Origin of the sequence: Fibrobacter sp. HC4, from assembly GCF_023373925.1 — a bacterium.
GTDB lineage: Bacteria > Fibrobacterota > Fibrobacteria > Fibrobacterales > Fibrobacteraceae > Fibrobacter.
Genome location: NZ_JALCZV010000010.1, coordinates 1 through 57,671, shown reverse-complemented (window position 1 = coordinate 57,671; position 57,671 = coordinate 1). Strand labels below are relative to the sequence as shown.

Below are 57,671 nucleotides of genomic sequence, written 5' to 3'. Positions count from 1 at the left end.
ACTCGCCGCAGCCGTCGAGGCAGCACTTGAAGGTCAAGTCCATGGACTCGGTGTAGTTGTGGCGGAAGATGATGTTCTTGGATTCGATGTTTTCCACATCCTTCTTCTGCTTCTGGCGCTGCTTGATGTCGCGGTGCAATTCGCAGTACTTGGCGATCGGGTGACCCCAGAATTCGCGGCCGCAGCCGGGTTCCTGGCAGACTTTCAACTTGATGCGCTTCTTCTTTTTGTACTTGGGTAATTGCATAACAAACCTCGTTTAAGGGGAAAGATAGTAAAAAAAAGGCGGAAAAATGAACGTTTTGCGTTTTCGTGCGTGTATAAGTACATGCTATTCCTTAATTTGGAGGTCTGTTGATGAAAAAATATGGCTGGTTTGGTCTGTTTTGCGCAATTTTGACGTTTTTTGCCATGGTTTCCTGGGGCTGTCAATACGTGTCTGGGGGAGGGGCTGAAGAGGAGGTTGGCCGGGTGACTTTTTTGGATGTGGGCCAGGGGCTTTCGGTGCTGCTGGAATATGGAGGGCGTTACGCCCTATATGACAGCGGGCCGGATTCCGCAAATTTTATAGAAAAATTGAGGGACCACGGGGTGGATTCGTTAGACTGGGTTCTGCTGAGTCATAATCATCGGGATCATTTGGGCGGGCTGCTGGAACTGCTGGCAGATCCGTCTGCTCCGTCGCGCGATTTGTCGTCTGGTCCGTCGGATTATCCGCGGTCTGTTTCGTCGGACAATTCGCGGTCTGTTTCGTCGGACGGTCGCCGGGCCATTCAGGTGGGGCGCCTTATGGTAGGGCCGGATACCTCGGGAGGCATTCTGGTGGACAGCGTACTGCGCTCCGCCCGCCGGCGGGGCATTCCCATAGACACTTTACACCGCGGCGATCAAGTGTCGTTGGGCAAGGTGCTGCTGACGGTGCTCTGGCCGGTGGAATATCTGCAGGTGGGCGAAAACGGGGCCAGCGTCGTTTTGCGGGGCCGCCTTGTCGATGATGGCTCCGGGGAGTCTGCTGGGAACGTCGGGGTGTCCGCCGGCGGTACTGACGAAGGCTCGTTTCTGCTGACGGGTGATCTGGATTCGCTGGGGGAGTGCCGCCTGCTGGAGGTGACCTCGGATGTGTCGGCGGATCTTTTGCAGGTGGGGCACCACGGTTCCGTCCACAGTTCCACCTTGCGATTTTTGAGCGGGGTGTCGCCTCGGTATGCGGTTATTAGCGTGGGGGCCCGCAATAGTTACGGCCACCCCGCGGAACCTGTCCTGCGAAAGCTGCAATACGTGCTGGGCTCCGCGGCGATCTCCAATTCCGCGACTCCCTCCGCAGACGCGACAATCTCCGCGGCCGATACCGCGACGTCCCCCGACTCCGCGGATGCGGAAATTTCTGCGACAACTTCAAACTCCGCAGACGTAACGAATCTTTTCCGCACCGACCGGGAGGGCGATGTTACTTTCATGCTGGTGCCTGGCGTAGGCGTTGTACCATAGTCCCCGCGACTCTGCAACCGCCGCTCCCCCGACTCTGCAACCGCCACTCCCCAAGACTCTGCAACCGCCGCTCCCGCAACCTTGAGAATGTGTTTTTTTTCGGATTTTACTAACCAAATGGCCTTTTTACGAGCGCTTGGTTAGTAGTTTTGTGAATAAATTAGCTGTTTTTGTGGCGAAATTAGATGTTGTTGCGGGAGATATGGCCTTTTTTGAGGTTTGTGGGTGGTAAAAATCCCCAATTTGCTTGTTTTGCTTGCGAACAAACTAAATCTTTACTAACCGAATGCCCTTTTTCCTTCATTTGGTTAGTACTTTCCCCAAAAAATGCCTTTTTGAAGAGCCTTTTCGCGTTTATCGTAAAAATCCTACGCGGGCCTGGAAGTGGCATTTGGCCTTGAGAGGGTTTTTCTTCATTTCTTCGGCGTTCATGCCAAAGAGTACGGCGTGGTGCTTGGAATCCCTGAAGCGGACGATGTCGACCTTTTCGTCAAGGGGAATCTGATGGATGTAATTCATCTGGATGGAACGGATGCCGCGGTCCTTGACTTCTTCGCGGGTCAAGGCGTCCAGAACCCAGTCCACATAACGGCAGTGGTTGACGTGATGGTTGATGTCCAGGTCGGTGTTGCGGCCCTGAACCTGGTCCACAACCTTGGGGAATAATCCCATAGAAAGGATGTCCAGCTTGGAGGGCAGAGCTTCGCGGCCTTCTTCGATGGGCAGGGGGAAGGGGCTGGTAGATGGGGGGACTGCCTTGCCGGTTTTCAAGTCCACCAGCAGCCAGGAGGAGGTGCCTTCGACCAGGATGTTGCCGCGGCCATCGCAGACCCTGTAATCCTTGTATATTACTTTGTCCTTATAGTTCTCCTTGGCCCAGGTGCTGACCAGCAGTTCTTCGCCTAAAACGGGAGTGTGGTTCAGGCGCAACTTCATGCGGGTCACGACGCAGCCGTAGCCGGCCTTCATCATGTTCCATAAGCCATAGCCCTTGCGTTCGGCATCTGACAAGGCGGCTTCTTCGGTAAACTGAAACAGCCTAGAAAGCTTGAGGCGATTGTGTTCATCGCAGTCCGAAAAGCGTACGGTAAATTTCAGCTCGGTGATTTCGTCGGTGTCGTCTTCGTCGGAGTTTGGGGCGGTGCGGGTGGCGTTTGCCATGAGCTCCGGGCTGATGGGGGTTACGGCGATGGACGAGGCGTCAAACCCCTGGGATTTTTTCGCGGCGGTACCTGCGACTTCGACGGCACCATCTGCTGTGTTTGCGGTACCGGCCTGCTTTTTTTTACCAAATAGCTTTTCAAAAATCATTAAATCCTCGCAGTGTGACGTCGCTCTCGTTAGACCCTTAAATGCTTGCAACATCACAGAAAAATTCCTTCACAATTTATAAATTTGTGCCCATGGTAGAAGCATTTTCTCGTCCCAGTTCGTTACAGTTGCCGGCACTCAGTTCTTACAATGGTGAAGTTCGAGTCCCCGGATCCAAGAGTATTACAAACCGTGTTTTCCTTATTTCGGCATTGGCCCGCGGAACCACAAAGCTGCATAACCTTTTGCGCAGCGATGATACCCGCTACATGGGCGAGGCCCTCAAGGAACTTGGCATCAAGATCGAAATGTCCGACGACTATACCGAAGCCACTGTGGTGGGCAACGGTGGTCCTATGGATGCCCCCGAAAATGTAGATGGCGACTATGTGGCAGACCTTTATTTGGGTAATGCCGGTACCGCCATGCGCTCCCTCTGTGCGGCCCTTACCTTGGGCAAGGGCGAATTCCACCTGAGTGGTGAGCAGCGCATGAAGGAACGCCCCATCCGCGACCTGGTGGATGCCCTGGGCAGCCTTGGCGCCGACATCACCTACATGGAAACGGTTGGATTCCCGCCGGTATGCATCCGCTCCAACGGCCTGAAGAGCGGTTCCGTAAGTGTTCGCGGCAATATTTCTAGCCAGTATTTGACCGCCCTTCTGATTTGCGCCCCCTACGCCATTGGCGAAGAAGGTTCCGAACTCCACATTCATGTAGAAGGTCAGCTGATTTCTGCCCCCTACATCCTGTTGACTCTGGATGTGATGAAGCATTTCGGCATCGAAGTGCGTCACGATGGCCTGACAGATTTTTACGTTCCCAAGGGCGTTTATGTAAGCCCCGGTGACTACATGGTGGAAGGCGATGCCAGTTCTGCCAGCTACCCGCTTGCCGCCGCCGCTATCGCCAAGGGCAAGTGCCGCGTTCTGGGCGTGGGCAGCGAATGCCGCCAGGGTGACGTGGCCTTTGTGGAAGTGCTCAAGAAGATGGGTGCTAAGATTACCATGGGCCCCGACTGGGTGGAATGCGAAGGCGCTCCGTTGCATGCCTGCGATATGAACCTGAACGACATTCCCGATGCCGCCATGACCGTTGCCGTGCTGGCCCTGTTTGCCGATGGCCCCATGACCATTAGCGGTATTGCCAGCTGGCGTGTCAAGGAAACCGACCGTATCGCCGCCATGGCTGCCGAACTTCGCAAGGTTGGCGCCCAGGTGGTAGAAACCAACGATTCCATTACCGTGACCCCGCCGGCCAAGCTCAACGAGAACGTAGCTATCGAAACTTACAACGACCACCGTATGGCCATGTGCTTTAGCCTGGTGGCCCTGGGTGGTGTGCCGGTGAAGATTATGGACCCGGCCTGCGTGAACAAGACTTATCCTAAGTACTTCGAGGATTTCAAGAAGTTGGCTAAGTAATTCGGTGTGTTTGGATTAGAAAAAGTGAATAAGATCTTTGGATTATTTCTGCTGGTTGTTTTCTCGGTAGCGGCTTTTGCCGATCCCGAGCTGCATGCGGTGCCTGCCAAGGATACTTTGTCTCTGTGGGTTATGGACGACGGTGTCAATTCAGGGTTTGCCCTGCAGAAGATTACCCGTAAGTATTCCCAGCAGACAAAGAAGCCTGTAAAGGTTCGCTTCCTGAATTGGGGCGAGGCTTTTGACGAATTGCAGCGCGTGTTTGCTATGGACTCTTCTGAGGTGGAAGCTTCTGGTGCCGAAGTCCCTGACGTTGTGCAGTTGGGCTCCAGCTGGGTTCCCTACTTTGCCGATGCTGGTATGATTTCCTCCATTGATTCCCTTCTGGATGTTGTGGACTCCACACGCTTCTATAGCGAGGCTATGAAGGCGACTCACGTTGGACGTGGCAAGGAAACCTACGCCCTGCCATGGTTCCTGGATGTGCGCGGCTTGTTCGTGAATGAACGTCTGTGGCTTTCTATGGGCTTTAACGATGAAGATGTAGAGAACTTCCCTGAATTCTATGGAACATTGCGTTCCGTGGCCAAGGCTCAGCTTAAGAATGGTTACGGTCGTCCTGTGACAGCTTTTGAATTTGGTGTACGCGAAGACTGGACGGCTCAACAGCAGATGGCTCCGATCCTGTGGAGTTTTGGTGGTGACCTGGTGGTGGAATGCGAGGTCCACGAGAACGATTCCTCTAGATTCTCTGGCTATCGCAGCGCCCTGGTGGATTCAGCTTCCCTGGTAGGTTTGCGTCATTATCTCAAGTTTGTCCGCGACCGGGAAATTTCTCCTAACGGTCTTCGCGAAAATTCCAGTCAGATTGCCGACCGCTTTGTCCGTTCCGAAATGCTCATGATTCACGGGACCTCCGAAATCATCCGCAAGATGGAATTCGGTAGTGATGTGGGTGGCCTTATGGAAAGTCCCCTGGCTAAAGATGGCATTGCTGTCATCCCTTCTCCTAAGGGACCTGCCGGTCGCTTTACCTTCGTGGGCGGAAGTCATCTGGCTCTCCCGAAGCTTCTGTCTTACAGGTCTGCCCAACGTCAGAAGGAAGCTGCGGATTTGTTCCTGTTCCTGCTCCGCGCCGACAACGTGGACCAGTATTCCCGCCAGATCGGTTTCTTGCCGGCAGACCGCAGCCTGATCCACCTGTGGGCTCAGGACTCCCGCTATTACCAGTTGATTAATGGTCTCGAAAAGGATGGCCGCAGCTTCATTAACATTCCTGAATGGCGTGAAGTTGAAGTGGTCATGAACAATATGGTGGGCCGCATTGCCAAGTCCCTGGCAGACACCAGCAGTGATGAGTCCGATGAAATTCCTCGAGTGGTTCTTGCCGCACACGAACAGATTGATAGCCTGCTCCGCCACGAAAGCGGCCTAGACCGAGATTCCTTATGGGCTTGTATCCGCCTGGCGTTGATGCAACCTGTAGAAGAACATGAAAATGAAATCCGCGAAGAACCTCAGGAAACAGAACGTCCCCTGTTTGTCGTGTTAGTTGCTGCCGCGGCTCTTGTCCTTGTTGTTGTCGTTATTGTTGTTGTCTTGCGCCGCAAGCGTTGATGCCTGTACGGTTCCCTGAATATGAAGCTTTTCTCTAGCCTTAAGAATTTTTCGATGGCCCGCAAGATGACGGTGCTCTCGATGTTCCTTTGTGTAAACTCCCTTGCCGGTTTTGACCTGGCCCCTTTCCAGTCTTATGTGGATTCTGTTGTGCCGGGTTCCCGTTTCGGTCTTTCGATCCGTTCTGTGAAATCCGGTGTGGAACTGGGTCAGATTCGCGGCTCCGAAAAGTTTACTCCGGCAAGTACATTAAAGACTTTGACTACGGCTACGGCCCTGCATTTTCTGCCTCTGGATTATGAACCCAAGACCGAGATTTCTCTGTTGGGCAGTATCCAGAAGAACAAGGGTATGGATGGCTATGACCTGAAGCCGGTTTTCGTAGGAACCGTAAATGTTCGTGGAGAAGGGGATCCAAATTTTTCGGGACGCTATTATGCGGATCCCTTTGACGCCCTGTATGCCATGGCTGATTCTATCAAGAGCCTTGGGATTGATACTATCCGCGGAAACTTGAATTTGGATACCAGTTATTACACTGGCCCCTGGAAGGCTGAGCATTGGCGCAAGAATTTTTATGATGCCTGGTACGGTGCAGAAATCGCTCCCCTGAACTTTAATGACAACTGCACCATGATCCGCTTTAAGCCCGGTGCAAAACCTGGTGATCGTGCTATTGCCGAAATCGTTCCCGATGTAGGTTATGTGGTTCTCAAGAATGAACTGCAGACGGTTAAGGGGCGTTCCAAGAGATGGACATGGGCTCTGGATCCGGTAAAACCCGAGATAGTCCTTGGCGGTACCATTGGCACTAGCATTGATTCCAATCAGCTGGTTCTTCCTGTGCGAAATCCGGTGGCTTATTTTAGGGCAGCCCTGATGCACGCCTTCAAGGAAAAGGGCCTCAGCTACGTTCCCGATAGCACGGTTACTCCCGGTATCGAGATCAAGAAATTCACCTTTAGCGCCGCTCCACTGTTGAGTATCCTTGACGAAATCAATCAGCGCAGCCAGAACTTCCACGCCGAAGCCTTGTTCCGCAATCTTGGCGCACAGATGGCTGGGGAAGGAAGCGTCGAAGGCGGCAAGGCTATGGAACGCAAGTTCCTTGCCGAAATGGGAATAGACTCTACCCACTTTGAAGTGTGGGACGGTTGCGGACTTTCTCCCAAGAACAAATTGCTGCCCTCTACAGAAACTTTGTTGCTGACAAAGATGGCTCGTCATCCCAAGGGCAGTTATTATATCAACAGTTTTGCTGGCCCTGGCGCTGGTACAGGTAGCAAGCGTCAGCTGGATAATCCCTATCCTTGGCTTACCCGCTTCAAGACAGGATTCATTGGTGAAGCCCATGCCTTGGTGGGTTATGTGTTCCCCATGGATGGCGATACTCTGGCCCTGGCCATGTACCTGAATGATACCGGTAAGAACCCCGATGCCAAATTGAAAGATGTGTTGGATACTCTGTGGACCCGCATTGTCATGCAGACCAACGACAGTTACGCCTCCCTCATGGAAATGAAATCTTTGTGGTTGTCAGCCAGACACATCAAACCTTTCCATGAACGTCTGGATTACTTCTCCAAGGCTATGATCGGTAAGCCCTACTTGCTGGCCGCTATGGGTGAAAGCTATCTGGATACCATCGAGAATAAACCCTTGGTGAATATGGATTCCGTGAACTGTGTAACTTATCTGGAACATGCCTTGGCTATGGCAAGGGCCGCGGATGAAGATTCAATTTTCAATACCCTTCAGCGTATTCGCTACTACAAGGGCGTTATTGATTTCGCTCATCGCAAACATTACATGATTGTTGACTGGGTGAATGGCAGCAAGTATGCCAGGGTTCTGCCTCTGCCTGGCGATACCATTATTCAGCGCACCATGCCCAAAAAGGAATTCTTTAAGGCGAAGGGCATTACCCGTAAGAGGGACGACGAACCCACAGACCTTCGTTACCTGCCTTATGACAAGGCTATGGTTCTGATGTCTCGTGCCTACGAGGGTCCCTTTACTGTGGTTGGAATTGCCTTTGTGGCCAAGTCCGAAAAGATCGACGTGACCCACACCGGATTCGTTGTGTTGCGTCCCGGTCAGTTGCCGCAGCTGCGCCACGCCTCTTCCTTGCAGAAGCAGGTGGTGGAAGTTCCCCTTACAGATTATCTTGAAAGTCGCCGCGGAAAGCTTCCTGGCATAGTTCTCTTCGAATTTATTCCGCAGTAGTTTCGGTTGCCTTTTCGTAGCTGGTCAGGTTGATCTCTTCGTTGGCGAAGAGGCCGCGCTGGGCCATCAGTTCTTTCTGCAGCCTCTTGGCTCCAGGGAGGAATGTGGCTACGGTAATGCCGCCCGATGCAAGGGCCCCGATAAAGGGAATTGCCTTGCTGACGGCCTGGGCGAATCCCTTCTTGGTTAGCTTAATTCCCAGCATCTTTGCAATGGGTTTTGCCATCTGGAAAATGGCAGTCTTGGTCAGCGCCTTCTTGGGGAGCTGTTCCAGGGCCTGCTTGGCCAGCTTTTGCGCCAGGGAGTGGATGGCCTGGGATGCCGACCCTGCGCCCATGACCGTTCCCACGAAAATGGTCATCATGTCGAGGGCCACGTCAGAAAGTTCGCCGCTGTCGTTGTCAACCATATTGGGGAATCCATACAGGTAGGCCAACTTCTGCGAGAGTACCAGCACATGAAAATAGTACTGTGAAAGGTCGGCGGGAATAGTGCCCAGCATGGCGATGCCGCCGGGGATTCCTGCAACAGCCGAGGCGGATGTGACGGCGATGGTGTGGTTACGGATGCATGCCGTTGCAACGCGATCGATCACGTCTTCGTTGACAATGGCGTAAGGACGTTTCGAAGGGATCATGTCCAGCTGTTCCTGGGTGCAGTAAAGCCTGAGTTCCTTGGTCAGGTACTCGTTCCTGTCGACCCTGATTCCAGGGAGACTTGCTGTTTTCTGCAAAAATCCATTCCAAATTGCGACGGCGTCGGCCATTGAATCCTCCGAGTTAATTCACTAGAGAATAATAACTATGTGAACGCACATTTTGAACGTCTAACGGTAAAATAAATGATAAGAGTGTTTTAGAACACTATAAAACACCTTTAAAAGGCGGGGGGAAGAAAAAATCCGTTAAAAATCGAAGGCCAGAATGGCCACCATCTCGTGGAGGGGGCTTTCTTCGCTGTCGTTTTTGGTGGCGCCGGATTCAAAGGCAGTCCATGCATCGGGGGCCCAACCGTAGGCATTCATGGTCAGTTCCTTGCCCATGGCAATTTCGGCGTTCTCGATTTCTTGCCATTGGATTTTGCCTGCGGGGGCCTTGTAGTACCTGAGCATGCCCAGTGCTTCCATGGATTCGGGGTAGTCATCTACCAGCTGGTAAACGCAATCCTTGTAGGATTCGCCCTTCAGACGGATCACGCGGTATAGCCTTTTGCGGCCCAGGAATTTTGTCAGGTCCGCCTGATTTACCATCACCTTGGCGCTGCCTCCGAAAAAGAAGGCCAGCTCCCGAAATACTTCGGAAGATTCGTCCATAAGGGGCGAAAGTTTCTTGATGAGGGCTGTGGCGTCGTTGATGCTCATATCACAAGGATAGAAAAAATCCGCTCGCCGGATTTGAAATGCAGCGAGCGGACTTTGATTTGGAGGAGTAGACTTGTTTTGTATTAGTAATCGCAGTGGACTCTGAAAGAACCGGATTTCAAGATGAAGGCGATTGCGGAGCCGGATGCGTTCTCGTTGGAACTTGCGTTGAAGAATCTGCTGTAGATTACGTTTCCGTAAAGGGTGTTGGAAATCGTGCTGTAGTTCACTTCTGCGGAAGTCTTGCTCGTGACCCACATGCCTTCGCTTTCTTCGTTCTGGGCCCTGAATGTTACATAGGAACGACCAACCTTGTTGCACATGTAGGTCAGGTAGTAAGTGCCGGGGCGGGTGAAGGTATATCCGGTCATGTTGTCCAGAATATATCCGCAGGCCACTTCCTTGACGGTATTGTCGGAGTTTCTCAAGGTAACGCGGGTCTGACCTTCGTATTCGAAGGGGGCCAGGGCGCTCATGCCGTCGGCAGAGGTGGATTCCACACCATCCCAGGTATAGCTGGTAATGGGGGCGTAGGACTGGCAACCGCTCAGTTTCCAGGCGCGATGGGTTTCGGTTGTATTCTCGGTGTCTTCGGTGCAGGCGCAGTTTCTAATTTGGGCTGCATTGACTGTTACACGACCGCTGCACTTTTCGTAACCCTTGCCGTTAATGGAAAGCTGGGGGTAGAAAGTTCCAACAGAGTCATAGAACACGGTGGTTGTCACGATGCCGTCGTTTCCCCGGGCGGCATAAGAGGCCGTGGTGGCGCCAGGGAACTTCCATTCGTAAACGGAGTTCAGAATATCCACGATGGAAGAGGTCTCGTTTGCGTCAAACTGGAACTTGATGGAATCGCCGTGGTAAATGGTGGTGCTTGCCCCGATAGATCCCGGGTAGTATGTTCCGCATTTTCCATTTACGGCTCCCGGTTCCACGCTGTAGCTGTAGGCGGGCTGGGGGTTCACCGTCACTTGGGCAGCGCTACTGGTGGGAGCCTTGGAACTGGAGGAAACATATACGATGACCGGTTCGTAGGTGATGCTGGTCTGGGTTCCGTTGGTGTAGTTGTTATAGATGGTGGCTTTGATCGTGCTGGTATCGGTACCGCAAACAACGGTAAGGGTGGAGTCCGAGGAATTCAGGATGCGACACCCAACGCCATCCGTTCCGTTGACTCCATCTTGGCCATCCCTGCCATCCTTACCGTCTTTGCCGTCGGCACCGTTTGTGCCGTCCTTCCCATTTACACCATCTTTACCATCGGCGCCGTCTTTACCGTCAACGCCATCCTTGCCATCTACGCCGTCGCGGCCGTTCAGACCGTCTTTACCGTCGACGCCATCCTTACCATCTACGCCGTCGCGGCCGTTCAGACCGTCTTTACCGTCGACGCCATCCTTACCATCTACGCCATTTGCGCCATCAAGGCCGTCGCGACCATTGTAGACCGCCACCACGGAGGTGTCGCAAATGACGTAGATGCCGGAGCCATCGGGAATAGGAGTGGTCTGGCAGGAGGTGCCGTCCTTACCGGCTTTGCCGTCCGCCCCATCTTTACCATCCTTCCCGTTCAGGATTACTCCGGACTTGTTGCCGCAAGTCACTGTGTAGCCGAGGTTGCTCTCGAGCTCCATCAGGTCGCAGCCCGCCAACTCCTGATTGCCGGTATTTGTTCCAGACGTATTCACCTGGCTGTTAGTCAACACTCCGACTAGGGTTCCATTGCAAATGACATGGATGCCGCTAGACACACTAACCATGGAACAGGTGGGAACGCTCTGGACATTGGTTGCGGTCGAGCCGGAGACTGTGCCCGATGCCGTAACGTTTGCCGTAATCTCGCCGTTGGCGTTAACTGCCTGTTCTGCGTTGATCAAGTCTTCGTTAGAACAGGCTGCAAGGAGCATGGCCGAAGGCAATGCTGCCATCAGCACTTTTCGTGATGTTAAAATTGGGAAAATCATGAAAGGCTCCCTGTCAAAAGTATGCTATGTAATATATGCTGACATAAAGCCCTTTATAATGGAAAAGTCCCAAAGCCCTATTCTCAAGTGGAACAGTAGCTGTAAAAAATGAAAGGTTTACTTGACACCGCTCACACTCAAAACGATAATGCTTTTGAGGTGCGTGTATGTCTGAAAGCTTTCGCCGGTTTAAGTTCGGGTCAAAGAATCTCTATGGCGTCTGGAGACTTTTGAGGGGCGTGGGTATCGTACAAGGCTGTCTACCTGGAGAAGACATAATGAGCGTCGGTTTCTACAGCGAGGTTGTAGGACATCATACGAAGCGAAACATTGAACGCCTCGTAAGTCAACTGGTTGATTTTCGTCTAGGTATGGCGCACCTGTACAATATTCAACAAGAAATCAAGGGCGATTGGAATGGCTTTATGGAGTATCGCTTTTCGGAAAAGTGGAAGCGCAAGCGAACTGCAAGCTATGGGGACCTTCTCAAGGTCGTTGCCCCCCATGAACGAGGTCAGCGGTTTGTACGAGATTTTCCGGAATATGAACGCATCTCGTTTCTAGAATTTAACGATTCCTTTTTATCTCCGAGAATCCAGTCTTCTGATTATTGGGCGGAACATAAGGCGGGGCGAATTGACGGTTATACTTTGGGTGATTCAGAAACCTTTTCTGCCTATGGTATTTTCCATCGCTTGATGGAGACGGCTGCGTACCTGCCTAATTGCCCTATGGCAAAAATCTTGTACCCTAGGACCTATAGTTTCCTGTGTGGTCAGGAAATCAAGTCGACCAGTCGGTTTAGACTCAAGTTTGTAGCGACTTGTAACGACACCTCTCCGCGGGGCCTGCTAAAAATGGCCCGTCATTTTGTGGAACACTACTATGCAGATACTGGAGATTCCCGCATAAAAGTTGAACATGATTTAGATACGGTACAAGTGTCTGATGTCTGTTTCTATTCCTGTGATCCATATGAAGGAAATCCTGCAGATGAAAATGACTTTTGGGGTGACTTTGTCAATTATTTTGAGTGGGATTACGATGCCGACGGTAATATTACCTTTGTTGAATTCGTCTGCTCTGTTGAAAGTCGTGGTTACCTGGTAGGCGGAACCGAACTTTCCAATGATTTAAGTCGATATAAAGGCGGGGTATATATGGACTTTTCGAAGGCGGATGTTTTTCAGTTTTTTCGCGACCTGTTTGAACATCCTCTTGAACTTTGTGTGAGTGACTGTTTCCTGATGACCGTTCCGACCCTAGAGGAATATAGGGATTTCAAGTACAAGCAGTACTTTGGTGACGTATGGTGTCTTGAAAATATGCTGAGATGTTTCTGTGATTTTGGGACAATAAATGAGTGGAATCTGCTTTCGCCCTTGCTTAAGATCATGCAGGCCGGTGCGCCTAAAAATTGCCACCTGAAAATTGATTATCGGGGATGGCATAGCCCCGGTGTTTTGAGTTCTCCTGGGGATTATGAGACGTTCTTTGAAACAGTGGATTCCTGGATCCATATTTTGCAATCTCTTTTGGATAATTGGGATCTTGTTCGCTCCAGCAAGGAACTTGCGAAAAAAATCACAGATGTGGTATCGCTAGATCCCTTGTTGTATACGGATTCCGACGTCGAAGAGGTTGTAATATACGCTAACGGTCTGATTGAATAAAAAGTTTTTATTTTTTTTGCAATCATCGTTATTGCGTATTATTATGAGTGCTCGTATAAAGTTTACTGTTCTCTTTTTGCTTTGCCTGGTGGTAAATTCCTTTGCAACCTATGTGGCTGTTCTGGAGACAATGTCTAGTTCGGGTGCTCTTGGCCTGTCCGAAAGAATGTACCTGACCGATAAGCTCCGCGAAATTGCCAGTCGTACCTTGCCTGCCTATATGGATTACACCATCATGACTCGCGAGAACATCAACGCCATGCTGCCTCCGGGTAAGACGATTGAGGAATGTGAAGGTTCGTGCCTGGCTGAAACTGGCCGAAATATTGCCGCTGACTTTATTGCCCAGGGGCGTATCGGAATGTTCGGTCAGCAGTTGACCTTGACTGTGGAACTCTACGAAACCGCATCCAATAAACTGGTGGGGAGCTTTACCGCCCGTAAGCCCGATGCGGAGGGCCTCATCGAAGATATCGAAGAAAAGGCCCCAGAACTTTTTGAACTGGTGAAGGGCGGACCCGCAGGTGTGCCGGCTTCCAAAGCCGACGATTTTCGTAGCTATGTGGTGGATGTGCAAACGGATCCGGTTGGTGCCTTGCTCAGTGTAGATGGAAAGCCTCAGGGGTCCTGTAAGAATACTCCCTGTAACGTGTATTTGACTCCCGGACGTCATCGATTCCTTTTTGTTAGTGAAAATTATAAGGATCTGGATACGGTCGTCGATGTAAGGCAGGATAATCAGAAATTGTGGGCTTCTATGGAGGCTAACTTCGGCACGATTACGGTGGCTCCTGTGTTTACGGATAATTACGAGGCTGCAGGCCATTTACGGGTGACTGTAAATGGCAAGACTCAGAGCGGCTCCAAGTTTAGATTGGCTCCCGGCAATTACAAGATTGCAGTTTCTCATCGCTGTTACGAAACGCGTGAATCTACGGTGAACGTGTCTAACGGAAGTAAGCTGAAGTTTAGCAAGGCTCTAGATGTGGCCATGGCTGGTATTACTATCGAGTCTGCTGAAAATGGAAATTGGGATGATCCGGAGCCTGTGTACGTGAATGGGGTTCAAGTGGGTGTAACTCCTTATACGGGGCAGGTTCCCGTTTGCGCCAAGATCCAGATGGGCGTGCGCAAGGAGACCATGGTTACTGACCTTAAACCGGGCCAGAAGAACCGCTATGTGTACAAACCCTCAAAATACTCGTCTGTTTACGGAAAAGAAGACTACCAGGCTTCTCACCTGGACGCACCGGTAAAGGCTTCGACCTTTGATGGATCGGGTATGCCCAAGGATACAATCGGTCGTGAAACCAAGTTGTTCTTTAACGTTTCTTTTGGTGGATTGCTTTATACAAGCAACGGAGAGGAGCGTTCTGACACGGATTTTAAATTTGGCTTAGGTTTTGAATATGACCTGGCCACCAGCCGCCGCTTTGTTTTTGGCCTCGGATTAGGCATGTCTTTTGAAACGCAGAATATTCAATACGATATCTACAATAGCAACAGCTCCTATTATGGCGACTACTATTATTATAGCGACTATGTTAGCTATAGTGATGATGTGCAACTGATAAACATTGATGCCTTCTGTGTGCTGGGCGTGGGTTGGGCAGGTTTTAAATTCTTTGCGAGGGCCGGCTTAAGCTTTAATGTGAGTATGGAATATGGAGGCATGTTGGATCTAGAGTCAGTCCCTGCGGTGGGCATGTTTGAATTGGGTTTCAGGTTTGCAAGGAACCATGAATTCTATGTGGGTGTTAGTGGAGGTATGCTTGAAGACACTGCCCAGAACCTTACTTCCGACAACAGCATATTTTTTGGCTACCGCTACGCTCCTACCGTGGGTAGAAAGGCCTTTTAGGCCGCAATCCATCCTTGGCTGAATTTGACAAAATGGTCCCATGTACACGATATAATGGTGTATGCGGGATCTTTTTCACATTAATGATTATATCAGGTTGAATTCGTCTGACTTTAAGGGGGAAATTAAAAGGAGACGGATCAGTTTCAACATACCCACTCGAAATGTGCGTTACTGGATGAATCGGGCCAAGACGCCAGAGGGCTTCCGTTTCCGTCGTCTTCTAGAAGGGGAATCCTTGCTGGTTGTGGACAACAAACTCATGGTGGAACTGCCTGAATCGCTGGCTCGCGAAGAAATTGTGGCCCAGATGGTGCAATCGATTTTTGGCGAGGGTTGTACCTTGCCGATTCCCAAGACTGTGGCAGGGAACATCGAGGTTTCGCTGAAAGTGGATTCTTCCAGCGTAAAGTGGGTGTTTAGCGGCCGCGTGGTGACCGTGACTTTTGATTCCTCGGTTTCGCTAAATCAGGCTGTTTCCAGATTGAACTCCGATGAACTGGATCGCGGCCTTAAGATTAGTTCCAATGAATTGTTCGAGGCGGGATCGTCTTCGCGGGTGCTGTACGAGGTGATTGTAAATCCGGATGGGATTGAATGTATTTGTACCAAATCCGGTTATTACATCATCACTAAGTCTACCGATGAAGCGATACTTCGTCGCAAGTTCTTTCTGATGTATGGTAGAAGGTGTTTTGGTTCCATGGAGGTACTCTACAATTACGCACAGTACTTTAAGTACGGCAAATCCACCACGGATCAAAGGGGTGTTTTTGAAGGCCTGAAAAGACGCCAGACTGTGGGTTGGCTACAGAACAAAAATTACTATGAGGTAAAACAGCGGGTAAAGAGTGACCAGACATTGGGCGATATGTGCAGGTATGTCAAGTCCCTTGATGGAGCGCTAGCACAGTGCCAGAAAGCTTTTGATTCGGGAGAATGCTATGGATCCGAAATGCGCTTTGCCACAACCCATGGCTATGTTGAAATTTCCTTAGAAAATAATCCTGATTTAAATGATCGGGATTACTTGCACGAAGGTCTAGAAACATTGCGCAAACGGGTTTCCCAGATGTTGAAATTTCTTGAAGAGGATCTGGCTCCCTCTGTACCGAAAGCAACACTTCTAGAGAATGCACTGCTGAATTACGCCTTTACGAAGGTGTGCGCCGATCCCTTCCTGTATACAGATTTCTCTGGGGATTATCAGGTGGATTACCATGAGTTTGCAGAAGGATTGATTTAGGGGTGATTATGAGGTTGTTCTGTGTTGTGATGCTCTGTGCCGTATGGGTCTGGGCGGAGGGGGCTGAAACCGTACGCGGGGTGGAATTCTCCGACTTGCTCAAGGAAATCGCCCTCCCTAAAAGTTGCCGCTGCACCGTACACGACGAACGCTTTTTGGCGGAGCCCGGCACCTTCGTGGACTGGGAAACCGACGGTGTGTCCGAGGTGCCTTCGAGCAGTATCGTTTCGGGGCTTGGAGGCCTTGGTCGCATAGGCTCGCTTTACATCCGCTTCGACGGAAAGTCCATGACCAAGGTATTGCACAAGGTGGTGGAAGAAGTCCCCTGGGGGATCTCCTGGTCGGGAACTTTTCACCTTGTATACGGAATCTACCTGTCTGCGGCAGTATCTTCTAGGGATTACGTCAGCATCGTGAATTACATCGAAAAGAAAAAGTGGGGCAAGGTCATCAAGATTCCCGAAGTCTCGGGAGAAGAGTGCAACTCCACCTGGGTCGAGATCAGGATCCCCGGTTATAGGACCATGTGGATGAACGACCTTGAGGATTTTGGGAATAGTTGCGGGTCGGTACATCTAACCTTTGTATTCGAAAAGCCGGATGAGAGTCGCGCCTGCCGCCTGTTCGAGGGGTGATTTTCGTCTAGGGGTGTTGTAATACTTTACAATCCTTTTTTCGCTAAAACCCTAAACACGTCCTTTTTTTGGGGTTATCATTAAGGGCATGAAAAAGAAATTGACCTCTCTCTTTCTTGGCCTGTTGCTGGGTGCCTCTGCAGCCTTTGCAGCAGAAACGATTTACACTGCTCCGTCTTTCTTCGATGAAAACGGTGGCTACTTCGGTCCCGACTGCGACCAGACCAACTATTCTGGCGCATACTACACCGGCGACTACACCAGCCCCTTCAAGACTTTCTTGGGCAAGACCGATGCTGAAATCCAGGAAAAGATGGATCAGCTTTGGAAACATTACTTCAAGGGCGACAACAACTCCAAGGTCTACTACGATAACGGCAACGAAGCCTACATCAAGGACATCAACAACAATGACGTCCGTTCCGAAGGCATGTCCTACGGTATGATGATCGCCGTTCAGACCAACCACAAGGAAGAATTCGACAAGCTCTGGAACTGGGCCAAGAATCACATGTGGCACAAGTCTGGCGACTGGGATGGCTACTTTGCATGGAAGCGTGGCGACAACGGCCAGGGCGGCGACAACAACTGCGCACCCGATGGCGAAATGTACTTCATGATGTCCTTGCTCTTCGCTGCAAACCGCTGGGGCGATAGCCAGTACATGGACGACGCCCAGTACATCTTGGACAAGATGTGGAGCAACTATAACCATCAGCTGTTCAACACCTCTTCCTACATCATTACCTTCCAGCCCACTAACGGTAACAATACCTGGTCCGACCCGTCTTACGACCTGCCGGCCTACGTAGACCTTTTCGCACGCTGGTCCAAGACTCATACTGACAAATGGACTGCCGCTACTAAGGCTACCCGCGATCACCTTTACAAGTCCTCCAACACCTCCTCCGGCTTGTTCTCTGACTACAACAACTTCGATGGTACTCCCCACGCCGTTAGCTTCAATAACGACGCTACCAGGTATATGTACGACGCCATGCGTTGCGCTATGAACTTCGGTATGGACTACTACCTGTTCGGTTCCGACGCAAAGCGCGAAGAAGAAATGGCAAAGCGCATTATCGACTTCTTCGAAAAGGACGGTTACCAGCACGCCCGTTTCAACTGGGATGGTTCCAATCCCTCTGAATCCTACACCCTGGGCGAAACCGGTGCCAACGCTGTTGCCGCCATAGCATTGGCCAACAATCCGTCCTACGAAAAGGCTATCAAGACCAACCTGGAAAAGGCTTGGAACGCAAGCTTGATGACCGGTCAGTACCGCTACTACGATGGTCTGGTTCACTACCTCTCCATGCTCCACCTGTCTGGCACTTTCAAGATTTGGAAGCCCAAGCCCACCGTGGAAAAGAAGACTGTTGAAGGTACCGAATACAATGGCGTTACCTATGACAAGGAAACCACCATCAACGCATTTGAAGGCTGCAAGCTTTACGAAGTCACCATTACCGGCAAGCAGAGCGCTCCTGTCGTCGACGCTGCCATTGCGATTACTTCTGTCAAGGCTATGAACGCCGCCCGCGTATGGTCTACCAATAGCGCCATCGTTATCGAAAACGTTGCCGCAGGCACCAACTTCTCCGTGACCGACATGAACGGCCGAGTCATGATGAAGTCCAAGGTCAGTTCCGCTTCCCATGAAATCCCCATGAGCAACAAGGGTGCTTTCCTGGTGATGGTCGGTAACAAGACCTTCAAGGTAATCAAGTAAGTGTAGATCCGCCGACGCCCGCGCATCGGTACGACATTTGCATGGCCTCCCTTTTACGGGGAGGCTTTTTTCATTCTATATTTGGATCATCTGGTTTGTGTCTTATGAGTGATATGGTAAAGACCGGGATCCTGGCTGTTGAGGACCCTTATTACATTGAGAAGAATATTGTTCCTATGAACGACAGGGGCATTTTGCGCCCGCTGCCATTGACTGAAGATGATGCTCCGTTCCTCAAACCTTTTGTAAAAAAAGAACGCTTTGACAGGTACGTTTCTTTTTTGTTTGACTGCGGAAATGTGAGCGGCAGACTTGTTTTAGAAAAGAGGGACTATAGTCACCTGCTTACTGCATTTTCTGTAAAGTTCTTCCCCAGAGATGAAAAATATACCGATGATGATTTGTACAGGACCTGCAATTTGCTTTCTCAAAAATTGCATGCCTATGTGCAGGTCAAACTTTCTACCAAGAAGTTGCTCAGTTTTACCAAGGGTGTGGAATTGAAGTCCAAGACTCCGAAAAAGCAGGATTTTACGTTCCACAAGTTATATGAACACGCTGCCAGATCTGCTGAAGAACCTCTACAGAAATTTGTGGATGGACAGTTCGATTATTGGCTCGCCTGCGCCGAAAACGAGGCGGCAGAGACCGCTGCTGTATTTGACGTGTAATTGAGACTTCTAAAGTCTGTCGTTCGTTACCTGAATAGAACTTTTGCATAAAAGTATTTGACAAGTCAGCATCAAGATCCGATAACTGTTATGAAAGTGTAACAGAGAAAAGGCGCCGAGATGCTGTTTAACTTTAAAATGCCTGTGCTGTTCATCTACTATTTTGGTATGGCCTGTTTTGGGTACGAAGGTGTTTTGGTTCTGTTGCGTTATAAGTAGTTTTTCTTTGAAATTCTTCCTTTTCGTCTGAACTTGACTAGTGACTATTCAGTGTTGCTTATTACGTCCTTGAGTTTCTTGGTCTTGCATTTTATTTTTTTTGTTCGAAAATTGAAAAAACGTGAGTGATGTGTGTTTTTACGTGATTTTTATCATGCGTTTTTTCCTGAGACAATATTTTATTCTTGTAGGCCTTTGAATAAAAGAATCTCTATCTAAATTTTGTTCGCATTTTCACAATGCGTAGGGTTACAAAGAGGAAAACGATGAAAAAACTTACTGCCGTTCTGGCTGTAGGTGTAGTTGCCGCTGGTGCCTACGCTTCTGCAGAAAATACAGTCACCCTTAAGCGAGATGTTCTCGGTCGTGCCATTGGCGCAGATCAGAAGCAGCCCGTCCTTCTCAAGAACGCTACCGTTCAGAAGACTGCCGAACCCCTGGCAGCAACTTCTACAAGCAAAGTATACTCTTCCATGAAGGATGTGTACAAGGACAATCCGTTCAACGATGGTAGCGACAATATCGAAACCGTCTATGGCGCATTTGTTTCTAAGGGTATGCTTGCTCGTCCGGGTTATAGCGAACAGTATTACCTGTACGATAAGGGTAATGCCGTGAGCAAGAAGTCTTACGAATCTGACGTAAATTCCATCGAACAGCGTTACCGTTCTTACTATCGTAATTACGTGGCTCCCAAGGTTGCTATTCCTAGCTCCTTTACCCTGTATCCTCCTGCTCCGACCTATAGTGTTCGTGCCTCTAATACTGCTCCGTACGGCAGCGAGTATTATGGTTACCATTATGGTTATTACCTTAATATTGAACATGCTCACGCAAATACCGGTGTCGGACTATACGCTCACAATAATGCCGCCCATGGTTATAATGCAAATGTTTTTGCTTTTGACAAGGGCAATACTTATAGCGGTCTTCAGAATAAGATGAATGGTTATACTTGCTCTAAATCCTCTTCTCACGCTGCTGAAACTAGGATTAGGACCACTCGTCGTGCCGGAACGGTTTCTCATGTCGCTCCCGAAGCACTTGTCTACGTTTATGATGAAGGTTGCTACGAAGATCAGAAGAGATTTGCAGTTCTTCCCGAAAATCCAGAAAACAAGAATCTTGCTGTTGGTCTTATGAATGCATCTGCTTATGAGTATAACACTGGAAATCTTAATATTTATGGTGAAGAGTCCGCTATTCTGGATGACTACATCTACTACAACCGTGTGGTAGGCGTTGCTCCGATGGAAATGGCAAATAATAATGCTGCCGCCTTGAATGCGATTACGGTTGGTGCAATCAAACCTAAGCAAAAAAAGGTGTTTTACCCATCGATTTCCAATCCGACGTTCTCTGCTTCGGGTACCAATTTTATCAAGCCTGAAATTTCTGGTTACGGATATTTGTACATAGATCAAGACAAGACCTATGATATTTATTCGGGCAATACTAATCTTAGCGTTGGTGATCCGTATGTTCCGACTGCTTATGGATCTGAAGTTGCTGCTGCTTATACCGCAGGCCTGGTTTCTGACTTGATTTCCTTGAATTCCTTCTATAGGTGGCATCCGGAAGTGGTTAAGGCTCTGTTGCTGACTACTGCCACTGACGCTTCCGACACTAATATAATTAAGTATGCCTACGAAAAGGATTGTCGTGTTTCCAACGATGCCGGTGACATTGGCATGGGTCTCCCCCAGTTCGATGAAATGATTACCAACAACCGTTCCCGTTACTGGATGGGTAAGAACTCCAGCCACTTCAGCAACTCCAACACTATCGAATTTACCGAATCTGGTATCACTAAGGGCAGACGTTATCGTATTGCTATCGCCTGGCTCATGCGCGGTGATAACATGATCAGCAGGAACACTGTTCATCAGGATATTGACCTCAAGGTCATTACCAAGGATGAAATGGGTAATCGTGTGGAATATAAAAGCGAATCTAGCATGAATGGCTATGAAATGGTTGACTTCGAGGCTAAGTCTTCCGATGACATCCAGATCGTCATTAAGCGTTACCGCAACGACGGTGGCCGCGTGCTTCTCGGTTATAACCTCCATGAATCCTGGTAATTTGGCTTTACTCCTTAGCTAAAAAAGAAAAATCGTTCGACTTTCGGGTTGAACGATTTTTCTTGCTTACAAATGTGCTATATTCCTGTTCGATATCTTTTGGGTAGTCGTTAAATAGGAGGATTTCCCATGAAGTTTGTGAAGTCTGCAGCGATTGCTGCATGCGGCCTTGCCATGTTTGGTTTGGCTGGTGTTTTTACAGGATGCTCTGATTCCGATTCCAGTTCCGACGCAGTTGCCGCTGGCTCTAGCGACGTGCAGAGCTTTGATGTTGCTAGCTGTAACTCTGACATTGATGCGGGTTCGGTCTATGCACTGGAACAAAACAAGGAAGGCCTGGTTGAATATTTCAAGGCTCTGAGCGATGGTGATTTGCAGGGGGCCCAGCAGAAGGGTGCCTCTGTCAAGAGTTCCTACGGCAACATTCTTGCAGGCAATCCTGCAAACTGTGAAGCCCAGGTGGGTTACGCCCTTGCCTCTATCGCCAACATTGTCAATAACGATGGCTTGAAGGCCTTGATCGATACCTTGAGGGGCAATGGTACCATCGAGACTGGCGACAATTATAGCCTCTACAAGATTTCTAGTGAACAGACTGCTCAGGTGGTGGTGGGTTCCCGCGCCCTGGCTAAGGAAGCCTCTGGCAAGTCCGTAATCGTGCGCGTGCAGGATGCCATCGGCGAAAACCTGCTGCCTGTAACGGATACCGCCATTACCTACCTGACCAACGTGGTTCGCAATGGTAACGTGACGATTCTGTATAACGGTGGCAGCCGCCCCGTGGAACTTGACAATGGTGAATTCGCCCCGGCCCTCGGCGCCCTCTACTTGATGCGAGCCTTGTTGGTTGGCGTGGCCAGTGTCAATGTGGACATTACCGAAAACGGATCCTTCCGTTGGATTGAGACCCTGGATTCCATGGACATCTCCAACTACAAGACCAATCCCGGTGTCAAGAAGTTGCTGAGCCTTATGGATGCAGACAACAGCTTTGGAACCATCAAGGATAACTGGGCCGAAGCTTATGGAGCGATCCCCAATATGCTGGATAGCGCCATTACCTATGTGCAGCTTGGCTTGCAGTATGGCATTAACGAAGCCGCCAACGGTCTTGCCACCCAGATGAATGATGTCTATGTGGTGGGCAATGACGAAGATGCCGATGTCAGCGTGTCTGACTTGCAGATGGTTATTGATTCCTTAAACTTCTTCAAGAAAGCTCTCCATGGCGACATGGAATTCAAACTGGGCGAACGCAGCATTGTCGTGAACCTGGGCAAGTTCTTCAAGATTACCAACTTCAAGAAGTATCTGCCTTACTACAAGATTGTGGATCCGGCTGACTGGTACAAGGATCTTCCTGGCAGCTTCTGGGAAGAAGGCTTGGATGGAAATTCCTTTGGTGCCTCTGAATTGGAATTTATGGCTGAAAACAATGTTGCCTCTACTTCTGGCCCGATCGATAATCGTTCCGCTTATATTGTGGACAAGAAATATTACTTTGACGATGAAGCTGCCGATGGCCTTATGGTTATGGTCTATGGCTATTTAGGGTCTTACACCTATGCTGATGCCGCCTATGATGTGGTGGCAAACGGCTGCGACGTAACCCTCAGCCTGATGGATTACTACGTGCCCTCTTACTACGAGATGAAGGACAGCCTGATCCTGAAAAAGTACGCATATACCATCAGTCCGGAATTCTGCAAGGTGGAAGACGGCGTGGTCAAGTTCTTGAAGACTCGTGGAAGTACGCGGCCCAATATGTTCTACTTTACCGATGCCAAGGGAAACAAGACTGCTTCTGTGATTGAACTGGACAATTTCGACTCCGTAGAAGAACTGAAGCAGGTAATCATCTTCCCCGATGTAACTTTTGGCGGTGTGTTCCCCAAGATGACCACGGATGAATTGTGGGACTGGGTCGGAGCATTCATGGAAGACGATGATTACGACGATGATGATTACTACTATGACTATTATCAGAGCGGCTATGATGAATCCTACGGTTACGACTACGATTACGACTATTAATCGTGAGTAAGGTTCTCGCCATTTGCCTAATGGCCGTAAGCCTCGCCTGCAGTGCAGAAATTGCCTGCAGCGGGCTTTTTTTGTCTAACCGGGATTCGGTACATGTTGGATCCCATACCTTTTTTGGCGGCATTGACTATCTTCAGCTGGAATTTCAGTGGATAGAAGGTTGGGATTTGGATGTCGGGTGGAATACCGCAAACTTTATGGCCGGGTTCCAGAGCGAGTTCGACCATGTGCTGCTGGGAGCCAGTTTCAAGGGGATTTCCCTTGGGGTGGGCCGTATGGTCTGGACCCCGGAAGAGGGGACGGGACTGCCTGTAATTGATGCGGGCTGGGAATCGTCCCTGTTGCAGAAGGACGCATGGGCCGAAGTCGAATTCGGCGGATATCGTCTGAGAGGTTCCCTGGGGAACGTCAGCAGCAGTCCGGTGAACCGCGACGAAGAATACTACATCAGGGATTCCCTTGACGTCTGGATTCTGAGCGCTGGGTTCGGCCTCGATCGGCTCGGTGCGGAGTTGAACTACACTTACGTCTCCGCAGATTTGTTCATGCAGGGAATTCGCTCCCAGGACGGTAATCGCAAAAGGTTCCTGTATTTGCCATTCTCGGGTTCATTCCATCTGATTGATTTCGGGATTGACATAGGCCCCGTAAATGTTTCCGCCGCTGCCGCCCGCATGGAATTACATCTGACCAACTCGGGCAGCCGCTTCTACGAATCTCTGGCCCCTAACCGCGCCCTGCCCAATTCCGTACTGCAGGTGCTTTCGTTCAGCTTCTTGCAGAAGAATTTCAGAGAAACCGCTGACATGGAAATCTCTGCCGTCATGGTGGGTGCCGCTTACCGCAAACCTTTCGGGCTCGGTTCCGCAGGAGGTACCCGCAGCCTTACGCTGGAGCCTGTCGTTTCGGCGGATTTCTTTTACGCCGACGGTTCTATCGATGGCAAGCAAGTTGAAGAGACGACGGTACTTTTTGCTACAGCCTCCAAAGAAACGGCGTTCGGTCGCGAGGCCAGCTGTTTTGGAACTTTTGTCGGATTGGGCCTGAATCTTAAATGGTGGCGTCTGGCTCTTTCGCTACACGCTCGTCAGATTGTGCCCCTCTACATTGACGTGCAGAAGACCGCAGATGGCATGAACTCAGTAGAAGGCGGAGAAATTTCAGATCCTTCCGCAGGAGGAACTTCCGGCGGACCGTCCATTATCTCTGATGACAGCCGTGCCATTGCCCGCTTCGGAAACGGAATGTTCGTGACGGCGTCCCTTACATTCTCTATCTGATTGCCGTAGCGGTTTCTGAATGCAGAACTTCGCCAACCATCAGTCTGAAATTGAATGGTGAATTGTCACCACTAGCCAGAAAATTAGCGGCCTTTTTCGTAAACGACGAAAGCGAAGTGCTTGCTGTCGGGAGCCCAGGAATTCACGTTGATGGTTCCCTGCCCGCCAAAGAGTTTCAGGATAGTCTTGGGAGTGTCTAGGGTTCCGTTCTCGGATTTGTTGGCGCTCATCAGTCGCAGTTCCACCATCTTGTTAGGCACGTGTTCGCCGGGGCGAACATCAGTCTCGAGGTAGGCCACCATGACGATCTTCTGCAGATCTGGCGAGATGTGGGGGAACCATGTATTCCGATGTTCATCGAAAGTTAGCTGTTCCTGTTCCGAGCCATCCACCTTCATACGCCAGGCTTGCATGCGGCCAGTGCGCACGGAATTGAAGTAGATGTATTCGCCCTTGCAATCGTATTCGGGACCGTCGTTAAGGCCTCGGGCGGTTGTGAGCTGGGTTTCGTTTCCGCCTTCGGCAGGAATGGTGTAAATGTCGTATTCGCCGTTTCGTTCGGCACAGTAGGCCAGGTGCTTTCCGTCGGGGGTGATGCCGTGGAGGTAGCTGGGGGCCAGGGGAGTCACCAACTGCGGCATACGTCCGTCAAAGAAAATCTTGTAGATACGGGAAAGTCCGTCTTCCTTGGTGTGGTGGCTGACATAGAGGCCGCTACCATCGGGATCCAGCACATGATCGTTGTTGCAGTTGTTTACGTAGTAGCTGGGAACTTCTTCGATTTTGCCGGCGGCGAGGTTGCCGTCGCTATCGCGGATCAAGTCCATCTTGTAGATTCGTCCGTTGCTGTTGTAAGTCAGGTAAGTTCCGTCGGCACTCCAGTTGGGGGCCTCGATGACAAAGTCAAATCTTTTCAGCGAGGTGATGCGGCTGGTTTCAATGTCGAATACCTGCAGTATGGACTTGTCGCCATTGCGGTTCCAGGTGTCGCCCGGCGAAATTTCAAAGGGGTAGCTGACACCGAATCGTTCCCGCAGGGAATCCATCAGCTCCATCATTTCCATGGTCTTGTTCAGGGGCATTTCCGCGCATTCTCCCGCTTCGATGTCCTGAACAAGCAAACCTGCGTTTGTGTCATCCTGAGCAAGCGAAGCGCGTCGAAGGATCTGGCTGCATGCGAGGACTTCATATTCATAGCAATTGCAGAGGCATTCCGGTTTCACGCTTTCTACCAAGGCGCCGGTGGCGTCATAAACCTGCAACTCTTCCATGTTGTTCAGGTTCACCACGCGGATACGGCCCTGGGTTCCGTAGATGGTTCCTTCGTTATGCCACGGTTCCGTAATGGATGTTTTCAGGTAGGCCTTCTTGCCGCTTCTGTAGGTAATGTTGATCCAGTCGGTGGCATCCACACCGGTGTCTGTCTTGATACAGCGGGCATCCAGATTAGCGATGGGTCCGCCCAGGAACAGGTCGGCGAAGGTCAGGCTGTAAATACCCAGGTCCAGCAATGCGCCGCCTGCAAGGGCGGGGTTCACCAGGCGTTCCACATGAGTTAGGGGCTGCGAGAAATCGGCCTCGACGCTTTGCACTTCACCGATGCGTCCTGCGGCAATCCACTGACGCACTGTCTGCACGGCTGGCAGGAATCGGGTCCACATGGCTTCGCAAAGGAAAACGCCCTTGTCGCGTGCCAGGGCGATGATTTCGGTGGCCTGCTTGGCGTTGGCACAGAATGCCTTTTCTATCAGCAGGTTCTTGCTGGCGTTGATGCACAGCTTGGCCTGTTCATAATGGTGGGAGTGGGGCGTGGCGATGTAGATCAGGTCCACTTCCGGGTCGGCTGCCAGGTCCTCATAGTTTCCATAAAATTTGCGGGCTCCGTGCTGGGAGGCGAAGGCCTGGGCCTTTTCCTTGTCCCTGGCGGCTACGGCGTAAAGTTCTACGCCCATGCCCTTGTTTTCTAAAGTCTTTACGGCCTTTGCCATCAAATCGGCGATATAGCCGCACCCAAGAATCCCAAATTTCATGTTTTCCATGTACAGAAATATACTTCGGCCCGGGGGCGGTCGGGTGGGTGGCGGTAGCAAAAACTGTTTACTTCTGTAAAAAGGGCTGTAGACAAAAAAAATCGCCTTTTTTCTAAAAAATTACAACTGACCGGCCCGATTTTTATGTAGTTTATTCGTTATGAACTGGCTTAGGCAAAATATCTTGATGCTTTTGGTAAACGCGATTTTTGCGTTGTTCCTGAGCGTTAATGTCGGTGCCTATGTTTCAGATAAAGATGTGGGGACGTCACAGGAAGTACTGCAAACCGGTATGGTCCATCAAGACGGAGCCGCTGCGATCCTTGACGCACAGGATGACACTCGAGGATTGCTTCCCCGCACTTCGATCAGGGGCGAACTTCTCAAGAGGCTAAGCTCCCGCAAACTTCAGGGTGGCCTTGGCAGCCGAGCCCTGCTCAAGATTGCAGGCCCCTGGAGCGATTTGCTGCATGGTGCAGTTACGTCGGATGCAATCCATTTGCAGCAGGGGATTCCTCCTACCCGAACCTCTAACGTTTCTAAGGATTACTTTGTGTACACCTTAGAACGTATGCTCTGTTAATCTTTCTTTCTCAAAAAAATTAGACGTTCATCGCGGTCACTAACCGCGGTTTTCGCGCTTGCCTTCCCGAGCGAGCGAACCCCCTTTTATCCACTCAAAAAAGAGAAAGAAAATGGAATTTATAAACAACATGGAACTGGCTTGTGGCCTGTTCAAGAATTCTCATATCCAGGTCAAGAAGGCTTTCTTCGGCCTAAAGAAAAACGTCATTTACACCCTGACCAACTCCATCGTGAGGGGCTCGTATATGGAATACGATTTTACCAACGGCAAGAAGGTGGCCATGCTCCTGGAAACGCCTTGGGAGTCCCTGGAGGCAGTCCTTGGCAAGGTGGGGCGGCCCGTTCCCGCCGACAACGGGATGTTCTGTCTTTCGATGTGCTACTCCCAGGATCGCAAGTTTGCCGCCATGCAACTTTGCCGGTATGTGAGTTTCGATTACGTTCCCACATGCGACATCCGTTTTGCGGAAGGCGACGAGGCTGAAATCCTCCTGCGGCCCTTTGTAAAGTAGATCGCTGCGGTTTAAAGCGGCCTAGAGTGTGGGGCGGCTGAAAAAGATTGGCCGCCCCTTTCGGTTTGTATTTATATTAATGTCAATGACCCCTCAATCTGTAAGAGTCTTATTTTTCTGTATTTTCATTTTGCTGCTGGTGCTGCAAAGTGCCTATGTGCCTATCCGCCATAGCGGCGTCCGGGCTCTGTTTGTACGTAGCGTGCTGGTGGCCATCACTTCCTGCCTTCTCTATATCGGGACCTATCCAGGCTTCTTTGGTGCTGATGGAATTTTTCTGACCCGGGCTTTCAATGGACTTTATTTTGCGGTGACGGCCTTGCTGCCCTGGATGTGGCTTGTCTACATGGTGAGACGCGTGTTCATTAAGCCAAGTCTTAGCACCTGGATTCGTATTTTGATTTCCTTGCCGGTGGCGTTCTTCGCGGTGGCTAGCATTCTCTCTATTTGGAATGGCTGGGTCTTTTATGTGGATGCGGCCGATGGCTATATGCGCGGTCCCTTGTACTTGCCTTACGTGGCTATTCTTGGCGTTTACCTGCTTGTTCCCATGTTTGGCTGCCTGAGCAGGGCATTCAATAAGCGCTTCTATGTAGACCGCTCCATGTATCTTTCCCTGTCGTCCTTCGGCTTTTTTACCATTGTGGGCATGACGTTGGAAGTGTTCTTTCCGGATCTTCCCAGTTCTGCCATGGGCATGGCGCTGACCTTGTTGACCAACCATCTGTCGGATCAGCGTGGGCAGGTTTCTGCGGATCCCTTGACCAAGCTGAATAACAGGAACCAGTTTAACATTTATCTGGATCGTCTTATCCAGAATCCGCCTGTCGAAGGCAAGGCTTACTTGTTCGTGCTGGACATGGACAAGTTCAAGCATATCAACGATGACTTTGGCCACATGAAGGGTGACGAGGCCTTGCTCATTGTTTCCAATGTCCTCAAGAAAGTCTGTGGTCCGAAGGGGCATTTTATTTCCCGCTTTGGCGGTGACGAATTCGTGGTGGTGGCCAAGTACAATGGCGAGCAGGAGTGCGATGGCCTTGTGCAGGAAATCAAGGCCGCCCTTGCCGAGGCATCCGCAAACTTTGTGTGCCCCTTATCTGTAAGCATCGGCTATGATGCGGTCAAGGAATCTGGCGAGACCATTCCCGACCTGTTTAACCGTGCAGATAAAAAGCTGTATAAAATCAAGAAGTCTCGCTAATGCAAATTTCAAACAACAAAACCTTCCTAGGCCTTAAGGAATCGATTTTCTCCAATACGACGAAATCAGATGTTGATGGCATCGAGCTGAAATTGAATTCCGAAGACGGCGATAAGATCAAGGAACTGCTGGAACTGCCTGACGAGACCATCTGTGAAATGGCTTCAAAGATGGATTGCCTGTCATCTGCAGAAGATGGAACGTATGAACTTTCCGTCTGCTATTCTCAGGACCGCAAGTTCGCTGCCCTGCAACTTGCAAAGTACATGGCCTTTAAATATAGGCCCGTGACAGGCGTCCGTTTCGTTGAAAATGAAACGGCAGAATCTCTCCTGAAGATTCTGCTGAAGTAAGGCTAAATCTGAAATTTAGCGCAGCCTTTTTTTATTTGAAATTATAGCAAGCCGTGCTGCCTGAGAATCTCGGCGTATGCGTCTCGTTCCTTGGCGTTTTTGTCGGCTTGGGCTTTCGCTGCTTCTAGCTCTTGCTTATTTGCTGCAAGTTCCTGTTTGTTCGCAGCAAGTTCTTGCCTGTTGGCTTCGATGGCCTGCTTTTGCTCTGCGATTTCCTCTTCCTGCTGTTTGATCAGCTCTTCGGTGTACTTGCGGGTAGAAATCGCGTCCAGTCTACGACGCTCCTCCATTTCCTTGCGGTAGGCTTCGATTTGGTCTGCACTGAATGCCATAAGATCCTCGTACACGTCTTCAAAAGGTTCAACCCGGGTGGGCTCCGCGATAAATTTACACAAATCCAGAAGGTTTTGCAAGTACTCGTTACCGTGCCCCGCATCCTCGCGGATTGCCTGCTCCAGGTAATTTAGCTGGATAATGCACCAGTGCATGGTGTCGAATTTGAACATGCGATTTTCCTGTGCGGAAATATCCAAATTCAGGAGCCAGGAGGTGTGCGGGAAAATGCAATCCTGCGAAATGATGATCTGGTAGCATTTATTTAGTTCCTTATATTTTGCACCCTTGATCGCCTGGGAGGCGTAGAGCTTGGCTCCGTAATACGAAAGCCGCTTGGCGTAATCGTCCTTTTCGGTCCATAGCTGGACTTCTACATCGGCCTCGTCGCCATCGTCCATGACCACGCGCACATCAAAGCGGGATGTCTTTTCGGTATTGGGCTGTGCGGACGCGAAAATTTCTGTAGCTAGAGGCTCCGCCTTTTTCAGCTTTTTGCCAATGAGCGTAGACATCAGCTGCCGCAAGTTTTCACGGGATTTGGGATTGTCTCGGGTGTACACGTACTTGAAGGCGCAATCCGCCAATAGAGACGCAATTTCCGTTTTGGGGGATTCGTTGTTGCCGATGATGTTTGTTGTTTTTTGTGTGGGCATATTATCTCCTATAAGAAAAAACACTTGATTAACTCAAGTGTTCAGGAGACTGTTCGTAACGCTCGGGATGAATATTAGAATTTATCTAAAATTTGGCAAGAGTTACTTTGTTAAAAGAATGTAAATTCAGAAGTCTCGATTTCGATGCGTAATCAGAATGACACGCTTCGCGTGCCTATTAGATTAGTGCTCGATATTCTTCAGGCGGTTGTAGGCGTCGAAACTGCAGGATTGTCCTACAAAATTGTGAGACGTGATGATACCTGCCTGGTTGACGTAGAATGTTGCAGTGCAATCTTCGCCGGCACGGAATATTGCCCGGTAGGAACCGTCTTCGGCTTCCTGCTTTTCTGTAGGCTCGCCCCAATGATCTTCAAGCATCAGGAACTTGTGGCCGTCCCAATAACGGGCGGCTGATATACCGGAAGCGGCACAGCCTTGCATCAAGACTACAGCAGCTGCAGCAGATATTACAAAAGCGATTTTTTTCATAAGACTCCTTTTAAATTATTCCCTAATATATCTTTTTTTTGAAAAGGTTTGAACAAAAAAACAGTGGCCTCGTCCGAGGTCACTGTTGCTGTGTTTTTTTTGCAATCTCTAGGGAAGCGAAGCTTACTTCTGATTCTTCTTGAACCAGTTGATGAGCTGGTTGGTGGAAGAGTCGTGCTTGAAAACGCTCAAAATCGTTCATATATTCCTAAAAAAGGAAAAATGCGTTATGATATCATATTTTTTGATGTTTTTTTGATTAATTTAAATGCTGTCAGAGGTGTTTATGCTTAATAAAAAAGTTAATGACGATGAAATTTGGGATCTTCGAGAAATCCGAATTCGTAAAATAATCTCCAATATTTTGAAAGATATTGCTAGTGCCTTAGTCAAGCCGCATGATGGTGATGATGAACCGACTGGAGAGGTTGCTCCTATTTCGGAAAATGCCAAAGGGACTGAGACAAAGGCCGATAAGGAGTATGAATCGTATGAAAGCCTTTGGAAAAAATACAAAGAGGCTTCTAAGCGTTTTATTGGATTGAAGGATTTGATAAAGGAAGATACTCTTTTCTCCTTTATTGTAACTGCTAGCCAGTTTGAAAATGTTCTTGCATTGTACAGGGTAGTTACTGCAGAACTTTTAAAGGATCCTGCATACGAAACCTCAGATGAGTTCAGCGATGTGCTTGTCGTGTTGACAAGGCTTTTTGATATCAATGCTGAGACTAGGAAGGGCTTTGTTTATGCTCGCTATGAATGTGACGTTCAGAAAAGATATGATCTTGATCGCGCGACAAAGATGCCCAATGATCCCGAGGCTGGAAAGGTCATTAGAAATGTCCTTTGGGGGATTCGTAACAAGAATACAGAAAAAATTGAAAGTAAATGTATTGTGAGGGTTGGCTAATGTCAAATACAAAAAATGTGGCTTGTTCAAAAGAAAATCTTGTTTTGATGTCTGAAAAAGGCAACGCAGAAATTGCTCAAAAATATAGGGAATTAAAGAGTAAACTTGACGAATATGAAAGCCAGCACGATAGTGTAGGTTTTAAGGGCAGCATATTTGTTTACTACAGGGCATGGAAGATGCTTTGTGCGACAAATATAAGAAACGATTTCCTAAATACTACAACTTATCGGTCATTTCCGCCAGAGGTTGAACAGGAATTTGAAAGGAAATATCCTATGGCTAGCCCAATCCCCTCTGCGAATGTCGCAAAGATGGTGTGTGCGGTTCTAAAAAATGCATGGGGTTGGAGTGATGTTTGTGTCGCCTATAGAACCGTATCGAATAAGAAATGGTGTTGGGTTACAAACAGCTATAATAGTTGTGAATTTAATTCTGGTTCAAACTTTAGTTCTTTTGTTGTTCCCTACATAAGTTGCAATTCTCTGTTTGATGCCTTTATTCTTGGCTATAAAATCGAAGGGTTTGAAGATTATGAGTTCCTAATAGATTTAATGAAAATGGATCTGGATGATGCCCTCTTGACTTCGGAAAAAGCTAGAGCGGATATCGAAGAGTACGATGGGAATTTATTGTATGATATAAATAGAGGCCACTGGGATATTTGGTGTTGCCCTACTGAAAATTCCGATGGTAACGATTGCCTTGTAGCGAGAAATCCATTGTCTGACATTCATGAGAATGGCTTGATTGGCATTGATTTCGGTACCAAAAGTACCATCGTTGGCTTTTTGGATGGCAGTGATGATGCCCGTCTAATTCGTATCGGCGTTGGGGATCTTACGAAGAAGATCGAAGCGAAACAATATGAAAATCCTACGGTACTTGAATTAAAAGATTTCGAATCCTTCTTCCAGGCGTACAAGAAATTTGAGGGTCGCCCTTTTACGAAGTGGAATGACTGTACCATTTCGCATACGGCAAATGAGCATCTAAAGGAAAGCCAAAGTAATAGAAATTTCTATTCCTATTTCTATGATTTAAAACAGTGGGCGGGTTCAAATAGCGGCCACAATCTAAAGATTGTTGACCAAAAGGGGCATAGCCTTATTCTTAAGGCTTTTGATAAAATAGGCAAAGACGATTTTAATCCCATTGAGGCTTATGCGTATTACATCGGCCTTTTCATAAATAATATGCGAAATGGGATTTATCTTGACTATGTGATGTCTTTCCCTGTTAATTACGAAAATGGAATCCGTAAAAAAATCATTGAAAGTTTTAGCGCTGGTCTAAAGAAATCCTTGCCTCAGGAAGTTTTGCATGATGAAGCTGCGATGAGAATGTTCAGAGTCCGTCAGGGGGCTAGCGAACCTGCCGCTTATGCCATTTGCGCACTTCAGCAATATGGTTTCAATGTACTTGACGAAAAGCCTGTGTACTATGGTGTCTTTGACTTTGGTGGAGGCACTACGGACTTTGATTTTGGCTGCTGGCGAATTGCCGACGAATCAAAACCTACGGAACGCAAGTATGACTATGTCATTGAACACATGAACAATGGCGGAGATAAGTATCTTGGCGGCGAAAATCTTCTGGCACTGCTTGCCTATGAGATTTTCAAGGCTAATGCGAACTTGCTGTTGCCGAATGAGGACAAACTCCTTTATGGGATATCTTTTTCTAAGCCGGAAGAATGCAGCCTGTTTGACGGTTCCGAAGTTCTTGTGGATAATTCTCAAGAAGCTCGCAGAAATACCAAGCAGTTGATGGAAAAGCTTAGACCCTTCTGGGAGGGGCTTACAAAGGAATATTACCTAGAAAAGATTGTAAACGGCATCATGGGAAAGGTCGTTAATGACGGCGGTGCTGAAAATCAGGATGAGACTTCTGATGAACGCGAATCAAGAAATCTTGCTCAATGGGAAAAGGAAATTGAGGAAGGTGTTATTAAGCTGGACCTCTTTGACAAAGGTGGGAATCGCTTATCTCAGTTCCCTCTTTATCTGAAGAACGTTAATTATGGTATTGATGTCGACTTGTTAGGTATTCTGATGCAAAGAATTGAAAAGGGCATCTCCAACTTCTTCCAGACCTTGACTATAACCCAGCATGAAAATAAACGCCCGGATTTTGAAAAGCTTGTAATATTCCTTGCAGGTAATTCCTGCAAGTCCCCAATCGTTTATGAACTTTTCATGAAGTATATTGAAAAATTCAATAAGGATATTAATTCAAAAAATGGCACAGAAAAAAACTTTTTTGAATTGTATCCACCTCTTGGAACAGAAGATTCTAAAAGCATCCTGAATGAAAAGGGAATTGATGTCAATGAGTCAGTTACTGCGCCTACGGGTAAAACGGGTGTTGTGTATGGTCTTCTTGAAAGCCGTCCGGGATCTACGATTAAAGTGATATCCCAAAAGATGGATAATGACGAGGTAGCCTTCAAATATTATGTCGGGACAAAACGTAAGAATAGAGCCTGCCCTGGCAAATACTTCTTTAGTCCTTTGACTTGTGAAAAGATGAAGTATAACCAGTGGATGCTGTTCACGGATGCTTATGTTGAAGATTTTGAAATCTATTACTCATCCCTTCCTGAAGTTACAGCCAAGCAAACTGATATCAAGGATGTGAAGATGCTTCGTAGAAGGATTGAAAAATCCTACGAAGATGAAGACGTCGGTATCTATGTTTGCGCCATGGATGCTAAATCAATTGCCTATACCGTTGCAACCGCCGAGGGCGTGAAGAATGGCGAATTCTTGGAAAATCCGGTGAAGGTTCTTCTTGAGGAGTAATATGGATAAGAAATTTGATGACAAGAGCGTCCTAGAGAATATTTCTCAGCTGTACTTGAATAAGAGCTCGTTTAAAGCGGTTCCCGTGCAAAAACAGGAACACCAAAATTGGCTTCGACTGTTTCAGATTGATGAGATTACCTTTGAGGAAAAGGCTCCGCGAAAAGAAGCGCTGGAAAATGTTCTTGGAGCACTCAGGATTGAAGGCGTCAATGTAGTTTACATTTTGCTAGGAAGTAAGACCGGGGTAAAAATTTATCTTGGTGTCGCCCAGGATACATCCTTTCCGAAAGTGAATATTCATGATATTGGCACGAACATTCTTGAACCCGCCTTTAAGGGAAATTTCAGAGGAAGCAAAATCCGCGCTTTGAGTAATGAAAATGGCGAACAGGATTGCGTTGTGAATAAAATATTCGACATGCGACGTTCTGCCATGCTGGAAGGCGTTCCTGGAGTTGCTCAAAAAAATAACGATGATGGCCACTTTCAGGGCGTAGATCGTCTAATCGATTCCATGCTGGGTACGGAATTTTGTGTGCTGGTCTTGGCGAAGGCGTTAAGCAAGGATGAAATTGCCAAATGCGAAAAGGACGTTTTCTTTTTGTATAATAGCCAGACTATTATTTCAAAGGTATCGCATCAAGAAAGTACATCTAGGAGCGATACTGAGGGAACTTCAGCGTCTGACGGAACGAATTCAGGCGAATCCCATTCTATTGCCAAGAATTTTAGTGAAAGCAAGAACGATTCTACAACTAATGGCTCGTCAAGCGGTTCGTCCTCTAGTTCGAAGTCATCTTCGACGACTCATGGAACATCAGAATCCGGCGGCACCACGTCTACGGATGGGGATAGCTCGGGAAAAAATCATTCCGATACAAGTAGCAAAAGTCATACGGATGGCGTGGGTTCTGCAGTAACTCGAGAGATTGTAAATAAGCATAGTCAGAATTTTATCAAGTTCCTCGATGAGGTTCAGATTCCCCGTCTGGATTATGGTTCGGGAAAGGGAATCTTTGTTACATCAACATTTTTATTTGCCAATACGCATTTGGAATTGAACCGACTTGCCAATATCGCAAGTTCCATCTGGGCTGGAGAAACTGGTAATAAGGTTTCCTTTGACATAGTTTCGCTGCAAGGTAAGCGAGGAAGTGATGGAAGTGACAATTCGGTAAACGAAAAAATCATTCGTGATACCATTCTTGAGTTTCAGCTGCCCAAGTGCATGTTTTCCAAGAACCCCTGTGATGAGGAGCGCTATTTCCGTACTGCATTGTCACAGGTGGAGTTTGACGGCAAGTATTATTTTGGAAATTGGCTGACATCCAAGGAGCTGGCTGTTATTGCGGGTATTCCCCAAAAGGAAGTCGTTGGCGTAAATCTAAGGGAAGAAGTTGAATTTGGACTGAATTATCCTGAAACAGCCAAAGATGACCAAATCGCCTTGGGAAATCTGGTTATTAGTGGCTCCGAGCAAAAACAGATTCCGGTCTATTTGAAAAAGGATGTCTTGGATAAACATGTTTTTGTGTCAGGTGTTACGGGTAGTGGAAAGACGACGACCTGCATGCAGCTTTTGGAGGCGGCTGATTGTCCCTTTATGGTCATTGAACCTGCCAAAAGGGAGTATCGGGCCCTGCTGAAGAAACGTAGGGATGTTCTCGTATTCACGATTGGCGATGTGCGAAAAACACCGTTCCGTCTAAATCCCTTCGAATTCTATCCGCATGAAAGTATTACTTCCCATGTGGATATGATTAAGGCCTGTATTGAATCCTCTTCCGATATGGAAGCCGCAATTCCTCAAATCATAGAACGCTCTATTTATGAGTGCTATAGGGACTATGGTTGGAATATTGACACGAATGAAAATGACTTGTTTAAGGATCCCTTTGCGAAGGGAGTTCGAAGCTTTCCGACAATGGAAGATGTTATAAATAAGTCAAAGGATGTTGTAAAGGATTTCGGATTTAGTGAAAGGCTGGAAGGCGAATATCGCGGATCCATTTTGGCTTATATGAGTGGCCTGGTTGTTGGAGCCAAGGGCGTTATGCTGAATGTTCATCGGTCAATGGACTTTGAGCAGCTTTTGGAAAAAAATGTAGTCTTGGAACTTGAGGATATCAAGAGTTCTAATGAAAAGGCGTTGCTGATGGGCTTCATTTTTTGCAACATCAATGAGGCGATAAAGTCAAGACATGCAAAGAATCCTTGTCAGAAGCATATCACCTTGATTGAAGAGGCTCACAGATTATTGACATCGGTTGCTCCCGGTGAAAATCAAAGTCGAAAACTTGCGGTCGATTCTTTTACGGATATGCTTGCGGAAGTGCGAAAATACGGGGAATCATTGATAATCGTTGACCAGATCCCGAATAAGCTTACTTCGGAAGTATTGAAGAATACGAATACCAAAATCGTACATCGTCTCTTTGCTCAGGACGATAAGGATGCTATCGGCAATACCATGGCGTTGTCGTCGGAACAGAAGAAGTTCTTGTCTAACTTGGTCGCTGGTCGTGCTATTCTATTTTCGCAGGACTTTCCTAAGGCCATACAGGTGCAAATAAATCAGTCTGTTGATACAGTTGCCATGAATCAGATTTCCGATGCTGATTTGTTGAATCCTGTTTATGATTTCTACGTGGATCATTATCTAGACGGTTCCTTAATTCCAGGAAATTATTGGCGTCAGAAACCGACTCGGAAGGAACTTGTTGAAAAGGTCCTGTTTGTCGCCAATAATCTCCCTTACTACAAAGATATGTTGAACAATGTAGTTTCTGTAACTACTAGTTGTAATGAAGCGGAAGTTGCAATTGGAAAATTCAGAAAAAAAGGTGTGATTGATTATGATGACATCCGTTTAATGAATCTTTGTCTAAATCCAAATGTAGATGAAGATGTGACGGAGAAAATAGTTGAATTTATTAAATCAGATTTCGGTTGCAATTTTGGACCGAAGGAAATAAATTCAATAAAAAATGCAATAAGAGAAGTTATTGTTCAAACTAAAAGCTAAAAAAAGGAGTAAGTTATGTTTGGTATAATCGGTGCCGCTCTTGGTGCTATAGGATCTGCTATAGGTGGAATTTGCAGTGGCTTGGCTGGGGTTGTCGGTTCTTTAGGGGCTGGAATCGCCTCTATCGCCGCGACCATAGGAAAAATAGCTGCCAATCCGATTTTTGGCCTTGTTATTCAGTTGGTCTGTGAAATAGCCAAGGTCTTCTGCGGTCGCCCGGAGAAGGAAACTCCCGAGGAAATGGGTGCCATGATGGAAGAAGGTGCCAAAATGGGTATCAAGCCTAATGACTATAAAAGTACGAAGGAATACCTGGATGCTCTGCGAGAAAAGGTAAAAATTGATGAAAAACGAATGAACGAAATCCGTTCCAATGATGTCAAGTGCTGTGCTTATAAGTGTGTTGGCGCTGGTGCTTACATGAAGGATGCTCAGGAAAGATTGAGTATGTCCATTCCCATAGATGTGCTGAAAATCGGGGCAGTTTGTAAAATGGGTGCGGAACAGCTTGTTGATTTTGCAAGAGGATGCTCTGCCTCCACTTCCGACATTAGTGCTTATTTGAATGGTAAGCCGACAACTGAAAAGCCAGATAAGGTTGCAGAAACGTTGGCTAACGCAATGAAGGCGGCATGCCCTGAAATGAGCGAAAATCAAATTTACGAAGCTATTAATAAAGTCATGGGAAATAAGTAGACCATGAAAAGTTTAGTTGATTTGAAATATTTGTTTGTTGTCAAGGAAGGTGTCTTATCCGTTTTTTTTGAAAAGGAAGGCAAACTTCGCAATGTTGAAATTTTGGGAGAATCCGATTTTCCGGTTTTCGAATCCTCAGAGGTACTTTGGAAATGGTGGAAGGAGGAGTCTGCCTATAGAAATGGTCAACAAGTTGACTTTTGCTTTCTAGCTGATAAACTAACTTATTTCAAATCGCTCTTTAAGCACGAGTTTGCTGAGGATAAATCTAGTTGGGAGCAGAACTGTATTTTTGAATTTCTGAAGGGACTGTACGGAGCAGACTCTATTGTTCTATGCGATATGAAAGGGAACGTTCTTGCGCAGGAGGTGGGGAACATTCCTTTTGTCGAGTCTGAAGTGAAAATGTACTGTAACTTGAAAAAGACGAATGCTCCTAAAAATAAGGGAGCGAAAATGAATTCTAAGACTCCTTTCCAGGATTACTTTTCTGAACTTTGGAAAGAACAGCAGAAACGATAAATGTCTTTTTCCTGCATTACATTTCTTATGAGAAACGACGTCCCCGGTATTGACCGGGGACTTTTCTATTTGATAATTTGTCTGATCTCCGCCTGCGCGGTCCTTACCCGCAAACCAGTCTACTGCCTACTTCCTGCTGTCTACTAAATTTGCTCTACAAAAAAGACGAGAGCCGAAATTTCTCTCGTCTCTCGTCTTTTCCTCAAAGGGAGCTAAGCGACCGATCCCATTAGTGTAAAGCGGAAAGGATAAGGTTAGTGTAAAGTGTAGAGGATAAAGCGTAAAGACTTTTTATCCTATATCCTTTATCCTGTACACTAGCCCTGGTGGCTCTTGAACCAGTTGATGAGCTGGTTGGTGGAAGAGTCGTGCTTGAGTTCGGTGTCAGCCTTCAGTTCCGGGAGGATCTTCATGGCCAGCTGCTTACCCAGTTCAACACCCCACTGGTCGTAGCTGTTGATGTTCCAGATAACGCCCTGGGTGAAGATCTTGTGTTCGTACATGGCAATGAGAGCACCGAGACGTTCCGGAGAAACGTAGTCCATCATGATGGAGTTGGTGGGCTTGTTGCCTTCGAACACCTTGTGGGGAGCGAGGAAAGCGATTTCTTCTTCAGACTTGCCAGCCTTGCGGAGTTCTTCTGCAGCCTGTTCCTGAGTCTTGCCGTTCATGAGGGCTTCGGGCTGAGCGAAGAAGTTGGAGAGCAGCTTCTGGTGGTGATCGCCAACTGCGTTGTGGCTGTTTGCCGGGGCGATGAAGTCGCAAGGAATCATCTTGGTGCCCTGGTGGATCAGCTGATAGAAGGCGTGCTGACCGTTGGTACCCGGTTCGCCCCAGAGGATCGGACCAGTCTGGTAGTCGACGCGGTTGCAGTCGCGGTCAACGAACTTACCGTTGGATTCCATGTCGGCCTGCTGGAAGTAGGCGGCCAGGCGATGGAGGTACTGGTCGTAGGGGAGCATAGCGTAGCTGGATGCACCGAAGAAGTTGTTGTACCAGACACCGATGAGGGCGAGGATAACCGGCAGGTTCTTGTCGGCAGGAGCAGTCTTGAAGTGCTGATCCATTTCGTAAGCACCCTGGTGGAGCTTCATGTAGTTATCGAAGCCGATGCGCAGGGAGATGGACAGACCGATTGCAGACCACAGAGAGTAGCGGCCGCCAACCCAGTTCCAGAATTCGAACATGTTGGCCGGGTCGATACCGAAAGCGGAAACAGCTTCGGTGTTGGTGGAAAGAGCAACGAAGTGCTTGGCGATGGACTTTTCGTCGCCGTTGAAAGCCTTGAGAACTGCAGCCTTGGCGGTTTCTGCATTGGTCATGGTTTCGAGGGTGGTGAAAGTCTTGGAAGCGACGATGAAGAGGGTTTCTTCCAGGTTGACCTTCTTCAGGGTTTCTGCCATGTGGGTGCCGTCGATGTTAGAAACGAAGAACACTTCGGGAGCGTTTTCGCCAGCATAGGGCTTGAGGGCTTCGGTAACCATCACCGGGCCAAGGTCAGAACCACCGATACCGATGTTCACCACATACTTGATGGACTTGCCGGTGTGGCCCTTCCAGGAACCGTTGCGGACCAGGTTGGTGAATTCTTCCATGTGCTTGAGAACAGCACGGACTTCGGGCATAACGTCCTTGCCGTCGACGCAGATAGGATCGTTACCCTTGTAGCGGAGAGCAGTGTGGAGAACTGCACGCTTTTCGGTGGTGTTGATCTTTTCGCCACCGAAGTACTTAGCGCGGATTTCTTCGAAGTTGGCAGACTTCAGGAGGTCCTGGAGCTTAGCCATGGTTTCGTCAGTGATGATGTTCTTGGAGTAGTCCAGGAAGAGGCCGCAAGCTTCGGCGCTGAACTTGGCAGCGCGGCTGGGATCCTTGGCGAAGAGTTCCTTCATGTGCCAGGTCTTTGCAACTTCGGAGTGGGCTTCGAGAGCCTTCCATTCCATAGAATCAGTCAGTTTAGACATAGTTTAATCCTTTCCGCTAGGCGGGAGTTAAATACGGGCGGAAATATAGAAAAAGTTGGAATAAGACAATTTCTAATATTCCAACCCCTAATACTCGTGGATGGAAAGTCCATAGATTTCTGTGACGAAACTCACCTCAAGAATGGCGAAATTTTGTAATTTGTAAAGACAGGGATGGGAAACCCTGTGGTGTAAAGGAAGGTATTATGGAACAGCGTTTTCAAGATGAGACGCATACTGAGACAAAGCAGTATGGCCCGAAGGTGGAAGCCTTCATCAGCGGCGTTCTCGCTGTTGCGACGGCCCTCCTGGTAATATTCGCCTTCGTTTAACAATTAGACTTTAACAATTAACGCACAACAAAAAATTTAACGGAAAAGGCCCCGGCAATTGCCGGGGCCTTTGTTGCTTATCAAGGAAATTCGTCTGTTATTCCCGGGGTTCGCCTTCGAACTTGGGGCCCATATCGGGACCCATGCCGGGCTTAGGACCATGACCCTTGTGATCCTTGAACTTCTTCATGGCTTCCTTGTGGAAGGCACGGAACTTCTCGCGCTGTTCCTTGGTCAGGATCTTGTTCAGGGCGGCGATGGAATTGATGCGGTGGTCCAGCAGGGCCTTGTCGGCAGACAGGACGTTTGCCTTTGCCGTTTCGATGGCCTTGATGTCTTCGGTGTTCAGAGCTTCGCCCAGGGCCTTTTCTGCCTCGAACTTATTCTTGCGGAGGGTCTTCAGGGTTTCCTCGGCTTCGGTGCGGTTCTTTTCGAGGGCTACCTTCTGGTCGGCGGTGACCTGCAGCAAGGAGTCCATCATTTCGCGGTCAGGACCGTTAGGACCGTGGGGGCCTCTGTGACCCTTGGGGCCGTGCTGGCCCATGGGACCCTTCATTTCCGGGGGAGGATTCTTACCATCGAATCCCGGCGGCGGCATCATGCCCGGTTGGAAGCCTTCCATGGCCATGGGGCCCTTGGGGCAGGGTTTCATGCATACGGATCCTGCGAAGAATCCGGCGGAGGCGGCGAACACGATGAGGCTTGCGATAAAGAGTTTTGCTGATCCTTTCATTATTTTGCGTCCTTATAGAAATAGCTGAGGGTTACGTTTTCGTCCAATGTGTCAAAATCGTCGTTGTCGTTGTCGCTGCCCAGACCATGATACCAGCTGGATACCTCGGTAGAAGTAATGGTGCTGATGGAAATATTCTCGGAGGTGTTGGAGAATGCGGTCATGAGAACGCTAATACCGATCAGCACCAGGCTTGCGGCCAGGGGGATGGCACTCATGATGCGGAAGGGGATGAGGTTGCTGGGCAGGGCGTCTACCTTGCTGGAATCCGCGTCCAGGCGGGCGCAGACTTTTTCCCAGGAGTCTGCTCTTGGGGTGAGCTGTTCCAGACTAGAAAAATCAAGCTTGTTTTGCATGGTGGATTCGCTCCCTTATAAAGTCTTTGATACGGTGGCGGGCTCGGCTGAGTTTTGCCTTGATGGTTCCTTCGGGGAGGTTGTAAACCTCGGAAAGGTCCTTGATGTCTAAATCTTCGGCATCCTTGAGCCAGAGCATGCTTCGTGTTTCGGCGGGTAAGGTGTTCAGACCTTGGGACAGAAGTTCCGGATCGTAATGCTCGGCTTCGTTCTGTGTGCGGCCCGGAATGTCAATGTTCTCGCCTTCGTTCTGGCCTAGGGCCTCTTCTATGATGAGGAGGGCGTTTTCGCTTTCCAGTTCGCTATGTCTTTTTTGCGCTCTAAGTTTCATGAGGCAGGCGTTTACGGTTAGCTTGTACAGCCAGGTGTTCAGCGCCGATTCTCCACGAAATTTATGTATCGCCTTGGGGATCTGAACGAATACGTCCATCAGGATGTCTTCGGCCTGGTCGCGATCCTTCATCATGCGGAAGGCCAGGTTCAGTACGTTCTTGCTGTGGTCCTGCCAGAGGAGGGCCAGGGCTTCGCGGCTACCGAGCTTCAGCTTTTGGATGATTGTGGATTCGACCAGATTCGTGTTCATTTCGCACTTTTGATGATTGTGGTGTTTTGGCGGTTGCAAAAAAAGTGAGACTTATATAGAAGTGTCAAAAAATATATTACTTTTTGCTTATGGAGGATTTGGTTACATTAACGCTCCCGGAACGGATTGCTCCGAAGCAGTTGTCAAGTTGGCTTGGCAAGTGTATGCGCGTTCTGAGGAGGTCAGATTTGCGATTGGATGGGGCCAATTTCGTGGGGTTGGATCTGGAATCCAAGGCCCTGTTCGCAAAGTTAGCCCTGGAAGCGGAACGTCTCGGACATCGTCTGAAACTTGCGAATTTTTCGCCGGAAATAAAGGCGGAATTGTCGAGGGTGCGTAAAATTGACGTGCCTGCCGGCGAAATCGCCGAGGCCGCAGGATTCGTCGAACGTCTGGGGTGGATGGGCTTTGAAGTCATTGATACCTTGAAGACCTTGCTTTACCTGCTCAGCGAAAGTGTCTATTGGACTTTTGTGGGCCGTTTTGACCGTAAGCGCTTGCCTTTTGGCGGTGTGGCCAAACAGTTGCTGCGCCTGGGTAGCGAGGCTGCCGGCATTGTCTTCTTGTTGGTATTTCTGATTGGTTTTACCTTGGCACTCCAGAGTGCCAACCAGCTGAATACTTTCGGTGCCGCCGATTACCTTTCTGTGGGTGTAGGCTTTTTGATGTTTGCCGAAATGGGCCCCCTGCTGACTTCCATCATTTTGGCGGGCCGTTCCGGAAGTTCCATTACGGCAGAAATCGCCAGTATGAGCGTGGCCGAAGAAATCAAGGCCTTGCGTACCATGGGTATCCATCCGGTTCAGTATTTGATCTTGCCCCGCTTTAAGGCCATGACTATCGCCGTGCCTATTCTTTCCTTTATGGCATCGGTGATTGGCTGTTTTGCCGGCTTTCTGGTGGCGTTCTGGATTTGTGAAATTTCGCCCCGCAATTACTGGGAAGGTTTGCGCGGGGCCCTGCCCATGGTGCTGTTGTTCAAGAGCATTGTCAAGTCCATGGTGTTTGGCTGGATCGTGACCTTGATTGCCTGCCTCCAGGGCTTCAGGGCTCGAGGCGGTGCCGATTCGGTGGGTAAGGCCACCACGGTCTGCGTTGTTTATTCCATTGCGGGTATCATCCTTGCGGATGCCCTGTTCTCCTTCATATTCTACTAGAGGTTTTATGACTCCCTTATTGAAAGTGGAACATTTGAAGGCGGGCTACGGACGCAAGGTGATCCTGAAGGACGTAAGCTTCGAGGTGGCTGCCGGCGAGATCCGCGTGATTCTTGGCGGTTCCGGTTGCGGCAAGTCGACGCTTCTGAATAATATTTTACAGTTAGAAAAACCCCTTGGCGGTAACATCTCCTTTTTTGGGGAAGCTTATCCTGCTACGGTCCCTATTCCCGATGAAGTTCGCAAGCGTACGGGAGTGCTGTTCCAGGGTGGCGCCTTGTTAACAAGTCTAACTGTGGCCGAGAATGTGGCCTTGCCCCTGCAACGTCACAAGCCGGGGATTCCCAAGAGCATCATGGACGATGTGATTGCGGATCGTTTGGAGAAGGTGCATCTACTTCATGCCTTTAACAAGTATCCGTCGGAACTTTCGGGCGGTATGCGTAAACGTGCGGCCCTTGCCCGCGCCCTGGCGCTGGAACCTGAACTGCTGTTCTGTGATGAACCGTCTGCAGGTCTTGACCCTATTACCGCCAGGTCCCTGGACGAACTGCTTTTGGAACTGCGGGACGACTTGAAGATTTCGGTGGTCATCGTGACTCACGAACTTGAAAGCATCAAGACCATCTGCGACAAGTTCATTTTCTTGAAGGAGGGCGAGGTCCTTCTGGATGGAAATCTGCAGCAGGGGTTGGAATCGGATATTCCCGAGATCCGGACGTTCTTTAGGCGTGAATGCCCCGATGAATTGGGTAATGCCGGATTTATAAATTTTGACTTTGAAAACTGAGGGTAGGAAAGGATAACTTATGGAAACTACGAAAGCGGAACGAATAAGGCTAGGTTTATTCCTGCTATTGTGTTTTGTGGGAATTGTGGGCTTTGTGGGCTATCTGATTGGTGAAAAGATCCACAATCAGAAAGTTACCTATTACACGATTTTCTCTGAATCGGTGCAGGGTCTGTCGGTGGATGCCCGCGTGATGCTGAACGGTATCGATGTGGGTCATGTGCGCAAGATTCTGATTGACCCGAAGAACTTGAACAATGTGATGGTCTGGTTTGAGGTAAGCCCCGAAACGCCTATTAAGGCGGGTACCCAGGTGCAGATGACGAGTGGTATTTCGTTGACGGGAAACCGCTACCTGATTTTGAATGGTGGCGATGCCGCAGAAGAAAATCTTCCCGATGGCTCCTTTGTTCAGGCGGGCGTGAACCGCATCAGCGAAATTACGGGCCAGGCAGAAAACTTGGTGGCCCGCATCGAAATGCTTCTGGATAATTTGAACAACGTTCTGTCAGAAAAGAATGCCAAGAAGATTTCACGCACCCTCTCTAATTTTGAAGAGGCTTCCGCCGGCACCAAGACCATGGTGGCTACCGGAAACGCTCTCTTGAATAACGGCAATCGTCTGGTGAAGTCCATGGAGGCTCCGGTAGCAAAGCTGGATACGTCTATGGGTTCCCTGAAGCGCATTACCGCAGAACTTGACGAGTCCCACTTGGCTATAGAAGTCAAGAATACGCTGGACCAGATCCAGGCGAAGATGGCCGCTCTCGATACCAAGCAGATGAACGACGACCTGGTCAAGACTTTGCATTCGCTGGAAGCTATGTCCAGGAGAGTGGATGTGTTCCTGTATAAGAACCAGACGAACTTTGCAGATGCTCTTAAGCAGCTGAATGCCATTCTGGAAAACCTCAACGATTTCAGCCAGAAGATCAAGAATCAGCCCTCTAGCCTGATTCGCAGTCCCAAGGCTTCTGATAGGGAGAAGTAATGATGGGTAAGATTGCCTTTTGGATGGCTTGCGCCGTTGCGATGGTTCTCACGGGTTGCTTTGGCGGCCCTGATAGGGAAGTCAAATATTACATGCTGCCTGTTCCCGAGGTGAAGAAGGCTACCGCAGATCCGGTGTTCCCCTACACTTTGATGGTGACCCATGCCTCTGTAGACCCGGCCTACCGTCGAAACAATATCGTGTATCGCGAATCGCCTTATGACTTCATGTTCTACACTTATTCCGTGTGGGCTGCCCGCCCGGAATTTCTGGTGGAACAGTCTGTGACTTCTATGATGAAGTCTTCGGCCCTCTTTGGCGTACTGGATGTGGATGTGGCTGTCAAGCCGGATCTGGAATTCATGACCCATGTGAATGCCGTGGAAGAAGTGGACCGCGGAAACGATCGCTTTGCCCGTCTGGCCGTTACCTTCACCTTGCGTAAGACCGAAACCGAGGGCTTTATCTGGCGTAAGGCTTACGATGAATCCAGGAGCTATAAAGGCGACGACATGAGGAATTTTGCCGAGGCCGTCTATGAACTGCTGAAGGCATTTGCAGATGACGCCATTGACGATATCCGCCGCGTGATGAGTTTTGTTCCCGAGGAACATGTGACCGCCAAGGGGTATGAAGAATTGCCCGCCCCCGAAATGGAAGAGCCCGCCGCTTCTGATGTTCCCGCAACGGAAGCGCCCGCTGCTCCGGAGGTCGAGCCGCCTGCAGTGAGCGAATAAAGCTATATTGCGGAGTGATGCTCAAAATTTTATTGGCTAAGTTAAAGGAATCCTTTGCGTCGGTGTTGCCCATAACACTGATTGTCTTGATTGTTTCCTTTACGCCGCTGGTGTCGCTGAGCTTTAAGGAAATGGTTGTCTTTGCGGTTTGCGCCGTATTTCTGGTGGTGGGCATTGGCCTGTTCAACCTGGGCGCTGACCTGGCCATGACCCCTATGGGCGAACATATGGGTTCCGGTCTTGCCAAATCCCGCCGCGTTCTGTTGCTGGCTTCGGTCTGCTTTGTGATGGGCGTGCTTATTACCATTGCGGAACCGGATTTGTCGGTGCTTGCGGAGCAGGTGAAGAATGCTGTGAACCCTACCATGCTGATTGCTACGGTAGGTATCGGCGTGGGCCTGTTCCTCTTGATTTCCATTTTCAAGATTGTTTTTAAGAAGGACCTTTCAGCGATTATCATCTTCTTCTACATGGTTCTGTTCATGTTGGGAATGTTGATGGTTTCGCTGGGCAAGGAAGTTTTTGTGCCGCTGGCCTTTGATAGTGGCGGTGTGACTACAGGCCCCATTACGGTTCCCTTTATCATGGCCCTGGGTGTGGGTGTGGCTGGTGCCATTGGCGGTAAGCATGCCAGCGAAAACAGCTTCGGTCTGATTGCTCTTTGCTCTGTTGGCCCCATGCTTGCCTTGATGGGTCTTGTTCTGTTTGCTCAGGGTGACCTGACTTATACCCTTTCCGAAGAAGCTTATTCCATTGACGCAAGCCTTGGTGCGAATTTCTTGCCGGCGGTGGCAGGCGTTGCCAAGGAAGTGCTGGTTGCCCTTGGATTGATCGTGGCGTTCTTCGTGACCTTGCAGCTGACGGTGCTTAAGCTTTCTCGCGCCAAGCTGGCCCAGATCGGCTTCGGTATCGTATATACCTTTGTGGGACTTGTGATTTTCTTGACGGCTGTGGCGGTGGGCTTTATGCCTATCGGCTTTGAATTGGGGCAACAGCTGGCTCAACTGCCCCGTGCCCTGGTGATTTCTGGTTTTGTGATTGGAATGGTGGTTGTTCTTGCGGAACCTGCCGTTCACGTTCTCAATAAACAGGTAGAAGAAATTACTGGCGGCCTTGTCACCAAGCGCTCCATGTTGATCGCCCTTTCTGTAGGTGTGGGTATTTCTATCGGACTTTCCATGATCCGTCTGATTTATGGATTCCCGGTAATCTATTACCTTATTCCCGGTTACTTCCTTTCTTTGGGACTTTCCTTCTTTGTGCCTAAGCTTTATACGGCCATCGCCTTTGACTCCGGTGGTGTGGCTAGCGGCCCCTTGACTTCCAGTTTTATTTTGCCTTTGGCCATTGGTGCCTGCTCTGCCATTCATGGCGAAGGTGGCATTTTGAGCTATGCTTTTGGTGTGGTGGCCATGGTGGCCATGACTCCGCTGATTACGATTCAGATTCTGGGTTTTAAGGCGGTGGCCTCTAGATTTGTAAGAAACCGAATGATGATGCGTCGTATCCAGGATGCGGATGACGAACAGATTATTGACTTTATGTAGGGAGAGGTATGGCTGATTTAAAGAAGTACATTCGTCGCGCCCCTGCAAAGTCGGGTCATTCCAGGGTTTCAATGAATAAGCTGAAGGTGCTGATTACGGTGGTGAGCCGCAGCAAGGCTGATTTCTATATGGACCACATCCAGAGTTTTGGCGTGAATATGCAGATGGTGGTTTATGGCCAGGGTACGGCTCCCAAGGAAATTGCCACTGCCATGGGCCTTACGGATTCTGACCGTGCCGTAATCTTTAGCATTATCGGTGACGAAAACTTGACCGCGGCCCTGGACAGTCTTGAAGAAAAGTTTAACACCATCGTGGGCGGTAAGGGCATTGCCTATACCATTCCCATGGCAAGCATTATCGGTAAGTCCATTTTTAACTTTTTAAGCGACAACCGCGATGCGGTCCGGAGAAATGAACAATGAGTGGATTCAATCACGAAGTCATTTTTTGTATTGTGAATGCAGGTTTCTCTGAAGCCGTGATGGATGCTGCCAAGGAAGCTGGCGCTCGCGGCGGTACCATCCTGAATGCACGCGGAACTGCAAACAAGGAAGCGGAATCCCTTTTCCACATCGCTATCCAGCCCGAAAAGGAAATCGTCATGATCCTTGTGGATGCAAAGATCAAGGATGACGTTCTCCATGCCCTTTACCAGAAGGCTGGCCTTGATACCATGGGCCAGGGAATCGCGTTCTCGCTGCCGGTGGATAACGTGGTTGGCCTTACTCCGTGGAAGGAACGTCTGACGCAGAAGATGGCTTCTATCGTAAAGAAATAATTGTCAATAATAAAATGCCCTTCATAACGCCATCGTAAGATTGATGTCGTAAATTGTAATAAATGTTTTTTGAAAAATATTTGTTTGCAACTCGTTTTTAATCAGAAGATGACATCTGTCGATTGTTAAATTGTTTTATGTTGGCGCTAGGAGGATTGAATGCGTTTTTTTAGAATAACTTTTTTACTGTTGTTTTTTGCGGTCGCGTGTCTGGCGCAACCTCTCTTGAATAAAAATATTACCATTGGGGACGTTCGTGTTCCGGTCATTCTTGTGCAGTTTGATGATGTCAAATTTACGCACGAAGATCCAAGGGCCTTCTATACAAATTTTTTGAATAAGGAAGGCTTCAATGAATATGGTAATGTTGGCAGTGTAAGGGATTACTTCGTTTACAATTCCATGGGGGAGTATCGCCCCTCTTTTGATGTGTACGGTCCAGTAACCCTTCCGAATACAAAGGATTTTTACGATACTCCTGTTGGAAATACTGCTGAATTGATGTTTTCTCAGGCTTTAGATTCCCTGCTTTCGCAGGGAACGGATTTTTCTGCTTATGATAATTATGGCAATGGCGATGTTGAAGTGATTCCTATGGTATATGCGGGAAAGAGAGGTGGTTCCAACAGCAATTTGTGGCCTGCTTTGCGCGAGTTGGGGTTGAAAGTAAACGATAACTTTTTTGTTGGTCGCTTTTCCTGTGTTAACGAAATGGACGAAATAACCACTTTTGTTCACGAATTCAGTCATGCTCTTGGTTTGCCTGATGTTTATGTGGGGGCTATGTTGCCTGTTGTGGAAACCTGGTCTGTCATGGATGATGGTAATGGTAAGGTGCCTCCATTGTATATGGCCTTTGATAGAATGTTGATGGGTTGGCTTACGCCTTCTGAATTGGGTAACGAGGAATTTATTCGGTTGGATAAATTGGATGACAATGTCGCTATTTCTATTACTAATCCCGAAAATGAAAAAGAGATGTATTTGCTTGAGTATCGTACAAAGAAAATATGGGACAATAGACAGAAAAATTCCGGTATGCTGGTTTGGTATGTTGATTATGATGATTCGGCATGGACAAAAAAAATTAATGACTATAGGTGCCATGCTCGTGAGTACATTGTTAGGGCTAAGCCTAGTATGATGAAAATTCAAAATGCTGGAGAATCATGCTCCTATGATGCTGGCCCTGCCCTTCCCTCCGACGTGTTCCCTGGAACCGGGAATGTCACTTCATTTGACGGTTTTGTTTTTCGCAACGGCCTTAACATGAATATTACGCTATCCGAAATCACGGAGTCCGAAGACAAGAACTATGTGACGTTCAAGGTTTCTAGGTCCACGCCGTATATGGAGGAAATAAAAATTTCGAGCTCAAGTTCTAGTGCGGTTTTTGTTCCTCACTTATCGTCTTCGTCGCGGAGTGTTCCCTATTCATTTAGCTATGCTGAAATTAATGACTCTTTGAAACCTTTTGGAACGGGAAAGCCGTCTATTACGCAGATGTTTCGTACTAGGGCAATGCTGCGGAATGGATCCCTGCACATTCGTTCGTCTGTGCCAGGAGAAAAGAACGTGAGACTGTTCTCGCTGAATGGGCAGGTTTTGTACGAAATGAAAATGAACGGTTTTGATATAATTGTCCAAGTGCCTAGTCATGTTCGTAATCAAAAGTTTATCTTGATTATTGAACAAGATGGAATAAACCTGACGAGGGCTGTACTATAGTGGCATAATTTGTATAAATTTACGCCATGAATATTCTGATTTATTTCCTGTTTGCCTTGTCGGGCTTTGCTGGCCTGATTTACGAAGGTTCCTGGGCGCGCTACCTCAAATTGTTCCTGGGACATTCCAGTTACGGTCAGGTGCTGACCCTCTGCATTTACATGGGCGGCCTTGCCATCGGTAGCTTTGTTGCCGGAAAACTGGTGACGAAGACTAAGCGCCCGCTCTTGGGCTACGGCTTGGTGGAATTGGGTATCGGTATTGGCGGCGTGGCTTACCACCCCATGTACAACTGGCTGACGGGAATTTTCTATGACTCCGAGTTTACGGCGTCTTTGAGTTCTCGCGGTGCAGAAATTGCCAAGGTGATTCTGGCGACAGGTTCTACGCTCCCCATTGCCATTGCGGTGGGTATGACGTTCCCCTTCATTGCTGCGGGCCTTATGCGCAAGAGCGGTGCGGAAGTTTCGCTGCCCATGCTCTACTTTACCAACAGCCTGGGCTCTGCCATCGGTATCTTGGCTACCAGCTACTTGCTGATTCCTGAAATTGGTAATCATGCTACGTTGATTGTGGCCGCTTCCATCAACTTCTTGCTGGCTGCAGTTTTCGGTTTTATCGGATTGGCGACTTCTCCTGTGCATGCGACTGACGACGAAGGCGAAGAAGAAGACCCCAACGAAGATTTTGTGGCGAAGCACAACTTGCCCATGCCGCCTAAGAATGCCTTGCTGTGGATTGCGGCGGTAACGGGCCTGACCAGTTTTGTGTACGAGATTGTGTGGACTCGACTGCTTTCCCTTTTGATGGGGAGCTCTAGCCATAGTTTTGACCAGATGCTTTCTGCATTTATCTTGGGCCTTGCCATCGGCAGTGCTGTCAGCGGTAAGCTCCTGAAGAAGGATTCTCTGGTGGTGCTTTCCCTGGCCCAGATTTTTATGGCTTTCTTTGCGCTCTGTACGCTGTATTTCCATCAGCCGTTCTGGGCCATGATGAACGAGGCCAACCAGATTTTTAATCCGACTACGGATGGTTACGTTTGCTGGAGTCTGTTCAAGTACGCCTTGTCTTTGCTGTGGATGGTGCCTACCAGCTTCTTTGCCGGTATGACTTTGCCGCTGATTACCTTGATCTTGACTCGTGCCTTCAAGAGCGAAGCTCCCATTGGCAAGGTGTACGGCTGGAATACTCTGGGTTCCATTATCGGTTCTGCTGGCGGTGGACTTTTGCTTTTGCCGTTGTTGCAGCTGAAGGGTGCCCTTGTGGTGGCTGCCTTGCTGGACTTTGCCATTGGTTTTATTCTGTTGGCCGTTTACCGCAAACGTTGGCGTCGCAATGTCATGTTCTATGTGGCTGCCGCCGCCATGGTTTTGCCGACCCTCTTTGTGAACTTCGATCCTCATCTGGTAACGTCCGGCGTATTCCGTTCTTTCAAGAACTTGCATCCCGATGAAAAGATTCGTGTCATTGATGGAAAGACGGCGACCATCAGCTTCCATGAATCCAAGGTTCACTATTATGTGAAGACTAACGGTAAGGCTGATGCCAGCTTGAACAAGGACCGCACTCAGCCTATTTCCAGTGATGAACTGACTCAGGCGGCAACCGCCTTTATGCCCATGGCCGTAAAGACTGAACCTTACGATGCCGCCATGGTGGGTTTCGGTAGCGGTATGGGTGCCCATTATTTGCTGGCCGACCCCTTGCTGAAGGATTTTGACTGCGTTGAAATCGAAGAAGCCATGATGGATCTGGCCAAGGGTTTTTACCCCTGGAATAACCGCGGATATGACGATCCTCGTATTCACATTTTTATTGACGATGCGACGACCTTCTTCCATACGAATCATCGCCAGTATGACATGATCATTAGCGTTCCCTCTAATCCTTGGGTCAGCGGCGTGGCCGGTCTCTTTGCCCACGAGTTCTACGCCAAGATGCGCCGCTATATGAAGCCGGGCGGACTTTGGGTGCAGTGGATTCAGACTTATGAATTTAACGATCTGATGTTCCTGAATATTCTGAAGGCTCTGGACCAGACGTTCCCTTATGTCAGTTTGTACAAGTCGACGGATGAACCGGATATTATCATGATCGCCAGCGACCAGCCGGTTTACCAGAAGGGTATCGGCCGCTTTAGCACCGACTCGGTACTGGTGAAGGAATTTGAGCGCATTCATCGCGATCCGGAATTCTTTGGCGAAAGGAACTTCCTGTTTACCAACAAGATGGTTTCGTCTCTGCTTGATGGTGTTGAACCCAACAGCGTCTTTGTGCCTATGGTGGATAATCGCGCCGAGGAAGCCCGCTTTGTTCACTCCGAGGCTCACATCGTGCAGGTGTTCGATTCCTGTGAAGTCTGCTGGCCGGAATATCTCGATCCGGAAGATTTTGCCAAGCGTCGCCCTGCCCGCGTGAAGGCCATGGCCGCAGAAGAAAAGGATGCCTTCAAGGAAATGGCCTTGATTGCTTATGTGGAACAGCTGATGAAGAACGCCACTCCCGTCGTGGCTGATTCTACCGCCCAAGAGGTGGCTCAGGTGGTGGCGTCGGCAGATACGGCTCTGGAAGCCTCTGTGGGGTACACCAAGTTCCGCGAGGAATATGCCGACTACCTGCGAGGCGTTCCCCTGGAGGTTCGCGATTCCAACAGCGTTTATGTGAAGGTTCGTGAGGCGGTTGCCGCTGGCGCCTTCCCCCAGAGTTTTGTGGATGAATTCAACATCACGGAAGCGGCTCGAGCCAAGGATTACGCCAAGGCAGCCCTCTTGATGGCTGACTTCTATGACCATTACGAGATGCAGGACATGGATGAATTTTTCCTGCGCAATTGCGTAATCATGGCTCTGCAGGCTGGAGAGGCGGACCTTGCCGACGTAATCTACAAGAATGCGATTCAGATGAACGACCGGTTCTTTGCGGTAGAAAAGCGCTTGATGGAACGCGAAATCCATAAGCTCCGGAAGACCTTGGCAGCCAAGCGCTAGGCTTGGCGGCTTTGCCTTTCTTTTTATAGGTATGCATAAGAAAAGACCTGTTCGTTGGAACAGGCCTTTTTAATATCTGCAAATCTTTTTTTAGAACATGAAACTTACACCGACGCTGGTGTAGAATGTGTTCAATGTTGATTCGGAGAATGCTTCTTCAGCCACCAGGGTTTCGTTCAACAGACTGGTAAAGCACCAGACAAATCGCAGGTCGAGACTGACCCAGCGAGTCAGCATGTAGCCCAGGTCGAAAACACCGCCCACTTCCATGCCGGAGGTGGCCACCGTATTTTCGCGAGTTTCGCCACTGGTAGAAAATTCAGAGGAACCGGTGAGCTTCAGGCCGAGATTCACACCGGCACCGATGAAGAAGCCCCAGTCTTCGACGGTATAGCGGACAACCATGGGGATTTCAAACATCATAATGTCGATGCTTGCCTCGTTGGTGTAAATCTCCATGTCCTTTTCGTAGGTGTAATAGCGGTAGTTGAAAGTCAGTTCTGGAACCAGGCTCAAGTGCTTGATGCCCAGGTTCATCTTGACCAGAAGACCGCCACCGATCTGGAAGCCGGTTCCCCAACCATCGGAGTTGTGACCCAGGAAGGTGTTGGCGCCGACCTGACCGCGGACGCCAAGGAGCACGGCGCGAGCGAAACCTTCGTTACGCTGACGTTCAATGTCGGATTTCTTGGTGGATTGTGCCTTATACTTGGCATAGGCGCTGGCGTATTCTTCGTCATTGGCGAATTCGCTGTCGGCGGAGCCGTCATAGGTGGCTTCTTCTTCGACGGGTGCCTTGTTGGCGTCGTCGGCAGAGACCCATTCATCGTCGCTGGGAGTTTCGCTGTCCTGGGCCCATACGGGCATGGAGAGCGCCATAGTCAGTGCTGCTAAAAGGCTAAACTTCTTGAAATTCATGATGTAAAAATAAAAAACTAGCTTGGAATACCAGCTAGCTAAAATATTTTATTCGTGTAAAAATAGTGTTGAAAAAAAAGTTTACTTAAGAAACGGGAAGTTTAGTCTCTAAAGTAGGAGAGTTACACCCAAAGTTACGTGGCTTGTAAAGAGCTTGGTTTTCATCAGGGTGGATTCGGCGATAACGTCCTGGTCCAGCAGGTTTGTGTAGTTCTGGACATAGCGCAGGTCGACCTGCAGATTTTTGTTGATAACGTAACCGATATTCAGGAGGCTGCCCAGTTCCACGCCGACGGTGGGCATAGTGTTGCTGCGCTTATCTTTGTAATGTTTATCCTTGGTGTCGACGGTCTGCTTGAATTCGGTTTCGCCTGACATCTTGAGACTGATGTTTGCGCCCAGGCCCAGGAAGAATCCGTCTTCATCGAAGGCGTACTGGATAAAGGCGGGAATCTGGAACAGCATTTCAGAAATGCTTGCTTCGTTGTGGCTGTAGTCGTTGTCGCCTTCGTAGCTGTAGGTGCGGTAGCTGAAATCCAGGCCGGCGGCGACAGAGAAATCGTTTCCGATGGGGAGCTTGGCGATGGCGCCTGCTTCTAGGTCAAAGCCTACGTTCCAGCCGTCGGTATGGTTTCCGAGGAAGTTCATGTTTGCGCCGGCACCGGCTCTGAAGCCGAACTGGATGGACTTGGAGAAGCCTTCTTTGCGGGCGCGGTATTCGCTGGCGTTTTCCTGCACGTAGTTGGCGCGGGTGTCTTCGTCATCGAAGAATTCTGTTACCTTCGTGGAATCCGCTGCCTTGGTGGAGTCCTGTGCTACGGAATCCTGGGCGGTTGAATCCGTGCCGTATACGACGGTCTTTACTCCGTTTTCATCTACAGTCTCTACACCGTTTGCGTTGTCGCTCTGCGTATCATCCGTAGAATTGGAAACTTCGTTAAATTCCATTCCGCAACCGTCGCCGACGCAACCACTATTGTCCTCTTCGCCGGAACCTTCGAAAACTCCCTGGGCGAATGCGGTGGAACAGAATCCGCCTAGGGCAATTGCCATGGCGATGGTTAAAATCGGCTTGTGAGAAAACTTAGGTGCGAACATACTAGAATTATAACATTTTGAAAACACTTTGTTTATGTATTTTCTAAATTTTTCGCCGTAAAATTTTAACTAGCCGTGAGGTATGAGGTCGCTTGCCTTGGCGGGCTTTGAGGTTTGAGTTGAATAGTGGCGCTTCGCGCATCATAAAGGTGCAGCGAAACTGCGATTATAAGGCTCGTCACTCGTTGCTCATAACTCACCGCTGAACGAGGAAAAAATGGCAAAGTATAATCCGCAAGAAATTGAAACCAAGTGGCAGGCTTACTGGGCTGAACATCAGACCTTCAAGACTGGCACCGATCAGTCCAAGCCCAAGTTCTACTGCCTGGACATGTTCCCGTATCCCAGTGGCGCAGGCCTCCACGTTGGTCACCCCGAAGGTTACACCGCAACGGATATCATTTGCCGCTACAAGCGTTCCAAGGGTTTCAACGTCTTGCACCCCATGGGTTGGGACGCCTTCGGTCTGCCTGCAGAACAGTACGCTATTCAGACCGGAACACACCCGGCAATCACCACCAAGAAGAACTGCGACAATTTCCGCCGTCAGATCCAGCGCCTGGGCCTTTCCTATGACTGGGAAAAGGAAGTGAACACCACCGACCCCAAGTACTACAAGTGGACCCAGTGGATCTTCAAGCGCCTTTATGGCACCTGGTTCGATGAGGTCCAGCAGAAGGGCCGCCCCATTGAAGAATTGCCCATCCCGGCTGATGTTCAGGCTCAGGGTGCAGCAGAAGTTCGCAAGTTCAAGGATTCCAAGCGTCTTGCCTACTACGCCGACGCTCAGGTCTGGTGGTGCAAGCACTGCAAGATTGTTTGCGCTAACGAAGAAGTTCTGAACGACGGTTCTCACGAAAAGTGCGGCACCAAGGAAGTGGAACGCCGTAACCTGAAGCAGTGGCTCATGCGTATCCCCCATTATGGCGACCGCTTGTTGAAGGGCCTCGATAAGCTGGATTGGCCCCAGGGCGTGAAGGACATGCAGAAGAACTGGATCGGCAAGAGCCAGGGTGCAGAAGTGGATTTCGCAATCGCTGATGCAAACGGCAAGCCCACCGAAAACAAGCTCCGCGTTTATACCACCCGTTGCGATACCCTGTTTGGCGCAACCTACATGGTGGTGGCTCCTGAACACAAGCTGGTTCCGACCCTCACTACCCCGGAACAGAAGGAAGCTGTGGAAGCCTACGTTCACGCTGCCGCCCTCAAGAGCGACCTGGACCGTACCGAACTCGCCAAGGAAAAGACCGGCGTGTTCTCTGGCTCCTACGCCATCAACCCGCTGACCGGCACCAAGATTCCGGTTTGGGTGGCTGACTACGTTTTGACTGGATACGGCACCGGCGCTATCATGGCTGTGCCCGCCCACGATACCCGCGACTTCGAATTCGCAAAGAAGTTCAACCTGCCTGTTATCTGCATCATGGAACCGGACGCATCCTGCCCGGAAGACGTGAAGCCCCAGGTGCTGGCTGGTGAAGCTTGCTGGGCTGCCGACGGCACCTACATCAACAGCCAGAACGACACCCTCTGCCTCAACGGCCTCAACAAGGAAGCTGGCAAGGCTAAGGTGATCGAATGGCTGGAAGCCAACAAGATCGGTAAGGCTACCGTGAACTACAAGCTCCGTGACTGGCTCTTCAGCCGTCAGCGTTACTGGGGCGAACCGTTCCCCATCATCCACTGGGAAGATGGCGAAATCTCTACCGTCGACGACGACCAGCTGCCGGTTCAGCTGCCGGATCTGCAGGACTACAAGCCGGGTGACGGCGGTCAGTCTCCGCTGGCCAACGCAACTGAATGGCTGAACGTGGTTGACGCTAACGGCCGTAAGGGTGTCCGCGAAACCAATACCATGCCGCAGTGGGCTGGTTCTTGCTGGTACTACCTCCGCTATATCGATGCTTGCAACGGCGATGCTTTCCTTGCAAAGGAACTTGAAAAGTACTGGATGCCCGTCGACCTTTATGTGGGCGGTGCAGAACACGCTGTGCTCCACTTGCTGTA

The 57,671-nt window shown here is 49.1% G+C and carries 48 protein-coding genes and 1 pseudogene (1 of these 49 running past the window's edge); 34 read left to right on the top strand and 15 right to left on the bottom strand.

From position 1 onward, the window contains the following. Window positions 1-247: the 5' portion of a hypothetical protein gene (locus tag MMG03_RS08070; protein ID WP_073159815.1), read on the bottom strand. Its footprint begins 119 nt before the window's first position; the window shows 247 of its 366 coding nt (coding positions 1-247); its start codon is at window positions 245-247; its stop codon lies off the left edge, out of view. 110 nt (window positions 248-357) lie between these two features. On the opposite strand from MMG03_RS08070, the gene MMG03_RS08065 reads away from it, so the two are divergent. Next, the gene (locus MMG03_RS08065) at window positions 358-1,488 is read left to right on the top strand and encodes a ComEC/Rec2 family competence protein (RefSeq protein WP_249506057.1); all 1,131 of its coding nucleotides are present in this window, start codon (window positions 358-360) and stop codon (window positions 1,486-1,488) included. Window positions 1,489-1,842: 354 nt separating this feature from the next. Here the strand turns inward: MMG03_RS08065 and MMG03_RS08060 are convergent, their stop codons facing one another. Beyond that, a complete protein-coding gene (locus tag MMG03_RS08060) occupies window positions 1,843-2,799 on the bottom strand; it encodes an acyl-[acyl-carrier-protein] thioesterase (RefSeq protein ID WP_249269379.1) in 957 nt (318 codons plus the stop codon). A 92-nt stretch (window positions 2,800-2,891) separates the two neighbouring features. Between MMG03_RS08060 and aroA the strand changes: the two genes are divergently transcribed. From aroA to dacB, 3 genes are read left to right on the top strand one after another with little or no spacing between them, the layout of a single operon-like run. After that, the gene (gene aroA, locus MMG03_RS08055; protein WP_073159818.1) at window positions 2,892-4,223 is read left to right on the top strand and encodes a 3-phosphoshikimate 1-carboxyvinyltransferase; all 1,332 of its coding nucleotides are present in this window, start codon (window positions 2,892-2,894) and stop codon (window positions 4,221-4,223) included. A gap of 24 nt (window positions 4,224-4,247) precedes the next feature. Then, window positions 4,248-5,840 carry an extracellular solute-binding protein gene (locus MMG03_RS08050; protein WP_249506056.1) on the top strand — a complete coding sequence of 531 codons (1,593 nt, stop codon included), beginning with the start codon at window positions 4,248-4,250 and terminating at the stop codon, window positions 5,838-5,840. A gap of 21 nt (window positions 5,841-5,861) precedes the next feature. Next, window positions 5,862-8,066: a D-alanyl-D-alanine carboxypeptidase/D-alanyl-D-alanine-endopeptidase gene (gene dacB, locus MMG03_RS08045; protein ID WP_249506055.1), complete on the top strand. Its 2,205-nt coding sequence runs from the start codon at window positions 5,862-5,864 to the stop codon at window positions 8,064-8,066. On the opposite strand, the gene MMG03_RS08040 is transcribed toward dacB, so the two are convergent. The 3 genes from MMG03_RS08040 to MMG03_RS08030 form a co-directional block, all read right to left on the bottom strand. Beyond that, entirely contained in the window at window positions 8,053-8,832 is a 780-nt protein-coding gene (locus MMG03_RS08040; RefSeq protein ID WP_073159824.1) for a hypothetical protein, read from the bottom strand. The two genes, dacB and MMG03_RS08040, sit on opposite strands and share 14 nt — an antisense overlap. A 138-nt stretch (window positions 8,833-8,970) precedes the next feature. Further along, complete coding sequence (locus MMG03_RS08035) at window positions 8,971-9,426, bottom strand: hypothetical protein (RefSeq protein ID WP_073235959.1); 456 nt, start codon at window positions 9,424-9,426, stop codon at window positions 8,971-8,973. Window positions 9,427-9,509: 83 nt separating this feature from the next. Then, window positions 9,510-11,390, bottom strand: a complete 1,881-nt coding sequence (locus tag MMG03_RS08030) for a hypothetical protein (RefSeq protein WP_249506054.1) — start codon at window positions 11,388-11,390, stop codon at window positions 9,510-9,512. A 278-nt stretch (window positions 11,391-11,668) separates the two neighbouring features. Here MMG03_RS08030 and MMG03_RS08025 point away from each other — a divergent pair, with 278 nt between their 5' ends. The 9 genes from MMG03_RS08025 (at window position 11,669) to MMG03_RS07985 (ending at window position 24,834) form a co-directional block, all read left to right on the top strand. Beyond that, window positions 11,669-13,063, top strand: a complete 1,395-nt coding sequence (locus MMG03_RS08025; protein ID WP_249506053.1) for a hypothetical protein — start codon at window positions 11,669-11,671, stop codon at window positions 13,061-13,063. Window positions 13,064-13,106: 43 nt separating this feature from the next. Beyond that, window positions 13,107-14,924, top strand: a complete 1,818-nt coding sequence (locus MMG03_RS08020) for a PEGA domain-containing protein (RefSeq protein WP_112132148.1) — start codon at window positions 13,107-13,109, stop codon at window positions 14,922-14,924. 178 nt (window positions 14,925-15,102) lie between these two features. Beyond that, window positions 15,103-16,170 carry a hypothetical protein gene (locus MMG03_RS08015; protein WP_249506052.1) on the top strand — a complete coding sequence of 356 codons (1,068 nt, stop codon included), beginning with the start codon at window positions 15,103-15,105 and terminating at the stop codon, window positions 16,168-16,170. An 8-nt stretch (window positions 16,171-16,178) separates the two neighbouring features. Then, window positions 16,179-16,805 (top strand): hypothetical protein, encoded by a 627-nt coding sequence (locus MMG03_RS08010; protein WP_073235944.1) that lies wholly within the window; start codon window positions 16,179-16,181, stop codon window positions 16,803-16,805. A gap of 88 nt (window positions 16,806-16,893) precedes the next feature. Next, window positions 16,894-18,537, top strand: coding sequence for a glycosyl hydrolase family 8 (locus MMG03_RS08005; RefSeq protein WP_249506051.1), 1,644 nt, complete (start codon window positions 16,894-16,896; stop codon window positions 18,535-18,537). Window positions 18,538-18,641: 104 nt separating this feature from the next. Then, window positions 18,642-19,208 carry a hypothetical protein gene (locus MMG03_RS08000; RefSeq protein ID WP_139260171.1) on the top strand — a complete coding sequence of 189 codons (567 nt, stop codon included), beginning with the start codon at window positions 18,642-18,644 and terminating at the stop codon, window positions 19,206-19,208. Between the two features lie 485 nt (window positions 19,209-19,693). After that, window positions 19,694-21,511 carry a S8 family serine peptidase gene (locus MMG03_RS07995; protein ID WP_249506050.1) on the top strand — a complete coding sequence of 606 codons (1,818 nt, stop codon included), beginning with the start codon at window positions 19,694-19,696 and terminating at the stop codon, window positions 21,509-21,511. 129 nt (window positions 21,512-21,640) lie between these two features. Beyond that, entirely contained in the window at window positions 21,641-23,545 is a 1,905-nt protein-coding gene (locus MMG03_RS07990; RefSeq protein ID WP_249506049.1) for a hypothetical protein, read from the top strand. 29 nt (window positions 23,546-23,574) lie between these two features. Next, window positions 23,575-24,834 carry a hypothetical protein gene (locus tag MMG03_RS07985; protein ID WP_249506048.1) on the top strand — a complete coding sequence of 420 codons (1,260 nt, stop codon included), beginning with the start codon at window positions 23,575-23,577 and terminating at the stop codon, window positions 24,832-24,834. An 83-nt stretch (window positions 24,835-24,917) separates the two neighbouring features. On the opposite strand, the gene MMG03_RS16100 is transcribed toward MMG03_RS07985, so the two are convergent. After that, the gene (locus MMG03_RS16100; protein ID WP_346348708.1) at window positions 24,918-25,835 is read right to left on the bottom strand and encodes a transporter; all 918 of its coding nucleotides are present in this window, start codon (window positions 25,833-25,835) and stop codon (window positions 24,918-24,920) included. Window positions 25,836-26,135: 300 nt separating this feature from the next. Continuing rightward, window positions 26,136-26,864, bottom strand: a pseudogene (locus MMG03_RS16095) (Gfo/Idh/MocA family protein); the annotation flags it as partial. A gap of 160 nt (window positions 26,865-27,024) precedes the next feature. Here MMG03_RS16095 and MMG03_RS07975 point away from each other — a divergent pair. From MMG03_RS07975 to MMG03_RS07960, 4 genes are all read left to right on the top strand, one after another. Then, window positions 27,025-27,447: a hypothetical protein gene (locus MMG03_RS07975; RefSeq protein ID WP_101478507.1), complete on the top strand. Its 423-nt coding sequence runs from the start codon at window positions 27,025-27,027 to the stop codon at window positions 27,445-27,447. A 112-nt stretch (window positions 27,448-27,559) separates the two neighbouring features. Beyond that, window positions 27,560-27,961 (top strand): hypothetical protein, encoded by a 402-nt coding sequence (locus MMG03_RS07970; RefSeq protein ID WP_073235924.1) that lies wholly within the window; start codon window positions 27,560-27,562, stop codon window positions 27,959-27,961. A gap of 79 nt (window positions 27,962-28,040) precedes the next feature. Then, complete coding sequence (locus tag MMG03_RS07965) at window positions 28,041-29,165, top strand: diguanylate cyclase (RefSeq protein WP_083539770.1); 1,125 nt, start codon at window positions 28,041-28,043, stop codon at window positions 29,163-29,165. Further along, window positions 29,165-29,518 carry a hypothetical protein gene (locus tag MMG03_RS07960; RefSeq protein ID WP_101478509.1) on the top strand — a complete coding sequence of 118 codons (354 nt, stop codon included), beginning with the start codon at window positions 29,165-29,167 and terminating at the stop codon, window positions 29,516-29,518. Before MMG03_RS07965 ends, MMG03_RS07960 begins: the two co-directional genes overlap by 1 nt. Before the next feature lie 41 nt (window positions 29,519-29,559). On the opposite strand, the gene MMG03_RS07955 is transcribed toward MMG03_RS07960, so the two are convergent. Together MMG03_RS07955 and MMG03_RS07950 are read right to left on the bottom strand one after the other, a co-directional pair. Beyond that, window positions 29,560-30,507, bottom strand: coding sequence for a PD-(D/E)XK nuclease family transposase (locus tag MMG03_RS07955; RefSeq protein WP_249506046.1), 948 nt, complete (start codon window positions 30,505-30,507; stop codon window positions 29,560-29,562). Window positions 30,508-30,690: 183 nt separating this feature from the next. Then, a complete protein-coding gene (locus MMG03_RS07950; RefSeq protein WP_073161512.1) occupies window positions 30,691-30,999 on the bottom strand; it encodes a hypothetical protein in 309 nt (102 codons plus the stop codon). 48 nt (window positions 31,000-31,047) lie between these two features. Between MMG03_RS07950 and MMG03_RS07945 the strand changes: the two genes are divergently transcribed. From MMG03_RS07945 to MMG03_RS07920, 6 genes are read left to right on the top strand one after another with little or no spacing between them, the layout of a single operon-like run. Further along, entirely contained in the window at window positions 31,048-31,293 is a 246-nt protein-coding gene (locus tag MMG03_RS07945) for a hypothetical protein (RefSeq protein WP_249506045.1), read from the top strand. Continuing rightward, window positions 31,286-31,909 carry a hypothetical protein gene (locus MMG03_RS07940; protein WP_249506044.1) on the top strand — a complete coding sequence of 208 codons (624 nt, stop codon included), beginning with the start codon at window positions 31,286-31,288 and terminating at the stop codon, window positions 31,907-31,909. The genes MMG03_RS07945 and MMG03_RS07940 overlap by 8 nt, the downstream gene beginning before the upstream one ends. Further along, window positions 31,909-34,713, top strand: coding sequence for a hypothetical protein (locus tag MMG03_RS07935; protein ID WP_249506043.1), 2,805 nt, complete (start codon window positions 31,909-31,911; stop codon window positions 34,711-34,713). The genes MMG03_RS07940 and MMG03_RS07935 overlap by 1 nt, the downstream gene beginning before the upstream one ends. A 1-nt stretch (window position 34,714) precedes the next feature. Beyond that, on the top strand, window positions 34,715-37,741 hold the full coding sequence (locus MMG03_RS07930) for an ATP-binding protein (RefSeq protein ID WP_249506042.1): 3,027 nt from the start codon (window positions 34,715-34,717) through the stop codon (window positions 37,739-37,741). A 15-nt stretch (window positions 37,742-37,756) separates the two neighbouring features. Then, window positions 37,757-38,437: a hypothetical protein gene (locus tag MMG03_RS07925; RefSeq protein WP_249506041.1), complete on the top strand. Its 681-nt coding sequence runs from the start codon at window positions 37,757-37,759 to the stop codon at window positions 38,435-38,437. Window positions 38,438-38,440: 3 nt separating this feature from the next. Next, on the top strand, window positions 38,441-38,959 hold the full coding sequence (locus MMG03_RS07920; RefSeq protein ID WP_249506040.1) for a hypothetical protein: 519 nt from the start codon (window positions 38,441-38,443) through the stop codon (window positions 38,957-38,959). 317 nt (window positions 38,960-39,276) lie between these two features. On the opposite strand, the gene pgi is transcribed toward MMG03_RS07920, so the two are convergent. Beyond that, the gene (pgi, locus tag MMG03_RS07915) at window positions 39,277-40,923 is read right to left on the bottom strand and encodes a glucose-6-phosphate isomerase (protein ID WP_249506039.1); all 1,647 of its coding nucleotides are present in this window, start codon (window positions 40,921-40,923) and stop codon (window positions 39,277-39,279) included. A 206-nt stretch (window positions 40,924-41,129) separates the two neighbouring features. Here pgi and MMG03_RS15860 point away from each other — a divergent pair, with 206 nt between their 5' ends. Next, on the top strand, window positions 41,130-41,255 hold the full coding sequence (locus MMG03_RS15860; protein ID WP_254917582.1) for a hypothetical protein: 126 nt from the start codon (window positions 41,130-41,132) through the stop codon (window positions 41,253-41,255). 97 nt (window positions 41,256-41,352) lie between these two features. On the opposite strand, the gene MMG03_RS07910 is transcribed toward MMG03_RS15860, so the two are convergent. The 3 genes from MMG03_RS07910 to MMG03_RS07900 are packed head-to-tail and all read right to left on the bottom strand — an operon-like array spanning window position 41,353 to window position 42,927. Further along, window positions 41,353-41,988, bottom strand: coding sequence for a Spy/CpxP family protein refolding chaperone (locus MMG03_RS07910; protein WP_249506038.1), 636 nt, complete (start codon window positions 41,986-41,988; stop codon window positions 41,353-41,355). After that, the gene (locus tag MMG03_RS07905; protein WP_073161515.1) at window positions 41,988-42,344 is read right to left on the bottom strand and encodes a hypothetical protein; all 357 of its coding nucleotides are present in this window, start codon (window positions 42,342-42,344) and stop codon (window positions 41,988-41,990) included. Before MMG03_RS07905 ends, MMG03_RS07910 begins: the two co-directional genes overlap by 1 nt. Then, entirely contained in the window at window positions 42,328-42,927 is a 600-nt protein-coding gene (locus tag MMG03_RS07900) for an RNA polymerase sigma factor (RefSeq protein ID WP_249506037.1), read from the bottom strand. Before MMG03_RS07900 ends, MMG03_RS07905 begins: the two co-directional genes overlap by 17 nt. 188 nt (window positions 42,928-43,115) lie before the next feature. Between MMG03_RS07900 and MMG03_RS07895 the strand changes: the two genes are divergently transcribed. The 9 genes from MMG03_RS07895 (at window position 43,116) to MMG03_RS07855 (ending at window position 53,645) form a co-directional block, all read left to right on the top strand. After that, window positions 43,116-44,084, top strand: coding sequence for an ABC transporter permease (locus MMG03_RS07895; protein WP_158236537.1), 969 nt, complete (start codon window positions 43,116-43,118; stop codon window positions 44,082-44,084). A 7-nt stretch (window positions 44,085-44,091) separates the two neighbouring features. Then, the gene (locus MMG03_RS07890) at window positions 44,092-44,874 is read left to right on the top strand and encodes an ABC transporter ATP-binding protein (RefSeq protein ID WP_073161517.1); all 783 of its coding nucleotides are present in this window, start codon (window positions 44,092-44,094) and stop codon (window positions 44,872-44,874) included. A gap of 19 nt (window positions 44,875-44,893) precedes the next feature. Continuing rightward, entirely contained in the window at window positions 44,894-45,865 is a 972-nt protein-coding gene (locus MMG03_RS07885; protein ID WP_073238572.1) for an MlaD family protein, read from the top strand. Then, window positions 45,865-46,602 carry an ABC-type transport auxiliary lipoprotein family protein gene (locus tag MMG03_RS07880; protein WP_073238576.1) on the top strand — a complete coding sequence of 246 codons (738 nt, stop codon included), beginning with the start codon at window positions 45,865-45,867 and terminating at the stop codon, window positions 46,600-46,602. Before MMG03_RS07885 ends, MMG03_RS07880 begins: the two co-directional genes overlap by 1 nt. Window positions 46,603-46,619: 17 nt before the next feature. Beyond that, on the top strand, window positions 46,620-48,149 hold the full coding sequence (locus MMG03_RS07875) for a DUF1538 domain-containing protein (protein ID WP_073161520.1): 1,530 nt from the start codon (window positions 46,620-46,622) through the stop codon (window positions 48,147-48,149). Between the two features lie 8 nt (window positions 48,150-48,157). Next, window positions 48,158-48,574, top strand: coding sequence for a hypothetical protein (locus tag MMG03_RS07870; RefSeq protein WP_073161521.1), 417 nt, complete (start codon window positions 48,158-48,160; stop codon window positions 48,572-48,574). Beyond that, window positions 48,571-48,930, top strand: coding sequence for a P-II family nitrogen regulator (locus MMG03_RS07865; protein WP_073161522.1), 360 nt, complete (start codon window positions 48,571-48,573; stop codon window positions 48,928-48,930). Before MMG03_RS07870 ends, MMG03_RS07865 begins: the two co-directional genes overlap by 4 nt. Window positions 48,931-49,089: 159 nt before the next feature. Further along, on the top strand, window positions 49,090-50,658 hold the full coding sequence (locus MMG03_RS07860; protein WP_249506036.1) for a M6 family metalloprotease domain-containing protein: 1,569 nt from the start codon (window positions 49,090-49,092) through the stop codon (window positions 50,656-50,658). Window positions 50,659-50,684: 26 nt separating this feature from the next. Beyond that, a complete protein-coding gene (locus tag MMG03_RS07855) occupies window positions 50,685-53,645 on the top strand; it encodes a fused MFS/spermidine synthase (protein WP_249506035.1) in 2,961 nt (986 codons plus the stop codon). A 90-nt stretch (window positions 53,646-53,735) separates the two neighbouring features. Here MMG03_RS07855 and MMG03_RS07850 read toward each other — a convergent pair whose 3' ends face one another. Together MMG03_RS07850 and MMG03_RS07845 are read right to left on the bottom strand one after the other, a co-directional pair. Then, window positions 53,736-54,563, bottom strand: coding sequence for an outer membrane beta-barrel protein (locus MMG03_RS07850; protein WP_073238593.1), 828 nt, complete (start codon window positions 54,561-54,563; stop codon window positions 53,736-53,738). A 108-nt stretch (window positions 54,564-54,671) separates the two neighbouring features. Next, window positions 54,672-55,661 (bottom strand): porin family protein, encoded by a 990-nt coding sequence (locus tag MMG03_RS07845; RefSeq protein WP_073161526.1) that lies wholly within the window; start codon window positions 55,659-55,661, stop codon window positions 54,672-54,674. A gap of 217 nt (window positions 55,662-55,878) precedes the next feature. On the opposite strand from MMG03_RS07845, the gene MMG03_RS07840 reads away from it, so the two are divergent. After that, window positions 55,879-57,671 (top strand): class I tRNA ligase family protein (locus MMG03_RS07840; protein WP_249506034.1); only part of this gene is annotated, 1,793 nt, incomplete at its 3' end.

Coding starts and splice junctions, on each gene's coding strand:
- MMG03_RS07900 (WP_249506037.1), bottom strand. CDS start 42,927: ATGAACACGAATCTGGTCGAATCCACAATCATCCAAAAGCTGAAGCTC.
- dacB (WP_249506055.1), top strand. CDS start 5,862: ATGAAGCTTTTCTCTAGCCTTAAGAATTTTTCGATGGCCCGCAAGATG.
- MMG03_RS07960 (WP_101478509.1), top strand. CDS start 29,165: ATGCAAATTTCAAACAACAAAACCTTCCTAGGCCTTAAGGAATCGATT.
- MMG03_RS08030 (WP_249506054.1), bottom strand. CDS start 11,390: ATGATTTTCCCAATTTTAACATCACGAAAAGTGCTGATGGCAGCATTG.
- MMG03_RS07975 (WP_101478507.1), top strand. CDS start 27,025: ATGAACTGGCTTAGGCAAAATATCTTGATGCTTTTGGTAAACGCGATT.
- MMG03_RS07880 (WP_073238576.1), top strand. CDS start 45,865: ATGATGGGTAAGATTGCCTTTTGGATGGCTTGCGCCGTTGCGATGGTT.
- MMG03_RS15860 (WP_254917582.1), top strand. CDS start 41,130: ATGGAACAGCGTTTTCAAGATGAGACGCATACTGAGACAAAGCAGTAT.
- MMG03_RS07955 (WP_249506046.1), bottom strand. CDS start 30,507: ATGCCCACACAAAAAACAACAAACATCATCGGCAACAACGAATCCCCC.
- MMG03_RS08035 (WP_073235959.1), bottom strand. CDS start 9,426: ATGAGCATCAACGACGCCACAGCCCTCATCAAGAAACTTTCGCCCCTT.
- MMG03_RS07940 (WP_249506044.1), top strand. CDS start 31,286: ATGCTTAATAAAAAAGTTAATGACGATGAAATTTGGGATCTTCGAGAA.
- MMG03_RS07965 (WP_083539770.1), top strand. CDS start 28,041: ATGTCAATGACCCCTCAATCTGTAAGAGTCTTATTTTTCTGTATTTTC.
- MMG03_RS07910 (WP_249506038.1), bottom strand. CDS start 41,988: ATGAAAGGATCAGCAAAACTCTTTATCGCAAGCCTCATCGTGTTCGCC.
- MMG03_RS07870 (WP_073161521.1), top strand. CDS start 48,158: ATGGCTGATTTAAAGAAGTACATTCGTCGCGCCCCTGCAAAGTCGGGT.
- MMG03_RS07845 (WP_073161526.1), bottom strand. CDS start 55,661: ATGTTCGCACCTAAGTTTTCTCACAAGCCGATTTTAACCATCGCCATG.
- MMG03_RS08025 (WP_249506053.1), top strand. CDS start 11,669: ATGAGCGTCGGTTTCTACAGCGAGGTTGTAGGACATCATACGAAGCGA.
- MMG03_RS07925 (WP_249506041.1), top strand. CDS start 37,757: ATGTTTGGTATAATCGGTGCCGCTCTTGGTGCTATAGGATCTGCTATA.
- MMG03_RS07990 (WP_249506049.1), top strand. CDS start 21,641: ATGAAGTTTGTGAAGTCTGCAGCGATTGCTGCATGCGGCCTTGCCATG.
- MMG03_RS07865 (WP_073161522.1), top strand. CDS start 48,571: ATGAGTGGATTCAATCACGAAGTCATTTTTTGTATTGTGAATGCAGGT.
- MMG03_RS07970 (WP_073235924.1), top strand. CDS start 27,560: ATGGAATTTATAAACAACATGGAACTGGCTTGTGGCCTGTTCAAGAAT.
- MMG03_RS07860 (WP_249506036.1), top strand. CDS start 49,090: ATGCGTTTTTTTAGAATAACTTTTTTACTGTTGTTTTTTGCGGTCGCG.
- MMG03_RS07985 (WP_249506048.1), top strand. CDS start 23,575: ATGGCCGTAAGCCTCGCCTGCAGTGCAGAAATTGCCTGCAGCGGGCTT.
- MMG03_RS07885 (WP_073238572.1), top strand. CDS start 44,894: ATGGAAACTACGAAAGCGGAACGAATAAGGCTAGGTTTATTCCTGCTA.
- MMG03_RS08010 (WP_073235944.1), top strand. CDS start 16,179: ATGAGGTTGTTCTGTGTTGTGATGCTCTGTGCCGTATGGGTCTGGGCG.
- MMG03_RS07935 (WP_249506043.1), top strand. CDS start 31,909: ATGTCAAATACAAAAAATGTGGCTTGTTCAAAAGAAAATCTTGTTTTG.
- MMG03_RS08015 (WP_249506052.1), top strand. CDS start 15,103: ATGAATCGGGCCAAGACGCCAGAGGGCTTCCGTTTCCGTCGTCTTCTA.
- MMG03_RS07850 (WP_073238593.1), bottom strand. CDS start 54,563: ATGAATTTCAAGAAGTTTAGCCTTTTAGCAGCACTGACTATGGCGCTC.
- MMG03_RS08005 (WP_249506051.1), top strand. CDS start 16,894: ATGAAAAAGAAATTGACCTCTCTCTTTCTTGGCCTGTTGCTGGGTGCC.
- MMG03_RS08060 (WP_249269379.1), bottom strand. CDS start 2,799: ATGATTTTTGAAAAGCTATTTGGTAAAAAAAAGCAGGCCGGTACCGCA.
- MMG03_RS08000 (WP_139260171.1), top strand. CDS start 18,642: ATGAGTGATATGGTAAAGACCGGGATCCTGGCTGTTGAGGACCCTTAT.
- MMG03_RS07875 (WP_073161520.1), top strand. CDS start 46,620: ATGCTCAAAATTTTATTGGCTAAGTTAAAGGAATCCTTTGCGTCGGTG.
- MMG03_RS08065 (WP_249506057.1), top strand. CDS start 358: ATGAAAAAATATGGCTGGTTTGGTCTGTTTTGCGCAATTTTGACGTTT.
- MMG03_RS07930 (WP_249506042.1), top strand. CDS start 34,715: ATGGATAAGAAATTTGATGACAAGAGCGTCCTAGAGAATATTTCTCAG.
- MMG03_RS07950 (WP_073161512.1), bottom strand. CDS start 30,999: ATGAAAAAAATCGCTTTTGTAATATCTGCTGCAGCTGCTGTAGTCTTG.
- MMG03_RS07995 (WP_249506050.1), top strand. CDS start 19,694: ATGAAAAAACTTACTGCCGTTCTGGCTGTAGGTGTAGTTGCCGCTGGT.
- MMG03_RS08040 (WP_073159824.1), bottom strand. CDS start 8,832: ATGGCCGACGCCGTCGCAATTTGGAATGGATTTTTGCAGAAAACAGCA.
- MMG03_RS07905 (WP_073161515.1), bottom strand. CDS start 42,344: ATGCAAAACAAGCTTGATTTTTCTAGTCTGGAACAGCTCACCCCAAGA.
- MMG03_RS08020 (WP_112132148.1), top strand. CDS start 13,107: ATGAGTGCTCGTATAAAGTTTACTGTTCTCTTTTTGCTTTGCCTGGTG.
- MMG03_RS07855 (WP_249506035.1), top strand. CDS start 50,685: ATGAATATTCTGATTTATTTCCTGTTTGCCTTGTCGGGCTTTGCTGGC.
- MMG03_RS07920 (WP_249506040.1), top strand. CDS start 38,441: ATGAAAAGTTTAGTTGATTTGAAATATTTGTTTGTTGTCAAGGAAGGT.
- pgi (WP_249506039.1), bottom strand. CDS start 40,923: ATGTCTAAACTGACTGATTCTATGGAATGGAAGGCTCTCGAAGCCCAC.
- MMG03_RS07890 (WP_073161517.1), top strand. CDS start 44,092: ATGACTCCCTTATTGAAAGTGGAACATTTGAAGGCGGGCTACGGACGC.
- aroA (WP_073159818.1), top strand. CDS start 2,892: ATGGTAGAAGCATTTTCTCGTCCCAGTTCGTTACAGTTGCCGGCACTC.